The sequence below is a fragment of the Micromonospora purpureochromogenes genome (assembly GCF_900091515.1).
Taxonomy (GTDB): domain Bacteria; phylum Actinomycetota; class Actinomycetes; order Mycobacteriales; family Micromonosporaceae; genus Micromonospora; species Micromonospora purpureochromogenes.
This window is the reverse complement of sequence record NZ_LT607410.1, coordinates 55727-113397: the sequence shown is the minus strand read 5'-3', so window position 1 is coordinate 113397 and position 57671 is coordinate 55727. Positions and strand designations below refer to the sequence as shown.

Annotated in this window: 50 protein-coding genes and 1 pseudogene (2 of these 51 running past the window's edge); 27 read left to right on the top strand and 24 right to left on the bottom strand. The window is 72.4% G+C overall.

The genetic code is table 11. The annotated features are described in order from the left end of the window. Positions 1-1251 carry the 5' portion of a PhoX family protein gene (locus GA0074696_RS00530; protein ID WP_088959262.1) on the bottom strand. Its footprint begins 870 nt before the window's first position, so the window shows 1251 of its 2121 coding nt (coding positions 1-1251); the start codon lies at positions 1249-1251; its stop codon lies beyond the left edge, outside the window. 234 nt (positions 1252-1485) lie between these two features. Here GA0074696_RS00530 and GA0074696_RS00525 point away from each other — a divergent pair, with 234 nt between their 5' ends. Both GA0074696_RS00525 and GA0074696_RS00520 read left to right on the top strand, forming a co-directional pair. Beyond that, complete coding sequence (locus tag GA0074696_RS00525; protein ID WP_088959261.1) at positions 1486-1980, top strand: sigma-70 family RNA polymerase sigma factor; 495 nt, start codon at positions 1486-1488, stop codon at positions 1978-1980. Continuing rightward, entirely contained in the window at positions 1977-2675 is a 699-nt protein-coding gene (locus GA0074696_RS00520) for an anti-sigma factor family protein (protein WP_088959260.1), read from the top strand. The genes GA0074696_RS00525 and GA0074696_RS00520 overlap by 4 nt, the downstream gene beginning before the upstream one ends. A gap of 7 nt (positions 2676-2682) precedes the next feature. On the opposite strand, the gene rarD is transcribed toward GA0074696_RS00520, so the two are convergent. The 4 genes and pseudogenes from rarD to eccE all read right to left on the bottom strand — a co-directional run bounded on the left by rarD (position 2683) and on the right by eccE (position 6566). Next, the gene (gene rarD / locus GA0074696_RS00515) at positions 2683-3606 is read right to left on the bottom strand and encodes an EamA family transporter RarD (protein ID WP_088959259.1); all 924 of its coding nucleotides are present in this window, start codon (positions 3604-3606) and stop codon (positions 2683-2685) included. Beyond that, entirely contained in the window at positions 3603-4088 is a 486-nt protein-coding gene (locus tag GA0074696_RS00510) for a GNAT family N-acetyltransferase (RefSeq protein WP_088964276.1), read from the bottom strand. The genes rarD and GA0074696_RS00510 overlap by 4 nt, the downstream gene beginning before the upstream one ends. Positions 4089-4199: 111 nt before the next feature. After that, on the bottom strand, positions 4200-4586 hold the full coding sequence (locus GA0074696_RS00505; RefSeq protein WP_088959258.1) for a phage holin family protein: 387 nt from the start codon (positions 4584-4586) through the stop codon (positions 4200-4202). A gap of 55 nt (positions 4587-4641) precedes the next feature. Next, a pseudogene (gene eccE / locus GA0074696_RS00500) lies at positions 4642-6566 on the bottom strand (type VII secretion protein EccE). 158 nt (positions 6567-6724) lie between these two features. On the opposite strand from eccE, the gene GA0074696_RS00495 reads away from it, so the two are divergent. Together GA0074696_RS00495 and GA0074696_RS00490 are read left to right on the top strand one after the other, a co-directional pair. Further along, positions 6725-7042, top strand: a complete 318-nt coding sequence (locus GA0074696_RS00495; RefSeq protein ID WP_088959256.1) for a WXG100 family type VII secretion target — start codon at positions 6725-6727, stop codon at positions 7040-7042. A gap of 25 nt (positions 7043-7067) precedes the next feature. After that, positions 7068-7361, top strand: a complete 294-nt coding sequence (locus tag GA0074696_RS00490) for a WXG100 family type VII secretion target (RefSeq protein WP_088959255.1) — start codon at positions 7068-7070, stop codon at positions 7359-7361. 66 nt (positions 7362-7427) lie between these two features. Here GA0074696_RS00490 and mycP read toward each other — a convergent pair whose 3' ends face one another. Beyond that, complete coding sequence (mycP, locus tag GA0074696_RS00485; RefSeq protein ID WP_088959254.1) at positions 7428-8651, bottom strand: type VII secretion-associated serine protease mycosin; 1224 nt, start codon at positions 8649-8651, stop codon at positions 7428-7430. 140 nt (positions 8652-8791) lie between these two features. Here mycP and GA0074696_RS00480 point away from each other — a divergent pair, with 140 nt between their 5' ends. Both GA0074696_RS00480 and GA0074696_RS00475 read left to right on the top strand, forming a co-directional pair. Beyond that, complete coding sequence (locus tag GA0074696_RS00480) at positions 8792-11989, top strand: SseB family protein (protein WP_088964275.1); 3198 nt, start codon at positions 8792-8794, stop codon at positions 11987-11989. Then, entirely contained in the window at positions 11986-12351 is a 366-nt protein-coding gene (locus GA0074696_RS00475; RefSeq protein WP_088959253.1) for a hypothetical protein, read from the top strand. Before GA0074696_RS00480 ends, GA0074696_RS00475 begins: the two co-directional genes overlap by 4 nt. A 16-nt stretch (positions 12352-12367) precedes the next feature. Here the strand turns inward: GA0074696_RS00475 and GA0074696_RS00470 are convergent, their stop codons facing one another. The 6 genes from GA0074696_RS00470 to acs all read right to left on the bottom strand — a co-directional run bounded on the left by GA0074696_RS00470 (position 12368) and on the right by acs (position 24509). Beyond that, complete coding sequence (locus tag GA0074696_RS00470) at positions 12368-13300, bottom strand: alpha/beta fold hydrolase (protein ID WP_088959252.1); 933 nt, start codon at positions 13298-13300, stop codon at positions 12368-12370. Positions 13301-13369: 69 nt separating this feature from the next. Beyond that, positions 13370-13672 (bottom strand): hypothetical protein, encoded by a 303-nt coding sequence (locus tag GA0074696_RS00465; RefSeq protein ID WP_088959251.1) that lies wholly within the window; start codon positions 13670-13672, stop codon positions 13370-13372. A gap of 297 nt (positions 13673-13969) precedes the next feature. Continuing rightward, positions 13970-16447 (bottom strand): immune inhibitor A domain-containing protein, encoded by a 2478-nt coding sequence (locus GA0074696_RS00460; protein ID WP_088959250.1) that lies wholly within the window; start codon positions 16445-16447, stop codon positions 13970-13972. A 332-nt stretch (positions 16448-16779) separates the two neighbouring features. Then, the gene (locus GA0074696_RS00455; RefSeq protein ID WP_088959249.1) at positions 16780-19110 is read right to left on the bottom strand and encodes an immune inhibitor A domain-containing protein; all 2331 of its coding nucleotides are present in this window, start codon (positions 19108-19110) and stop codon (positions 16780-16782) included. Between the two features lie 371 nt (positions 19111-19481). Beyond that, the gene (locus GA0074696_RS00450) at positions 19482-22274 is read right to left on the bottom strand and encodes an immune inhibitor A domain-containing protein (protein ID WP_088959248.1); all 2793 of its coding nucleotides are present in this window, start codon (positions 22272-22274) and stop codon (positions 19482-19484) included. A 270-nt stretch (positions 22275-22544) separates the two neighbouring features. Beyond that, positions 22545-24509: an acetate--CoA ligase gene (gene acs / locus GA0074696_RS00445; RefSeq protein WP_088959247.1), complete on the bottom strand. Its 1965-nt coding sequence runs from the start codon at positions 24507-24509 to the stop codon at positions 22545-22547. Between the two features lie 446 nt (positions 24510-24955). Between acs and GA0074696_RS00440 the strand changes: the two genes are divergently transcribed. Continuing rightward, positions 24956-25702: a Fic family protein gene (locus GA0074696_RS00440; protein ID WP_088959246.1), complete on the top strand. Its 747-nt coding sequence runs from the start codon at positions 24956-24958 to the stop codon at positions 25700-25702. Positions 25703-25870: 168 nt separating this feature from the next. Here GA0074696_RS00440 and GA0074696_RS00435 read toward each other — a convergent pair whose 3' ends face one another. After that, positions 25871-26674: an HAD family hydrolase gene (locus GA0074696_RS00435; RefSeq protein ID WP_088959245.1), complete on the bottom strand. Its 804-nt coding sequence runs from the start codon at positions 26672-26674 to the stop codon at positions 25871-25873. A gap of 324 nt (positions 26675-26998) precedes the next feature. After that, positions 26999-27274: a tyrosine-type recombinase/integrase gene (locus tag GA0074696_RS00430; protein ID WP_172894111.1), complete on the bottom strand. Its 276-nt coding sequence runs from the start codon at positions 27272-27274 to the stop codon at positions 26999-27001. Positions 27275-27875: 601 nt separating this feature from the next. Between GA0074696_RS00430 and GA0074696_RS00425 the strand changes: the two genes are divergently transcribed. Further along, on the top strand, positions 27876-28319 hold the full coding sequence (locus GA0074696_RS00425) for a PH domain-containing protein (RefSeq protein WP_088959244.1): 444 nt from the start codon (positions 27876-27878) through the stop codon (positions 28317-28319). Positions 28320-28390: 71 nt separating this feature from the next. Here GA0074696_RS00425 and GA0074696_RS30590 read toward each other — a convergent pair whose 3' ends face one another. The 3 genes from GA0074696_RS30590 to GA0074696_RS00410 form a co-directional block, all read right to left on the bottom strand. Continuing rightward, complete coding sequence (locus GA0074696_RS30590; protein ID WP_157745744.1) at positions 28391-28855, bottom strand: hypothetical protein; 465 nt, start codon at positions 28853-28855, stop codon at positions 28391-28393. Between the two features lie 162 nt (positions 28856-29017). Then, entirely contained in the window at positions 29018-29512 is a 495-nt protein-coding gene (locus GA0074696_RS00420; RefSeq protein WP_157745743.1) for a hypothetical protein, read from the bottom strand. A 280-nt stretch (positions 29513-29792) separates the two neighbouring features. Further along, positions 29793-30191, bottom strand: coding sequence for an Imm32 family immunity protein (locus GA0074696_RS00410; protein ID WP_088959241.1), 399 nt, complete (start codon positions 30189-30191; stop codon positions 29793-29795). A 614-nt stretch (positions 30192-30805) separates the two neighbouring features. Here GA0074696_RS00410 and GA0074696_RS00405 point away from each other — a divergent pair. The 4 genes from GA0074696_RS00405 to GA0074696_RS00390 all read left to right on the top strand — a co-directional run bounded on the left by GA0074696_RS00405 (position 30806) and on the right by GA0074696_RS00390 (position 34283). Then, a complete protein-coding gene (locus tag GA0074696_RS00405) occupies positions 30806-31195 on the top strand; it encodes a hypothetical protein (RefSeq protein ID WP_197700801.1) in 390 nt (129 codons plus the stop codon). After that, entirely contained in the window at positions 31152-32321 is a 1170-nt protein-coding gene (locus GA0074696_RS00400) for an SRPBCC family protein (RefSeq protein ID WP_231925212.1), read from the top strand. Before GA0074696_RS00405 ends, GA0074696_RS00400 begins: the two co-directional genes overlap by 44 nt. A 314-nt stretch (positions 32322-32635) precedes the next feature. After that, positions 32636-33628, top strand: a complete 993-nt coding sequence (locus tag GA0074696_RS30585) for a hypothetical protein (RefSeq protein WP_157745742.1) — start codon at positions 32636-32638, stop codon at positions 33626-33628. Between the two features lie 367 nt (positions 33629-33995). Then, complete coding sequence (locus tag GA0074696_RS00390) at positions 33996-34283, top strand: YciI family protein (RefSeq protein WP_088959239.1); 288 nt, start codon at positions 33996-33998, stop codon at positions 34281-34283. A 739-nt stretch (positions 34284-35022) separates the two neighbouring features. Here GA0074696_RS00390 and GA0074696_RS00385 read toward each other — a convergent pair. Further along, the gene (locus tag GA0074696_RS00385) at positions 35023-35766 is read right to left on the bottom strand and encodes an SAM-dependent methyltransferase (RefSeq protein WP_088959238.1); all 744 of its coding nucleotides are present in this window, start codon (positions 35764-35766) and stop codon (positions 35023-35025) included. A 113-nt stretch (positions 35767-35879) separates the two neighbouring features. On the opposite strand from GA0074696_RS00385, the gene GA0074696_RS00380 reads away from it, so the two are divergent. Then, positions 35880-36179, top strand: a complete 300-nt coding sequence (locus GA0074696_RS00380; RefSeq protein ID WP_088959237.1) for a DUF1330 domain-containing protein — start codon at positions 35880-35882, stop codon at positions 36177-36179. Positions 36180-36212: 33 nt separating this feature from the next. Here the strand turns inward: GA0074696_RS00380 and GA0074696_RS31310 are convergent, their stop codons facing one another. Continuing rightward, a complete protein-coding gene (locus GA0074696_RS31310; RefSeq protein ID WP_088964274.1) occupies positions 36213-37019 on the bottom strand; it encodes a VHL beta domain-containing protein in 807 nt (268 codons plus the stop codon). 451 nt (positions 37020-37470) lie between these two features. On the opposite strand from GA0074696_RS31310, the gene ssd reads away from it, so the two are divergent. The 7 genes from ssd to GA0074696_RS00340 all read left to right on the top strand — a co-directional run bounded on the left by ssd (position 37471) and on the right by GA0074696_RS00340 (position 42731). Continuing rightward, the gene (ssd, locus tag GA0074696_RS00370) at positions 37471-38526 is read left to right on the top strand and encodes a septum site-determining protein Ssd (RefSeq protein ID WP_197700852.1); all 1056 of its coding nucleotides are present in this window, start codon (positions 37471-37473) and stop codon (positions 38524-38526) included. After that, positions 38523-39728, top strand: coding sequence for a TadA family conjugal transfer-associated ATPase (locus tag GA0074696_RS00365; protein WP_088959235.1), 1206 nt, complete (start codon positions 38523-38525; stop codon positions 39726-39728). Before ssd ends, GA0074696_RS00365 begins: the two co-directional genes overlap by 4 nt. Next, on the top strand, positions 39725-41005 hold the full coding sequence (locus GA0074696_RS31555; protein WP_231925211.1) for a hypothetical protein: 1281 nt from the start codon (positions 39725-39727) through the stop codon (positions 41003-41005). The genes GA0074696_RS00365 and GA0074696_RS31555 overlap by 4 nt, the downstream gene beginning before the upstream one ends. Beyond that, complete coding sequence (locus GA0074696_RS00355) at positions 41002-41739, top strand: type II secretion system F family protein (RefSeq protein WP_088959234.1); 738 nt, start codon at positions 41002-41004, stop codon at positions 41737-41739. Before GA0074696_RS31555 ends, GA0074696_RS00355 begins: the two co-directional genes overlap by 4 nt. 64 nt (positions 41740-41803) lie before the next feature. After that, positions 41804-41932, top strand: coding sequence for a DUF4244 domain-containing protein (locus tag GA0074696_RS00350; RefSeq protein ID WP_208418639.1), 129 nt, complete (start codon positions 41804-41806; stop codon positions 41930-41932). Continuing rightward, positions 41929-42297, top strand: a complete 369-nt coding sequence (locus tag GA0074696_RS00345) for a TadE family type IV pilus minor pilin (protein WP_088959233.1) — start codon at positions 41929-41931, stop codon at positions 42295-42297. Before GA0074696_RS00350 ends, GA0074696_RS00345 begins: the two co-directional genes overlap by 4 nt. Before the next feature lie 68 nt (positions 42298-42365). Then, positions 42366-42731, top strand: coding sequence for an Rv3654c family TadE-like protein (locus tag GA0074696_RS00340; protein WP_088959232.1), 366 nt, complete (start codon positions 42366-42368; stop codon positions 42729-42731). Positions 42732-42994: 263 nt separating this feature from the next. Here GA0074696_RS00340 and GA0074696_RS00335 read toward each other — a convergent pair whose 3' ends face one another. From GA0074696_RS00335 to GA0074696_RS00325, 3 genes are all read right to left on the bottom strand, one after another. Beyond that, a complete protein-coding gene (locus GA0074696_RS00335; protein WP_088959231.1) occupies positions 42995-43573 on the bottom strand; it encodes an LURP-one-related/scramblase family protein in 579 nt (192 codons plus the stop codon). 47 nt (positions 43574-43620) lie between these two features. After that, positions 43621-43827: a hypothetical protein gene (locus GA0074696_RS00330; protein WP_088959230.1), complete on the bottom strand. Its 207-nt coding sequence runs from the start codon at positions 43825-43827 to the stop codon at positions 43621-43623. A gap of 145 nt (positions 43828-43972) precedes the next feature. Next, the gene (locus tag GA0074696_RS00325) at positions 43973-46495 is read right to left on the bottom strand and encodes a DEAD/DEAH box helicase (protein ID WP_231925210.1); all 2523 of its coding nucleotides are present in this window, start codon (positions 46493-46495) and stop codon (positions 43973-43975) included. Between the two features lie 140 nt (positions 46496-46635). On the opposite strand from GA0074696_RS00325, the gene GA0074696_RS00320 reads away from it, so the two are divergent. The 6 genes from GA0074696_RS00320 to topA all read left to right on the top strand — a co-directional run bounded on the left by GA0074696_RS00320 (position 46636) and on the right by topA (position 54630). Further along, positions 46636-46992, top strand: a complete 357-nt coding sequence (locus GA0074696_RS00320) for an STAS domain-containing protein (protein ID WP_088959229.1) — start codon at positions 46636-46638, stop codon at positions 46990-46992. After that, positions 46989-47426 (top strand): ATP-binding protein, encoded by a 438-nt coding sequence (locus GA0074696_RS00315; protein WP_088959228.1) that lies wholly within the window; start codon positions 46989-46991, stop codon positions 47424-47426. The genes GA0074696_RS00320 and GA0074696_RS00315 overlap by 4 nt, the downstream gene beginning before the upstream one ends. A 318-nt stretch (positions 47427-47744) precedes the next feature. Continuing rightward, the gene (locus GA0074696_RS00310; protein WP_088959227.1) at positions 47745-50096 is read left to right on the top strand and encodes a sodium-translocating pyrophosphatase; all 2352 of its coding nucleotides are present in this window, start codon (positions 47745-47747) and stop codon (positions 50094-50096) included. Positions 50097-50210: 114 nt separating this feature from the next. Beyond that, the gene (locus GA0074696_RS00305; RefSeq protein ID WP_088959226.1) at positions 50211-50753 is read left to right on the top strand and encodes a hypothetical protein; all 543 of its coding nucleotides are present in this window, start codon (positions 50211-50213) and stop codon (positions 50751-50753) included. Further along, a complete protein-coding gene (locus GA0074696_RS00300) occupies positions 50744-51361 on the top strand; it encodes a hypothetical protein (RefSeq protein ID WP_088959225.1) in 618 nt (205 codons plus the stop codon). The genes GA0074696_RS00305 and GA0074696_RS00300 overlap by 10 nt, the downstream gene beginning before the upstream one ends. Positions 51362-51804: 443 nt before the next feature. After that, entirely contained in the window at positions 51805-54630 is a 2826-nt protein-coding gene (gene topA / locus GA0074696_RS00295) for a type I DNA topoisomerase (protein WP_088959224.1), read from the top strand. Between the two features lie 31 nt (positions 54631-54661). Here the strand turns inward: topA and GA0074696_RS00290 are convergent, their stop codons facing one another. Continuing rightward, complete coding sequence (locus GA0074696_RS00290; RefSeq protein ID WP_088959223.1) at positions 54662-55966, bottom strand: D-arabinono-1,4-lactone oxidase; 1305 nt, start codon at positions 55964-55966, stop codon at positions 54662-54664. A 227-nt stretch (positions 55967-56193) separates the two neighbouring features. Here GA0074696_RS00290 and GA0074696_RS00285 point away from each other — a divergent pair, with 227 nt between their 5' ends. Continuing rightward, complete coding sequence (locus GA0074696_RS00285) at positions 56194-56766, top strand: TetR family transcriptional regulator (protein ID WP_088959222.1); 573 nt, start codon at positions 56194-56196, stop codon at positions 56764-56766. A 22-nt stretch (positions 56767-56788) separates the two neighbouring features. Here GA0074696_RS00285 and GA0074696_RS00280 read toward each other — a convergent pair whose 3' ends face one another. Then, on the bottom strand, positions 56789-57671 hold the 3' portion of the coding sequence (locus GA0074696_RS00280; RefSeq protein WP_088959221.1) for an amino acid deaminase/aldolase. 326 nt of this gene lie beyond the right edge of the window; 883 of the gene's 1209 nt are visible here — the last part of the coding sequence; its start codon lies off the right edge, out of view; the stop codon is at positions 56789-56791.

Here is a 57671-nt window from a genome sequence, read left to right as displayed (position 1 = left end):
GAACTTCTTGTCGGAGACGAACTTGTAGAGGTAGTCGAAGCGCTCGTCGTCGCCCATGTACGCGACCACGTGCCCGCTCTTCGCCACGATGACGTTGGCGCCCTCGTGCTTGAACCGGCCCAGCGCAGTGTGCTTGCGCGGGCGGCTCTCCGGGTCGAACGGGTCGATCTCGACGATCCACCCGAAGCGGTGCGCCTCGTTCGGGTGCTTCGACAGGTCGAAGCGCTCGTCGGCCCGCTCCCACCTCCGGCTGCCGCTGGGGTAGCGGGCGGTGGTGGTGATGCCGTAGCGGGCCAGCTTCGGCTTCAGCTCCTCCGGGGCGACGTCCGCGCCGACGAAGTACTGGTTGAAGTTCTCCTCGCCGGAGAGCACCGTGCCCCACGGGGTGACCCCGCCGGCGCAGTTGTTCAACGTGCCGACGACCGTACGACCCTTCGGGTCGGCGGCGGTGCGCAGCCAGGCCGAGCCGGCGGCCGGGCCGGTCAGCTCGAACCTCGTGCCCAGCGCGGTGACCCGCCGGTTGTACGGCCGGCGGCCGCCCGCGACCGGACGCCACTGCCCGGTGCCGTCGACCCGCTCCAGCTCCACCACCGACATGCCGTGCGCGGCCATCGCGGTGCGCAGCTGCTCCACGGTCAGCGCGTCCAGGCCGGTGAAGCCGGGGAACATCAGGTCCTCGTTGGTGTACTCGTGGTTGACCAGGAGCAGCGCCCGCCGGCCCCGCCGGTCCAGCGGCAGCACCCCGACGAAGTCGTTGTTGTAGCCGAACTGCTTCGACTGCGCGGCGGCGTTCTGCCCGTGCAGGTCGAACTCCGGGGCGCCGGGCACCACCGGATCGCCCCAGCGGATGACCACCGCATGGTCGTACCCGTTGGGGACGACCAGGGTGTCGAGCTGGTTCGGCGGGATCGGCGTGAAGGTCAGCGCGCCGGTGGTCGGCTGCGGGCGGCCGAAGTCGGTCACCTCGGGCACGACCGGCGTGCCGGGGGCGGCGGCGGCCGGGGCGGCCCCGGCGAGCGCGCCGGCGGCCGCGCCGCCGAAGCCGAGCACCAGCGCGCCGACCGCGCCGGCCCGGACCACGCCCCGCCGGGACACCTCGGCCTCCACCAGGTCGCCGAAGTACGCGTTGTCGGAAGAATTCGGCACCGGGTGGTCGCAGGCGTTGCCGCACCGGTACAGACAGGTCATCGCATCGCGGCTGCCGTGGCGGGTGGCGCCCAGCAACGGGAGCAGCCGGGGACGGTCGCTCATTTCAGGAGCCTCCTGGGAGCATGGTCGGTGGCACGCCGGATCGCCCGATCGACGTGCGTACCGGCCGGAGGCTGCCAGGGCGCGGTGAGCGGTCGCCGGACTCGGCGTGAACCGGATGTGAACAGCGGTCGCAGGTGAACCGATCGGCGTGACGGCGCGTATCCACGGGCGAACGCATTCGCCGCACTCGCCGCGGAGAGCGAGGGGATCACCATCAGCGACCACGACGCCCAACTGCTGCGCGCGCTGCACGACGAGCACGCGGAGGCGCTGTACGCGCACGCGCTCCGGCTGGTCAACGGCGACCGTACCCGGGCCGAGGACCTGGTGCAGGAGACCCTGCTGCGGGCCTGGCGCCACCCCGAGTCGCTCGACCCGCGGCGCGGCTCCGTCCGGGCCTGGCTCTTCACCACGGCGCGGAACCTGGCGATCGACGCCTGGCGGCGCCGGTCCACCCGGGTCGGTGAGGTGTTCACCGACGACCTGCCCGAGCCGCCGGAGGCGGTCGACGAAGCGGAGCGCGCGGTGGAGGCGTGGACCGTCGCCGAGGCCCTGAACCGGCTCAGCCCCACCCACCGGGAGGTGCTGGTCGAGTGCTTCTACCAGGGCCGTTCGGTGGCCGAGGCCGCCGCCCGGCTGGGGGTGCCACCGGGGACGGTCAAGTCCCGCACGCACTACGCGCTGCGCTCACTACGGTTGGTCCTGGCCGAGATGGGGGTGACCGGATGACCCGCTGCGAGTTCGCGCACGACGACGGCGCGTACGTGCTGGGTGCCCTCGCTCCCGCCGACCGCGCCGCCTACGAGCGGCACCTGGCCGGCTGCGCGGCGTGCCGGGAGGCGGTCGGCGAGATCGCCGTGCTGCCCGGGCTGCTCGGCCGGCTCGACCCGGCCGCGCTGGACGAGTTCCTGCCCCCGCCGCAGGAGCCGAACCGGGTGCCCGCGCTGCTCGCCGCCGCGCGGGAGCGCCGGCGCCGGGAGCGGTCCGGCGCGCGCCGACGGTACGCGCTGACCGCCCTGGCCGCCGCCGCGCTCGCCCTGGTCGTGGGCGTCGGGGGCGCGGCCGTGCTGCGTCCTCCCACGCCGCCCGGGCCGACCGTCCAGGCGGTGCGGATGGTCGCCATGCAGCCGGTGGCGGCGAAGGCCCCGGTGCACGCCGAGATCGGGTTGACCGGCACCGACTGGGGCACCGAGGTCACCATGCGCTGCGGGTACGACGCGACCGCCGGCTACGGCAAGGCGTACACGTTCCGGCTGGTGGCGCACGGCCCGGACGGCGCCACGGAGCAGATCGGCTCCTGGCTGGCCGCGCCCGGCGACGAGGTGCGCCTCAGCGGCGCGACCCGCTTCACCGACGCGGAGCTGGTCCGGCTGGAGCTGGTCCGCGCCGACGGCACCGCCGTGCTGAGCTACGACGTGCGCTGAGTTCCGGTCACCGCGTGGCGGCGGTGACCGGGACCGGGGTGCGGGCGGCGGCCCGGGTGCGGCGGGTGTGCCGCACCGCGTCGACGGTGAAGACGATCAGCGCCACCCAGACCAGCGCGAAGCCGGCCAGCCGGGCCGGTGGCATCGGCTCATGGAAGATCAGCACCCCGCAGCCGAGCTGGAGGATCGGCGCGAGGTACTGCAACATGCCCAGGCCGGACAGCGGAAGCCGGTTGGCCGCGCCGGCGAAGAGCAGCAGCGGGACGGCGGTGGCCGCGCCGGCCAGCACCAGCAGCAGGGTGTGCCCGACCGACACGTGCCCGAAGGTCGACTCGCCGCGCCGCGCCAGCCACCCCAGGTACGCCAGGGCGGGCAGCGCCAGCACCGCGGACTCGACGAAGAGTCCCTCCGCGGCCGGCAGCCCGAGCCGCTTCTTCACCAGGCCGTACCCGGCGAAGCTGAACGCCAGCGTCAGCGCCAGGTACGGCAGCCGGCCGTAGTCGACGGCGAGCACCACGACGGCCGCCGCGCCGACGCCGAGCGCCGCCCACTGCGCCGGGCGCAGCCGCTCGCGCAGCACGAAGACGCCGAGCAGCACCACGACCAGCGGGTTGATGAAGTACCCCAGCGCCGTCTCCACCACCCGGTCGGAGTTGACCCCGTAGATGTAGGTGCCCCAGTTCACCGCGATCAGCGCGGCCGCGACGCCGATGGCGGCCAGCGTCCGGGGCCGGCGGGCCAGCGCCCGCAGGAAGCCGATGTTGCGCATCGCGGCCAGCAGCAGCGCCACGAAGAGCACCGACCAGACGATCCGGTGGGCCAGGATCTCCACCGGTCCGGCCGGTCGCAGCAGCTTCAGGTAGATCGGGAAGAAGCCCCAGAGCAGGTACGCGCCGAAGCCGTACAGGTAGCCGAGCCGTACTGGATTCACCCTTCCACCGTAAGGGGTGCGGCGGGTGGCTGTTCCTTTCCGGTGACCGGCTTCACCGGACGGTGGTCCAGCTCCATCCAGATGCCCGGCTCGACCGGCGTGAAGCCGACCTTCGCGTACACCCCGTGGGCGTCATTGGTGGCCAGCAGGATCCGGCACACCCCCAGCCCGGCCAGGTGGTCCCGGACGGCGGTGACCAGCCAGGTGCCCAGCCCGCGACCCCGCTCGGCCGGGGCCACGTAGACGTCGCAGAGGTAGGCGAAGGTCGCCCCGTCGGTGATCACCCGGGCCACCGCCGCCTGGCCGCCGTCGGAGTAGACGCCGAAGGGGATCGAGCCGGCGAAGGCGCGCGCCACGGTCTCCCGGCTCCGACCGAGCGCCCAGTACGCGTCGGTGGAGAGCCAGCGGTGCACCCGGTCGAGGTCGATCCGGTCGGGATCGTTGCTGAGCAGGTAGCCGTCGTCGCGGGTCAGGGTGAACACCCCGGCCACGCTAGCCGGGACGCCCGCGCCCCGCGCGAGCCAATTCCCGGCCACTGGCCGCCGTTTGCGCCCGGGCGGGGTGCCTGTGCGCCCGCCCGGGCGGCGCCGGGGTCAGTCGCGGTCGAGGATGGCGCCGAGGATCCAGGTCACGATGCTGACGAAGAGCGCGCCGAGCACCGCCTCGGGCCAGAAGCTGTCGACGTGGAAGGGCAGCCCGGCCTCGCCGGCGATCCAGCTCGTCAGCAGGAAGAGCAGGCCGTTGACGACCAACGCGATCAGGCCGAGGGTGAGCAGGTAGAAGCCGCAGCCGACGGACTTGATGATCGGCTGGAGCACCGCGTTGACCACGCCGAAGATCACCGCCACCAGCAGCAGCGTGGTGACCGTCTCGACGGCCGAGTCGGAGTCCAAGGTGATGCCCGGGATGAGCAGCGTCGCCAACCAGAAGGCGACCGCGGTGGAGCCCAGCCGGATCAGGAGGCCCTTCAGAAAACCCATGGCGGGGATCGTGCCACGCATGGTCCACCCGGGGAACCCTCCGCGTACCCCGGCTTCAGCGGCGGGCCGGCCGACCGATCAGCTGCGACTCGATCGGGGTGGGCGAGAGCAGCGCCCAGCGCAGCGCCCGCCGGTTGACCACCGCCACCATGTCGTCCCGGATCCGGGTCAGCCACTCCGCCGACCCGCCGAGCCCGAGCGCCGCGCCGGCCAGCACCGCCTCCCGCTGGTCCAGCGGTTGCAGCACCGCCAGGTCGGCCCGGCCCAGGGTGTCCGCGTCGGCCGCGGTCAGCTCGTCCCGGACCACCAGGGTCGCCAGCCAGGCCGGCCCTGGCCCGGGGTCGTCGGCCGCCGCGCCCGCGTCGACCACCACCAGCAGGGGGCACAGCGGCGAACCGGGCGCCCCGCCCAGCGGGCGGCCCGGCGGGAGGACCGCGATGCCGCCCCCGGTGCCGCCGACGCCCCGCACGAAGGGTTCCCAGGCCCTCGGCCGGCCGGTGCGCACCGCCACCCGGGCGCCGAGCGCCATCGCCCGCAGCACCAGCAGCTGCGCCGCGCGGACCCCGCCGACGAGCACCAGCCTGGTGCCCTCGGCGCGGAACAGTCGGACGGTCACCGCGCCGCCGTGCCGGTTGGCGCCGACCATCAGGCCGGCGTCGCCGAGGGACAGCTCCAGCGGCTCCGGGTCCGGGCCGGGCGCCACCGGGCCGGCGGCCACCGCCAGCGGCAGCGTGGCGGCCAGGGCGGCGAGCTGCGCACCGTCGAGCCGCCGTACCTCGCCGCCGGCGTCGGCCACGAGCCGGCGCAGCGCCTGGCCGGCCAGGGCCAGTTCGTCGGGCGTCCGGGCGGTGAGGCGTACCGTCAGCTCGGCCGGCACCGGCGCGGCGTCGGCGGCGGTGCGGGGCCCGACGCAGAGCGACACGCTGGTCGCCGTGGCGGGCAACGCCAGCAGCCGGGGCACCAGCCGCCGGCCCGGCTCGGTGCCCGGGTCGGGCCAGCGGGCCAGCCGGAAGCCGGCCTGGAGCAGGTCGGCGGAGCGCACGCCGGGCCAGGTCTCCCGGATCGGCCGGCCACCGTCGTGGTGGGCCAGTTCCCCGAGTACGCGCAGCGCCGCGTGCTCGCCGAGCGGTCGGGCGCCGACCGCGCCGAGCCGGCGGACCAGCCGGCGTACGGTGCCGGAGAGGGACCGGCGCAGCTCCTCGTCCGACCAGCCGTCCACCCGCAGCGCCCGGACGGCGAGCAGCGCCCGCTCCTGGCCCGGCAGCCGTCCCTCGGTCAACTGCCGGTACGACGTCCCCGCCGTCCCGCCCGCCGCGCCGGGTGCCGGGGCCGGTGCGGCGTACAGCAGGAGCTGCACCCGCAGCGGCGGGTGCTCGGTCGTGGCGGGCGGCAGCAGCGCGGCCGGCCCGGGCAGCGCGCGCGGGCCGTCGCCGAGCAGGTCGCCGGGATCGCCCAGCTCGATCAGGGCGGTCAGCCCGGCGGCGTCGTCGACCACGGCGGCGGGCCCGCCGGCCAGCTCCACCGACCGCACCACGGCGCCGGGGAGCACCAGGTCCAGCAGCGCGGCCGGACCGGCGGCCGGGGCGAGCAGCCGCCGCCGGGTGGCGTAACCGACGCCGGTGCCGAGCCACTCGAACAGCCACCGGCCGCGCCAGCGCACCCAGGCCGTGGCGAGCAGCAGCCCGGCGGCGAGCAGGGCGGGGGCGAGCACCGCCACGCCCCGGCCGAGGGCCGCGACCGGCAGCGCCAGCGCGACCTGCGCGGCCACCACCTGACCGGCGCGGACGGCGGTCGACCGCCGGGCGGGGACCGCGTTCCACTGTGGCGGGAGGGGCTGGCGGTGGGCCGGCCGTGCCGTCGTGCTCGCCGTCACCGCGTCTCCTCCGCTCGACGTGTCGGGTCGCCAGGCCGCCGCCGGACCACCGGTGCGCACCGTACCGCGACGGCGACGTGACCCATCGTAAGGGGAGTCGCCGGCACCGGTTGTCCACAGGGGAGGGCCAAGGGGTAGCACAACGGCGATCGGGCCGCTACCGTCAGCGACGAGTTCGGCTGACCGTCGCCGCCGTGGCCCCCGTCCCGAGGCGTCCATGGATCGTCCGACGGCGGCCACGACGGAGAGACGAGGTGACGTCCGGGTGGCGCAGACCCAGGCAGAAGCCGCGGTGATGCAGCAGACCGCCGCGAAGTTCGAGCAGGTGGACCAGTCGCTGCAGAGCATGCTCAGCGGCCTGATGGCCGAGCTGGAGGTGTTGCAGCAGGCCTGGCGCGGTGCCGGTGGCCGCTCGTTCGAGCAGGTCAAGCAGCAGTGGTCGCAGGACCAGGCGGCGTTGCAGCGCGCCCTGCGGGAGACCGCGTCGGCGATCCGCACCGCCGGCCGGCAGTACGACGTCTCCGACGACGAGGCGGCCAGCCGGGTTTCCGGCACCAACCGCGGCATCCAGCTGCCGCTGTAACCCACCCCAGGGGGAGGAGCATCCGATGGACCACGGTGTCCTGGTCGTCAACTTCGCCGCGCTGCAACAGGCCAGCGCGGACATCCAGAAGGCGTTGAACACGCTCGACTCGCAGCTCGGCCAGTTGGAGCGCGACGCCGCCCCGCTGGTGGCGAGCTGGGCCGGCGAGGCGCAGCAGGCGTACGAGCAGCGGCAGGCGCGGTGGCGGTCCGCCTCGCAGGACCTGCAGGCCATGCTGCGCGACATCAAGCTCGCGGTGGACGACTCCGCCACCGACTACCTCGACACGGAGAAGAAGAACGTCGGCCTGTTCCAGTGAGCCCGGCCGCACGGCGGCGCCCGACCACCCCGTGGGCGCCGCCGTCGCCGTGCCGCGATCGGTGGGTCAGGCCGGTCCGGCCGGGCGCCAGCCCCGCCCGGCGCCGCGCGGCAGCACCAGGGTCAGCAGCACCGCCGCCGCCACCGCCGCGCCGGTGATCCCGGCGACCAGCAGGGCCCGGTCCCGCGCCGCCGCGCGTCGCGCCCGCTGGGCCAGCAGCGCCGGATCGGGCCGGTCCGCCGGCAGGGCCGCCGCCCCGCGTGTCCCCGCCGTCGCGGCCGCCCCGGTCTCGGTGACCGCCCGGTACGGGTTCAACACGCCCGCGCCGTACCCGCCCCGGCCGTCGCCCGGCGCCGGGTCGGCGGTGCCGACCATCCGCCGCACCACCTCCGCCGCGCTCAGCTCGGGCCGGTACTGCCGGACCAGCGCCGCGGTGGCGGCCACGAAGGGTGTGGCGTAGCTGGTGCCCTCGGCCCGGTGGTGCCCCTGCTCCGGCGCGGCCATCAGCACGTCGCTGCCGGGCGCCACCAGGTCGACGTAGGAGCCCGCCTGGGAGAAGGCGGCGCGGGTGCCGTCCGGGGAGATCGCACCCACCCCGAGCACCCCGTCGTACGAGGCCGGGTACGGGCGGGGATCACCGTTGTCGTGCAGGTTGCCGGCGGCGGCCACCACCACCACGTCCCGGCGCACCGCGTAGCTCACCGCCTCCCGGACGGCCGGGTTGTCCGCGTACAGCACGACGGAGAGGTTCAGCACGTCGGCGTCGTGGTCCACCGCCCACCGGATGGCCCGGGCGAAGTCCGCCGCGCCGACCGTGCGCCCCGACTCCCGCCCCTCGACCACCTGCTGCTCGCTCACCCGTACCGGCAGGATCCGGGCGCGCGGTGCCAGCCCGTGGAAGGCGATGCCGTCCACGGACGCGGCCGCGATGATGCTGGCCACCCCGGTGCCGTGACCGGCGCAGTCGCGGCTGCCGTCGCCGCCCGGGTCGAGGAAGTCGGCGCCGTCGAGCACCCGGCCGCGCAGCTGCGGATGCCGCCGGTCGACCCCCGAGTCGATCACCGCGACGGTCACTCCCGCGCCGGTGGCCAGCGGGATCAGCCGTTCCGGGGCGTACCGGCGCTGGGCCCACGGGACGCCGGTGACCGGGCGGGCCGGGGCGAGCGGGGCGGAGCAGGCCGGCGCGGCGGCCCGGGCGGGAGTGGCCGACGACACGGCGAGCGCCGGCAGGCCGGTCAGCAGGACCGCCGCCAGGCCGGCGAAGGTCGGCCGCGCGCTGGGCCGGTACATCGACCGCCTCCGTATCGTGTCGACTCCGGAACGCGATGTTATCGCCTCGCGACGGCACGCGGTCAGCCCATTGTGATCTTGTTCGTACCTTGTAGGTTGTACGCGATGCCTGTGGCCTGTTAGCGGGAGGAGAGGTGGCCGTGACCGACTGGGAGCCGGCTACCGAGGCCGAGACGGCGATGCGCGACGCGCTGCACGCCAACAACCAGGAACTTTACTTCCGCATCCTGGCCGGCACCGAGCTGCTCCTGCCGGTCTCCGCGCAGGCCCTCGCCGGCGAGGCGCCGATGGGCTGGGGCACCTGGACCACGGGTGGCCGCACGCACGTGCTGGCCTTCACCTCCACCGCCGCGCTGCGCGCCTGCCTCGGTGCCACGGCCGGTCCGAGCCGCCGCGCCCCGTACGCCGACCTCGCCGCCACCTGGCCCAACCACGAGTGGTGGCTGGCCGTCAACCCGGGGCTGCCGATCGAGGGCTACCTGCCGGCGTGGTTCGTCTCCCAGCTCTCCCGTGGCGACGTCCGCCTGCCCGGTCGCACCATGGGTGCCCGCGCCCGCCTGGAGCGCGTGGAGTCGGTGGCCCGCGGTCAGGCCGAGCCCACCGGCCCCGCCCCGGCGACCGGGGCGCGGGACCCCGCCCCGGACGCCCGGTCGCAGCCGCGCCCGGTGGCGCCGCCGACATCCACGCCCGCCATCGGCGCCGGACCGGACGCCTCGGCTGCCCGCCCCGGCGCTGCCGGCCCGGCCCCGGCGCGGGTGCCGCACCCCGCCCGCCCCTCGGCCGCGCCGTACCGCCCGGAACCGGACCGGCCGCGCCCGTCGGGTACGGACCCGGTGGTGCCGGCCGCCGCGTCGTACCCGGAGGTGCCGGCGGCCGCGTCGTACCCGGACGTCGTGCCGGTCGCCCGGGGGACGCGCCCGGGCGGCGAGCCTCGACCACCGGCGGACCCCGCCAACGGCCGGCCGGCCGCCACGCCACCGTCCGATCCCGACGGGTCGCCCCGGCCGCCCGTCGCGCCCTGGATGACCTCACCCCGACGTCGGCTCCTCGGGGAGGGGCTGGGTGCCCGTCTCGCCGGGGACGGTGGCCCGCCCAACGGCCGGACCTCGTTCTTCGAGCCGGCCGCCGAGCGGGGTGCCTCGACCCGCGCGTCGCGGGACCCGCTGCGTACCGGTGAGCGGGCCGCTCCGCCGCCGCGGCCCGGGCTCGGTGGTCAGGCCTTCCCCCGGCGCCGCCCGGCGACCGAACGACCGGGGGAGGAACCGACCAGGGCGTTCCAGTTCGACCGGCCCGACGGACAGGTGCCGCCGCCCGCGCCGGCGGACCGGCGGCCGGACCCGTTGGCGGAGGAGCCCACCCGGGCGTTCCGGGTGCCGGCGCCGGACGCCGAGGCGACCCAGGCGCTGCCGCGGCGGCACCCCACGCCCGCGGCGCCGCCGGCCGAGGAGCAGACCCAGCGCCTACCCGACCCGTCCGCGCGGCCCACACCCCCGCCGGTCGAGGAGCTGCCGGTGTCGATCGCCGAGCCGGTCTCCGGGCCGCCGGCGCCGCGTCGCGGCTTCTCGCCCATCGTCATCGAGGGCACCGTCATCGAGTCCCGGGACCTGCCCGTCACCCCGGCGCCGGACCGGATCCCGCCGGCCACCGCCGGCCTGGACAACAGCCGCAGCATGAACGGCTCCGCCGGCGGCGGGCAGTTCGCCGCCGCCGGCGCGGCGGCAACCGCCTTCCCCCGCCCGGCCTTCCCCTCCCCGTCCGCCGACGACCCCACCGAGCCGATCTCCCCCGCCCCCGGGCAGCGCACCGAACCGGTCTTCCCGGCTGCCGAGCAGCGCACCTCGCCGCTCTTCGCGGCTCCCGAGCAGCGGACGGAAACGGCCTTTCCGCCTCCCGAGCAGCGGACGGAACCGGTCTTCCCGGCTGCCGAGCAGCCCACCCGGCCGGTCTTCCCGGCTCCTGAGCAGCGGACGGAGCCGATCGCTCCGGTGCCGGGCGGCGGGTCCGCGGCGCAGGCCGCTCCGGACGACGAGGAACCCACCGAGCCGCTCGCCCCGGTTTCCGACGACCGTGCGCAGTCGCTCTTCGCGGTCCCGACCGCGCCGGTGTCGCCGGCTTTCGGTGGCCGGCCCGAGGGTGCGTCGTCCGCTACCGCGCCCGTCTCGCCGGCTTCTCGCGGACGGCCCGAGGCGGCGGTGCCGTCTCCCGCCGCGCCCGTCTCCCCGGCCTTCGAGGGCCCGCCGGAGAGGACGCTCTCGGCCGAGGCCGCGCCCGCCGGGCCGACCCCGGCCGGCCCGTCCGTCGCCGAGCACACCCCGCCGGGCGAGACCGCCGGCGGTGCCGGCCGCGTCACTCCGGCTCAGGCGGCAGAGGCGTTCCAGCCCGCCAACTCGGTCGAGGAGGACCTGCTGGACGCGGCCGGCTCCGGCAGCACCGACACCTTCCTCTCCACGCTGCTCCTGGCCCGGGTGCTCCTACCCGTGGCACCGGAATCGGCACCCGGCAGCCGTCCCGGTGAGCCCGGTTTCGTGTGGCGTACGGAGGAACTCGACGGCGAGACGTACGTGGTGGTGCACACCTCGCCGGAGCGGCTGGCCGACCACTGCCCCGAGCCGGTGGAGACCGTCGAGGTCCGGTTCGTGCAGCTGATCCGGCGCTGGCCGGACGAGGTGTGGTCCTTCGCGGTCAACCCCGGCAGCCCGATCGGGGCGAAACTGCCCGGCGAGCAGATCGTCGGCCTCGCCAACTGGGCGGCCGAGGTGGGGCTCGGTGACGAGACGGAGATCGAGCCGGCGGCGGTCGCGGTCGAGGAACCGGCCGACCGGCCCCGGTACGCCCCGCAGGTCGCCGACCCGACCCGGCCGGTGAGCATGCAGAAGGCGGTGGCCCCGAGCCAGCTCGCCTACTACCTGGAGCGTGGGTACGACCGGGTCTCCGGTTTCGTGCACCGGGCCAACGAGCTGGCGCACCTCAACACCCCGGCGCAGTTGCACGACGCGCTCGGGCTCGGCTACCCGGACTCGCCGTTCGCGCGCGACGCCGACCGGATCTACGTGCTGCGCTGGCCCGCGTACCGGCCGAGCCTCTACCGGATCCCGTACGGCGGGCAGAGCGAGGCCGCCATGCGGGCGATGGAGGGCTGGGTCATCGAGCGCCCGCCGTTCCGGGGCAACGGCTTCGCCCCGGGCGACAGCACCGAGGTGGTGGCAGAGTTCAAGGTGGACAGTGCCCGGCTGCCGCACGGCGCGCAGCTGTGGCGGATCGGCGCGGACGGCACCGAGCGGGTGATCGCCCTGCTCGACACCGACGCGCTGCTCTGGCGACAGGTGGGTGAGCCGTGATGCGCGACGGTTACGTGGCCCGGTGGCGCGGGCGGGAGTACCAGGCCAGCCCGGACGGCGACGACGTCCGCATCTACCAGCCCGAACCGGGCGACGGCTTCGAGGAGGTACGCCCCGGCCGGCACGTCCGGGTGGTCCCGGCCGGCGAGGTGGAGGACCTGGCGTACGTGCGCACCACCTGCTCCTGGCAGGGGCAGCCGTTCGTGGTGCTCGGCGAGCACGACGGCTGGCTGCGGGTGGAGTACACCGGCGGGCGCTGGCCGGTGGCGCAGGCGATGGGCCTGGAGGTCTTCGACTTCGGCGTCTACCAGGGCTGGGCACCCGCCAGCGAGGTGGCCGACCTGCGCGAGCAGCGGGTCTGACCCACCGCCCGCCCGGTCACGACTTCGACCAGCGGAGGATCTCGCCGAGCACCGTCTCCGGGGCCTCGACGTGCGGGAAGTGCCCCACCCCGTCGAGCAGCCGCCACTCGTATTCGGCAGTGACATACCGGCCGGAGCCCTGGGCGGTACGCGGCAACGAGGCGGTGTCCAGCGCCCCGTGCAGTTGCAGGGTCGGGGTCACCAGCGGCTTCTGCATCAGCCGGACGAACCGGTAGCCGTGCAGCCGCACCACCGACCGGAATGCCCAGCGGTAGCCCTCCAGCGCGCAGAACGCGGCCTGTGGGATCTGGATCGCCTCCCGGCAGCACCGCGCGTACGCGTCGAACTCCGGCCCCCGGGTCCACTGCGGGCCGCCCCAGCGGCGCAGCATCTCCTCGACGGCGGCCCCGCCGTCCCGGGTCAGCAGGTGCTCGTAGCGGGGCAGCTGGAACTTCAGGGTGGGCGTGGACGCGGCGAACTGGCCGCGCGGGTCGGCGAAGATGGCGGCCCGCAGGCGCAGCGGGTGCGGTGCGCCGAGCACCACCAGCCGGCGAACCAGGGTGGGGTGGAACGAGGCCGCCGTCCAGGCGATCAGGCCGCCGGCGCCGGTGCCGACCACGGTCGCGGAGCGTTCGCCCAGGGCCCGGATCAGTCCGGCGACGTCGGCGGCGAGGGTGTAGCCGTCGTACCCCCGGGGTGGCTTGTCGCTGGCGCCGTAGCCGCGCAGGTCGACGGCGACTGCCCGGAAGCCGGCGTCGGCGACCGCCGGCAGCACCTGGTGCCAGGCCCACCAGTACTCGGGAAAGCCGTGCAGGAACAGCACCATCGGGCCGGCGCCAGCCTCGACGACGTGGAAGCGGCTGCCGTTCGCGCCGACGAACCGGTGCGTCCACGGCCCCTCGGTCAGGACGCAGGACTCGTCGACGGGTCCGCCACGCTGCTCGGTCATGTGCCACAGCCTAGGACCCGGTGCCACGGGCACCGCCGGGCCCGTCGGCGGACGGGTCAGACCGGCGGGTCAGCCGGTGACGATCCGCATCGGAATGCCGGGCCCGCAGTCGACCGTGTCGGTGCGCGGTGAGACCCGCAGAGTGACGAAGCTGCCCTCGGTCAGCTCGCCCGCGTCGGGCCCGTGGAGCGCGTACTCGCGTTCGTTCTCGTCGACAAGGGTGTAGCAGGGCCCGTCGCCGCCGCGGGTGATCCGGCCGGCGATCAGGTCGGTCGGGCGGTTGTCGGTGGGCTTCCTGGGCGGCCCGGCCGGTCGACCGGGTGTCGGTGGTGGGGTGGCGGACAGCGGGGTGGGGCGACCGGCCGGCGCCATCGGCGCCCCTGGTGACGTGCTCGGGGGAGCGGCTGTCCCGGACTCGGCGGGCGTCGGGGACGCCGGCGGGGCGGAGCTCGGGGAGCCGTTCGGCGCGCGATCGTCGGACACGACGCCTCCGTTCCCGGCGCAGCCGGCGAGGGGGATGAGCAGCGCCAGCGTGAGAGCGCCCGGCAACGCCACGGTACGAGGTGTCACCCCGGTGGGACGCGCCGGTGGCCGTCGGGGTTCCCCGGAAAGGGCGATGCCCGGGCGGGTCACCCGCCCGGGCATCGTGTGGTGCTGGTGGCGCCTCGATCAGGAGATGCGGATCTTCATCGAGGTGCCGCTCTGCTGGAGAACCTTGATCTTGACCCCGTTGTTCGGGACCTTGACGCCGTGGTTCGGCAGCTCCGCGAACCAGTACTGCCTGCCGTCGTCGAACAGCGGAGCAGCGGCCTGGCCACGGATGTAGGAGGGCTGGCTGTTCACGTGGAGGGTGAACGAGTCGGCCTTCTTCAGGCTGAACGGCGCGTCGTACATCTGGACCCGGGCGCGCCAGGCGTTCCCGGTCAGGTTGTACAGCGGCTTCGGGCGGGAGTCGATGTTCAGGTTCCGACCCTCACCCGGGTGACCGCCCGGGTTGAACCGCTTGTCGTACGGCATGGTGTTGTTGTCCGCGTACCGGAGGTTCCAGTACGTGATCAGCAGACCCTGCTGGTACGAGTAGTGGTCCACGTAGTCCGGCCGGGTGTTCGCGTAGCCGAAGAAGTACGGACCGGTCTTCAGGTACTGGTCGTACGAGACGTGGACCCGGTTGGCCGCGATGTAGTAGTTGTCGAAGTCGCGGGTGTAGGTCTCCTCCACGATGCTGAAGCCGTTGAGGGCCCAGTCGCCCGCGCCCGCCTCCGCGCCGTCGGAGAGGAGCGTCTGCCCGTCGGCGGTCACGGTGACGGCGTCACCGTAGAAGCCGCCGGAGGAGACGCCGCCGTCGGTGATGTAGTGGTAGCGGAACTGCGCGACCTTGCCCGCCGCCACGTCCATCGGGATGGTGAGGTCGACCCAGTCGGCCTCGTCGTCGCCGTTGGTGTCCGAGTCACCGTCGAGAGCGTTACGACCGTTGCTGTCGGTCTTCGGCTGGCCGTTGACCAGGAACGGCAGGGCCGTCCAGCTCTTGCCACCGTCGAGCGACGCCTCGAAGTACATGTAGTCGTAGTTCGTCTCGATGTTGTACCGAGTTTTCATCGACAGCGACGCGCTGGACTTCCCGGTGAAGTCGAACGTCCGGGTCATCGTGTTGTTCAGGTCGTCGTCGTTGCCGGAGAAGTACTGCTTGGTGCCCTCGGCCGGCTTGCCGTTGTTGAAGGTGTAGGTCCGCTTCGGCAGCACCACCACCGCGGCCTGGGCCTTGGCGGTGTTGTACTCCGACGGGCCCAGGTCGATCGTCTGCGGGTCCTGCTTGGCCGGGACCACGGTCTCGTAGTCCAGCCAGCCGAGCTGCAGCTTGTTCCAGGCGCCGAGGTCCGCGCCGCGCTCGCCGATGCCGGCGTCGTTCTTGGCGCTGACCCGGCTCTGGGCCATCAGGCTCCAGTGCTCGACGCTGTTGTCGCCGCTGGCGCCGGTGTTGTAGTCGTCCGGCAGGCCCAGGTCGTGACCGTACTCGTGGTAGAAGACGCTCCGGCCGCCGTTCTCCGGCTGCACCGTGTAGTCGCCGATCCAGATGCCGGTGTTGCCGATCTGGGTGCCGCCGGCCGGGAAGTCCGCCGGACCGGTGCTGCCCTGGTCGGTGGCGTAGGCGTACCAGCGGTGGCTCCAGATGGCGTCCTCACCCTGGGACGGGTCGCCGTCGGCCTGGTCGCCGCCGGAGTGGACGATCTGGAAGTGGTCGAGGTAGCCGTCCGGCTCGTTGAAGTTCGCGTCGCCGTCGAAGTCGTACCGGTCCCACTGGTCGAACGACTTGACGTCCGCCGCGATCTCGGCGTCGGACCGGCCCTGCTTCTTCTGGTCGGCGACCCACTGGTTGGCGGCGTCCCGCACCAGCGCCCAGGTGTTCGGGCAGGTGGTGTCGCCGCAGACCGCGGGGTCACCGGTCGGGTCGTCGTCTTCCTTCGGGTCGTTCGACCGGCCGTAGCGGGCCTCGTTGTACTTGACCTTGACCCAGTCGGTGACCTCGCCGTCGACCGTGTAGCGGCCGGACGACTGGGCCTCGTAGTACTGCTTCAGCGACTCGTCACCCTGCTTGGTGCCGAAGTACAGCTGACGGAAGTGCTCCGGGCTGTACTCCGGCTGCCAGACAGTGGAGTTGTCCACCGCCCGGTTCGGCGCCGGGATCTCGTTGTGCAGCGGACCGTCGAAACGGGACGGCCCGGGGGTGTCCGGGTCGATGTCCTTGTCCGGGTAGGACGGGTGCCGCTCGTTGCCGAACTCGGCCAGGATCACGAAGATCCGGTCCGAGCGCTCCCGCTCCAGCTCGACGTACTGGTCGGTCTGGCCGGCGGATGCGGACGCCGCCCGGGCAGTGTTCTCGCCAGCGGCGTTCGTCGAGGTCTTGCCGACCTTGACGACCGTGCTGCCGTTGACCCGCTGCGGCTTGGCCTTGCCGGAGAGGACCTTGCTGAGGCCCTCCTGGCGCAGCGCGCGCCGCTTTTCCTCCAGCGGGTTGGGCAGATCGTGGTCGACCTGGGCAGGCTCGGCGACCGACGGGGCGGACGCTGGCAGCTTCGGCGTCGGCGCGGCGCTGGCGGTCGTGCCCGCCACCAGTCCCGTCGCCGTCAGCGAAAGCCCGAGCAGACCCACTGCGACTTTGCGCACGTGGTACCTCCGGTGTGAGGGAACCGGCCCAACGGGGGTACGGGCCGGTGAAGACGTCCCACTGGTGCGGCCAATGGGACCAATGGTGAAGATAGACACTCCCGTGACGGGTGGGAAGACAAGCGCGTCGATTTATAGCAAGTTTTTGTTGGGAATGCTTTTCACCGTCACACCGGTGCGGTTCATCAATGCCGATGAGCAGGGCGGATCCGCGAGCATCGGATGATAGTGACAGATTTCGATCAGACTGCGGTGGCTCAGAAAACAGCGAGGGCCGGTGACGTCTCCGCCACCGGCCCCCGCCGTCGTTCAGTGGATCAGTTGGTGACCTTGACGACCATGTCGGCGGTCGGGTTGGTGCCCTGCTGGAGGATCTCGATGGTGGTGCCGGTACCGGCCACCTTCACCGAGTTCCACGGGTTGCCCGAGGTCCAGTACTTGGCGATGCCCTTGTCACTGAAGATCGGGTTCGGGGCGAGCTCCGGCAGCGTGACCGCCACGCCGTTCTTGTGGAAGGTCTGCGCCGGCTTGGCGTACAGGCTGAACGTCGCGTCGAAGCCGTTGCGACGGTTGCTGATCACGCCCTGACCACCGACGTTGATCTTGTCGGGGCGGACGTCCACCGGCAGGTTCAGGCCGTAGCCCGGGTGCTGCGAGGTGTTGTTGTCGCCGTACGCGAGGTTCACGTACCAGACCAGCAGGCCGGGCTGGTTCGAGAAGCGCTCGACGAAGTCCGGCCGGGTGGTGCCCCAGCCGAAGTTGTACCCACCGGTCCGCAGGGTGTCGTCGTAGCCGACGTAGGTCCGGTTCTCCGCGATGTAGAAGCGGGGGTACGTGTCGGTGACCGAGCCACCCATCCGGGTGAAGCCCTTGGCGGTCCACTCGGCGGCGAGGGTCTCCGCGTCGTCGGTCCACGCGACGGCGCCGTTCTTGGTCAGCGAGATGTTGTCCAGGAACGCGCCGGCGAAGTGCACCCCGCCGTCGGTGGCGTAGCGGTAACGGAACAGCACGGTCTGACCGGCGTACGCCGACAGGTCGTAGGTCGAGTCGACCCACGCGCCGTTGCTGGAGCCGTCGATGCCGCTGTCACCGGAGTCGACCAGGTTGTTCTTCAGGTCGGCCCAGGTGGCGCCGTTGTCGGTCGACACCTCGGCGTAGAGGTAGTCGTAGTCCTCTTCGATGTCGTACTGCAGCTTGGACGTGATCGACGCGGTGGTCGCGCCGGTCAGGTCCAGGGTGCGGGCCAGCGAGGTGTTCAGGTCGTCCGCGCTGCCGCCCCACCACTCGTACGCCCCGCCGAACGGCGTGTTGTAGTTCGTGGTCTGCGTCTGGCTCGGCAGGTTGACCACGACAGCCTGGGCCTTCGGCCCGTCGCTGTCACCGGCCGGCCCGAGGGTCACCTGGGTGCTGCCCTTGCCGTAATCCACGGTCGAGTAGTTCAGCCAACCGAGGAACAGCTTGGAGAACGGGTCCATGTAACCCGGGGTGGAACCGATGTCTTCGGTGCCGTGGCTCAGCCACGAACCCGAGGACATCAGGCTCCAGAAGCCGGTGCCGTTGTCGCCGCCGGCGGTGTCGTAGTAGTCCGGCAGACCGAGGTCGTGGCCGTACTCGTGGGCGAAGACGCCCAGACCACCGTTCTCCGGCTCCGTGGTGTAGTCACGGATCCACAGCCCGGTGTTGCCGATCTGCACACCACCCGCGAGGTTGCCGGACGGGCCGGCCTTGCCCTCGAGGTTGGTGAACGCCGCCCAGCGGTGCGACCAGATGGCGTCCTCGCCCTGGGCGCCGCCGCCGGCCTCTTCACCCTCACCGGCGTGCACCGCCTGGAAGTGGTCGATGTAGCCGTCGGCCTCGTTGAAGTCGCCGTCGCCGTCGAAGTCGTACCGGTCCCAGACGTCGAACTGGGCCAGGTAGGCCTTGATCTGGTCCGGGGTCTTGCCGGCCGCGACCTGGGCGTTGTACCAGGACGTGGAGCTGTCCCGGACGAAGTTCCAGTACCCCTCGGCCTCCGAGATGTTGTCGTTCGGGTTGGCCGGGTCGTCGTTGTGACCGTAACGGGCCTCGTTGTAAGGCACCGTGACCCAGTCGCTGACGTCGCCGTTGACGGTGTACCGACCACCGGACTGCTTGAGGTAGAAGTCCTTGAACGACTCGCCCTCGCCGTAGAACATGTCCATGTAGTGGTCGCGGCTGAAGTCGGACCGCCACAGGGTGCTGTTGTTGTCGGTGGCGCCGCCGTCCCAGTTGCGGTCCGGCTCGGGGATCTGGTTGACCACCGGACCGGCGGCACCGCCCGCCCGAGGGTCGATCTTGTCGCCGAAGTTGACCAGCATCGTGAAGATCGGGTCGGTCTTCGGGGCCTGCTGATACTCGACGAACAGGTCGTCCTTGACCTGGATGACCTTCGAGCCGTTGCGCGTCTGAAGCTTGGCCTTGCCCTGAAGCAGGTCGGCGATGGCCTGCTTCTTGAGCTCCCGCTGCTGATCCGACTTCGGATCCGGGAGGTTGTCCTTGCCGTGCTTCGCCTTGTCGGCGCTAGGGGTGGGCTCCGCCGCCGGGGCGGCGGAAGCCGGGGCCGTAACGACGCCGGCTGCCAGCAGCGCGGCCGCGGCCGAGGCCAGACCGGCTGTGACTCGTCTCCTCAAAGGTCCTCCTCCTTTGTGGAACTGTTACATGACGGGGACAACCAGAGCCGTCTCTGTCATGTCATGCGTCACTCACCATGACAGAGGTTCAAACAGTTGTCACGGGTCAATTACGCCGAGGAGCGCCCATCATTCCGGCTCAAATCGGCACCAATCAGCCCGCAAATCAACCGTCAACTTTCATTACGGTTCGGCCACGATCACTCAGAGTGACGGTGGTTATGGAGTCCCCGACATAGAGCGCTGGTGGCCTCGAAAATGTCACACCGATTGCCGAGAGATGTAGGAGGGCGTAAGAGAGCGGGGCCCGTCCGGAGCAGTGTGCTCCGAACGGGCCCCGCCATGTGTCCCGTGGGACGAAACCGGACGGATCAGTTCGTTGCCGGGGTCACGTGGACCGTGGCGTACGAGTTGTCCTTCGCGGCCTTCAGGATGGTGATCGTGACGCCGTACGCGGCGTTCTGGTCACCCGGGTTGCCCGAGCCGAGCACGGTGAACCCGAGATTGGTGCCGTAGAGGCCGGTCGCCGGGGAGCCGTCCGGGTTGGTGATCCGGGTGGTGTACGGCACGCCGTCCCGCGACGGGATGACCACCGAGGCGTCGGCGTCCCGGGCGAAGAGCTTCCCGCTGCGAACCTCGAGCCCCGGGTACCAGCCCTTCGCGTCGCTGAAGCCGGCCACCGGCGCCTGGGCGCCGAAGCTGGTGCAGTACTCGCTGTACGGCTCGTCCGTCGCCTCGAGGCACTCCTGGAAGGGGTACGTCGAGGTGAGCGAGAAGGCCGCGTTCGAGGACTGCGGACGGCTGGGCAGGTTGTCGAGCGTCGACGTGTCCTTGACCGCCGCCTCACCCGCCCGGCGCAGCGGCTGGTTGTGCGAGTCGACGATCAGCAGGCCACCCTTGGCGCCGTAGCTCGGCAGGGCGGTGAGCTGCGCGCTCACGTGGTTGACGTTGCCCAGCGCGGTGTCCCGGTACCAGACCAGCATGCCCGGAGCGTTGTACGAGATCCGGTCGACCTTCCAGGCCTCGTGCGAGTAGACGGTGTCGTAGGCGTACTTCAGGCCCTTGTCGAAGCCGTCGAAGTTGCGCCACTCGGCCAGGTAGTAGTGCGCCTTGACCTGGGTGCCCGAGTCGACGTGCCAGCCCGCGCCGCTGGTGCCGGCCCAGGTGCCGCCGGTCTGGGTCCAGCCGTTCGCGCCGCCCTCGACGTCGTCGCTCCAGGTGGTGGCGCCGCCGCCGGTGACCGAGAAGTCATCGGCGAACCAGCCCCGCTCCAGGAACCCGGCGTCGGTGGCCTGCCGCAGCCGCAGCTGCACGGTCTTGCCGGCGTACGCCGACAGGTCGACGTAGTCGTGACGCCAGCCGTGGCTGTCACCGGTCAGGCCGTACTTCTTGCCGCCGTAGTCGCCCATCCGGCCGTTCGGGTCGGCGTAGCCGTCGTTGGTGGAGACCAGGTTGCCGGCGGAGTCGTAGACCTTCTGCTCGGACCAGGTGGTCCCGCCGTCGGTCGAGACCTCGACGAAGCCGTAGTCCCAGTCCTGCTCGATGACGTAGTTGTTCCACATCCAGAACTTCGCGTCGGCCGCGGCCGGCACGGCGACCTGGCGGGACAGCTTCACGTCGGCCCAGTCCTGGTCGGCGCCGCCGTACCACATGTTGGCGCCGCTGTGCGGGGTGGCCAGGGTGATCACCTTGTTCGGCAGGTTGACCTTGATGCCGTCCTTGGTGCCGACCGGGGTGTTCGAGGTCTGGCCGAGCTGCACGTCACGCGGGACGGAACCCGGCGTGACGGTCAGCGGGTCGGCCCAGCCGAGCACCCACTTGTCCCAGAGGCCCATGTGGGTCGGCAGCGCCTGGAAGATCTCGCCGGTGTGCGAGCCGGACGCCATCAGGTCCCAGAAGTCGACGTCCGAGTCGGAGCCGGGGGTGCCGGAGGTGTCGTAGAGGTCCGGCAGGCCGAGGTCGTGGCCGAACTCGTGGGAGAAGACGCCGACGCCGGCGTCCTCAGGCTGCACGATGTAGTTCGAGACCTTCAGCTGCGTGCCCGGGACGGTGTAGCCGCCGGCCACCGCCGACGAGTGCGCCCAGACCGCGTAGACGCCCTGGTCGCCGCCGCCGCGGGACTTGCCCATGCCGGCGTGCACCAGCACCAGGTGGTCGATCACGCCATCCGGCTCGTTGAAGTTGCCGTCGCCGTCGACGTCGCCCTGGTCCTCGATGTCGTAGTCGGCCCACGGGAAGCTCGGGTCCATCTTGGCCAACGCGTCGACCGCGTCCGTGGCCAGCCGGCCCGCGCCGAGCGGGTTGTCCGGGTGGCCGTTCATCGACTGCATCGCGCCGGCGACCCACTCGCCCTTGTCGTTCTGGAAGCAGCGGGACGCGGCGTACCAGGCCTCCGAGTGCGGCACGGTGATCCACGGGCTGGCCTGCCCGTCGACCGTGTACGCGCCCTTGGACATCTCCAGGTACATGTTGTGCATCGTCCGGCCGGCGAGGCTGACACCCGGCTTGCCGTCCGGGCCGGTCAGGTCCTTGCGGACCCGCTCGGTGATGCCCTCCTTGGTGTAGAGCATCTTGTCGAAGTGCTCGGGCGAGAAGTCCGGCACCCACATCGAGTTGTTGTCCTCGTGCGGCAGGGTCGCCGGGTCCGGGATGCCGTTGTGCTTCGGTCCGTTCTGCACGGTGCCGAGGACGCAGCTCCGGTCCTCGAAGACCGTCTTGGGGACCATCACGTCGGTGAAGTTGTCGTTCGCCTGGTCGTTGAACTCCACGAGCAGGGTCAGCAGCTTGGCGGTCTGAGTGCCCTTGGCTCCCTTGATCTGACGCGGGTTCTGCCCGGTCTTGATCGCCTTGGCCTCGAGCTTCGCCAGCTCACGCGCCGCCACCGGGTTGCCCCCGGCGTACTTGCGGTCGTAGGCCTTCGCCTTGTCGAGGGCCGGGGCGTAGATACCGCCGGCGCCCTTGACCTCCGGACCGGTGGTGTCCGGCTGCACGGCGGGCTCGGCGTAGTTGATGTAGAACTCGTCCGCCCCGATGGTGGCCCTGGCGGGGCCGGACGTCTGGGCCGCAGCGCTGCCGGTCACGGTCAGTGACGTGGCGGCGAGGGCGATGGCGGGCAGCGCGACGAGTAGGCGTCGGCGCGACCCGGATTGCGGAAATGTGTTCATGCCGCTCCGTTTCTCGGGCATGGGGAGGGAGAAGTCGGGCGGCGCACTGTGTCGATGTGATGTCCATCGAACCGACCCGACCTGCGTGAACCTAAATCAGAAAAAGATTGAACGACAGGGGTCAACGTCTCCTGTGGCCGTTCAGCTTCTCCGGCCTCCCCCGACCGACCGATGTGACGCCGGTCGCGCCCGCCGGGACGTACCCGTCAGAAAACGACGGTGGGTGACGGCCTGCGCGGACCGTCACCCACCGATCGGGTACGCCTGCCGTCAGTCCTCGTCGGACTTGCCGCCGGTCAGCCCGGAGGAGATCAGCTCCATCACCGAGGAGTCCTGGAGCGTGGTGACGTCGCCCAGCGAACGGTGCTCCGCCACGTCCCGCAGCAGCCGGCGCATGATCTTGCCGGAGCGGGTCTTCGGCAGCTCCGGCACCAGCATGATCTGCCGGGGCTTGGCGATCGGCCCGAGCGTCTTCGCCACGTGGTTGCGCAGCTCGGTGATGAGCTTCTCGCCCGCCTCGCCCGCGGTGTCCGTCGTACCGCGCGGGATGGCGAACGCGACGATCGCCTGACCGGTGGTCGGGTCGGTGGCGCCGACGACCGCCGCCTCGGCGACCGAGGGGTGCGACACCAGCGCCGACTCCACCTCGGTGGTGGAGATGTTGTGCCCGGACACCAGCATCACGTCGTCGACCCGGCCGAGCAGCCAGATGTGCCCGTCGTCGTCCTTCTTCGCCCCGTCACCGGCGAAGTACATGCCCTCGAACCGGCTCCAGTACGTCTCGATGAACCGGTTGTCGTCGCCCCAGATGGTGCGCAGCATCGACGGCCACGGCTCGCGCAGCACCAGGTAACCGCCGCCGCCGTTCGGCACCGATTTGCCCTGGTCGTCCACCACGTCGGCGGTGATGCCCGGCACCGGGGTCATCGCGGAGCCCGGCTTGGCCGCGGTGACGCCGGGCAGCGGCGAGATCATGATCGCGCCGGTCTCGGTCTGCCACCAGGTGTCCACGACGGGCAGCTCACCCCGGCCGACGTGCTGCCTGTACCACATCCAGGCCTCGGGGTTGATCGGCTCGCCGACGCTGCCGAGCAGGCGCAGCGAGGACAGCTCGAAGCCGGCGGGGATGTCCTCGCCCCACTTCATCATCGTGCGGATCAGCGTCGGCGCGGTGTAGAGGATGGTGACCCGGTACTTGTCGACGATCTCCCAGAACCGGCCCTTGTGCGGGGTGTCCGGGGTGCCCTCGTACATGACCTGGGTGGCGCCGTTGGCCAGCGGCCCGTACACGATGTAGGAGTGCCCGGTGACCCAGCCGATGTCGGCGGTGCACCAGTAGACGTCCGTCTCCGGCTTCAGGTCGAACACCGCGTGCGCCGTCCAGGCCGTCTGGGTCAGGTAGCCGCCGGTGGTGTGCAGGATGCCCTTCGGCCGGGCCGTGGTGCCGCTGGTGTAGAGGATGAACAGCGGGTGCTCGGCGTCGAACGCCTCCGCCGTGTGCTCGGCCGGCGCGGTCTCCACCGTCTCGTGCCACCAGTGATCCTTCGCGGACCAGGCGACGTCCTCGCCGGTGCGGCGGACCACCAGCACGTGCTCGATCGACGGGCAGTTCGCCACCGCCTCGTCCACCGTCGGCTTCAGCGCCGAGGGCTTGCCCCGCCGGTAGCCACCATCGGCCGTGATCACCACCTTGGCGCTGGCGTCCTGGATCCGGTTGGTCAGCGCGTCGGCGGAGAAGCCGCCGAAGACCACGCTGTGCGTCGCGCCGATCCGGGCGCAGGCCAGCATCGCGACCGCGGCCTCCGGGATCATCGGCAGGTAGATCGCCACCCGGTCGCCGGCGGTCACGCCCAGCTCGGTCAGCGCGTTTGCCGCCTGGCAGGTCAGCTTGTGCAGGTCCGCGTAGGTGAGGGTGCGGGTGTCACCCGGCTCGCCCTCCCAGTGGATCGCCACCTTGTCGCCGCGACCGGCTTCCACGTGCCGGTCCAGGCAGTTGTACGCCACGTTGAGCCGGCCGCCGACGAACCACTTCGCGAACGGCGGGTTCGACCAGTCGAGCACCTGGTCCCACTGCTTCGCCCAGGCCAGCCGCCCGGCCTGGCGCTCCCAGAAGGCCAGCCGGTCCTCGGCGGCCTCCGCGTACGCGTCGGCGGTGACGTTGGCCTCCGCGGCGAGTGCGGCCGGCGGCGGGAACTGGCGCGTCTCGTTCAGCAGGTTGGCCAATGCCTCGCTCATGCGGTGACTCCTTCGTCGGGTGACCTGCGTCTCCTACCCGGCTGAGGGTAGTCGTGGGCCCGGAAGGCCGCGACAACTCGTCCGGCCGGTACGCGCCGAGCGGCCCGCACCGCGCGCCCGGCGGCCTTTCGCCGTCCGGAGCGCACCCGTGCCCGTCCTCGCGGGTGGCCCCGCCGCTGCGCGGTTTGCGGCGTGTCGCGGTGTCCGCAGCGCTGATGGCCGCGACATGCAGTCAAGCCGCGTGGATCACCGCTGGCCCGGCGCTCGCTCGGTGCTGCCCGCGTGCGGCGGGTCGCGGTGTCCGCAGCGTTCGTCGCCGCGACATGCCGGCAAGCCGCGTCGATCGGGCGTGCGGTCGCGCAGTCGCCCGGCTCGGGGCGGTGGCGCGGGTCGCGTTCCCGGCGGGTGGTGGCCGGTGGGGGCGATTGGGTCGCTAGCGTGGCGGGGTGACCACGGATCCGCTCGCCCCGCTGCTCGCGCTCGCCGACATCGCCCCCGCCGTCGAGCGGGCCCGCGAGCGGGTCGACGAGGCGATGCGGCACCGCGCGCTGCGCCGGCACGGCGGCCAGGTCGCGGCCGAGGTCAGCCTGCGGTCCGCAGTGGCCAGCGCCGCCCTGGAGGGGTACGCCCACGAGCGCGAGGCGGTCCGCGCCGGCACGGTCACCGAGCCGGTGCTTCAGGGGGCGCTGCGGGTGGCCGGGGCGCTGCCCGGACTGACCGAGCTGTGGCCCAAGGCCCCCCGGCAGGCGCTGGCCAAGCTGCACGTGCTCGCCGCCCGCAACGTGGTGACCGAGGACGAACTGGGCCGTCCGGTGGCCGATCCGGTGGTCGGCGCGCGGCTGGACGGCCTCGCCGGGCTGGTCGCCGGGGGCACCAAGGTCCCCCCGCTGGTGCTGGCCGCCGTCGTGCACGGCGAGCTGCTGAACCTGCGCCCGTTCGCCGGCCCGTCCGGCGTGGTGGCCCGCGCCGCCGCCCGGCTGGTGCTGATGTCCCGCGGCTTCGACCCGCGCGGGCTGGTCGCCGTCGACGTCGGGCACCGGGACCGGGAGCCGGAGTACGTCGGCGCGGCCGGCGCCTTCGCCACCGGCACCCCGGACGGGCTGCGCTCCTGGCTGCGGCACTACATGTCGGCCGTCGAGGTGGGCGCCGACCAGCTCGCCGTCATCGGCGACGAGATCCTCGCCGCCGCCTGACTCGCGGACGGGTGGGGTCCTCGCTGCTTGCTGACCCGTGCGGGCGGGGCCTTTCTCGCCCTTGCGGGTGTTCTCGCTGCCTTCCTGCCCGCTCCGATCGGCGGTCCTTGCCGCCTCGCTGGCCGCTCGGGCCCGCGGGGTTTGCTCAGGCGGACCCGGCGGGAGTGCTCAGGCGACCGGGGTGACCTTGGCGCGGCGGTGCCGGCCGTACCAGGCGATGCCGATGGCCACTCCCACGCCGACGCCGAGCGCCGCCGCGGCCACCGGCACGGCCGGGCGCTCCCGCAGTCGCCGGCCCAGCGGGATCGGGTGCCGGAACTCCAGCACCGGCCAGGCGTTCTCCACCGCGAGTTTGCGCAGCGCCCGGTCCGGATTGACCACGCTGGGATGGCCGACGCACTCCAGCAACGGCCGGTCGCTGTACGAGTCGGAGTAGGCGTACGAGTCGGCCAGGTCGTAGCCGCGGGCGGTGGCCAGCTCGCTGACCGCGTCGACCTTGCTCGGGCCGGCGGCGTAGAACTCCACCTCGCCGCTGTAGCGGCCGCCCTCCACCGCCATCCGGGTGGCGATCACGTCGGTCACGCCCAGCAGCTCACCGATGGGGCGGACCATCTCCTCGCCGGAGGCGGACACCAGCACGACGTCCCGGCCGGCGGTCTGGTGCTCCTCGATGAGGGCGGCGGCCTCGGCGTACACGTAGGGGTTGATCAGCTCGTGCAGCGTCTCCGCGACGATCTGACGGACCTGTTCCACCTGCCAGCCCTTACAGAGCGTGGCGAGATAGTCCCTGGTCCGGGCCATGGTCTGCTCGTCGGTGCCGCCCAGCCGGAACATCAGCTGCGCGTACGCCGACTTGACGACGTCACGCCGAGTGATCAGCCCGTCCCGGTAGAACGGCCGACCGAACGCCAGGGCGCTCGACTTGGCGATGACGGTCTTGTCCAGATCGAAGAAAGCGGCACTTCGGCCCACGGCGCGAAAGTCTAGCCCGATGGTCTAAGGTCGGCGGGTGCCCGGGGTCACCAGCCCCTCCGACCTGCGGGCTAGCCGTTGCAACCCCTGCTCTACGTGACGGCAATCACACGCTGTGGTCACATTTTCGCCCTGAGTGGGGTCGACACCACTCGACGTGAACACTCTCCTCGGGCATGCTTGTCCTCACGACGAGTATTCATATCTCGGACAACTCGCAGGCCCTCGGCGGTTGCACCCCCCGTGACCGCTGAGTGGTTCGGCTCAACCCCCCCGGAGCCGAACCTCCCGACGACCCCCGTCTCCCCCCGACGGGGGTCGTCCCTATTCGGGGTACGTGCTCCGCCGCAGCTCACAGGCCCTCCTCTCCTCATCCCACGCGCTCTCGGAGGGCGCTTCCCCGGCCGGAGGCAGCAGGGAGGCAGCAGAGCTGTCGAAGGCAGCCAGCACGCGGGCGGCGTAGTCGTCCGGGGTATGCGTGTACCGGTTGAGCGTCGGGGACGCCTGCTCGTGGCCCATGACCCGCTGCACCAGGTTGATCGGGACGCCGTCCGTGGCCAGCCATGTGGCGTAGGCGTGCCGCAGGTCGTGGAACCGCATCCCGCCCGCAGCCTTGGCCGCCAGGCAGGCGACGGCCTCCCGCTAGGGGCGAGATCCCGACCGAGGCCGGTCACCCCCTCCTGCACCGACATGAAGTCGACCTTCCCGAGCGGCCAGTCACCCCACTTCGGCAGGACGAGCGTGCGGAGCATGGAGACGGTCCGCTCGGTCGTACGCGCCTCGACGGCCCTGGTGGCGAGCCACCGACCTGCCGCCGTGGTGCGGTGTGCACTTCCGGGCAGACACCTGCCGTTGAGCGCCACCAGGCCCGACCGGCCCAGCTAGTGAGTCTGCTGGCGGTTGGATGCTTCGTCCGGGAGTCGTACGACACCTCCTGCCCTCCGTCACTACCGAGGCGGCCACGGACCCGCCAAGATGTCACGCCGCGCCATGCGACCGCACGATCCGTTCCACCAGCGACCGCGTACCTTCACGTTCGATCCGGCCGGCTGCGGCGTGCCGGGCAGACAAGGTGACCTGAGCCTCACCCGCACAGGCTCAATGTCCACCTCTCTCGTCTAGTGTGGACCGGTCGTCGGATCTAGATCGACCTCCAAGTCACTAGCATCGGCACGGTTCGCGGCCAAGGAACGGAGACGCAGTGCAGCAGAAGCTTCAGACCCGTGCGTTCGAGCATGTGACGCCGATCCTGCAGTCCGGTGAGCAGCCGGTCGTGGCGACGCGGGCCATGGTCGGGAAGTTCTCGTCCGGTCGACTTCGGCCGATCGTCAGCCAAGCAATGAGGTTTGAGGGTGGAGCGTTGTTGGGGGCGGCGCTGGCGGCGACCAGTAAGCAGTTCGTCGTGCTCACCAACCGTCGACTGATCTTTTTGGAGCAGACGTTTCTGGGGGGCCCCGGAAAGAAGGTCCTCGGTGAGGTGCCCCGCGAACAGGTCTCGCTGGCCGAGGCCAAGATCGGCGTCGTGAGCCTGCTGCGCCTCGCGTTCGGTACTCCGGGCGACGGCGTGGCTCTCACCTTCCCTCGGATAGACAAGAAGAACGCCGAGTCGCTCGCGGAAGCCCTGCGGCAAGCTCCGGCCGCCTGATCACTGGGCCCGCTGCCGGCGTGTTGACGCTCCTATTCTCTGCAACCCCGCCGAGTGAGGTTGGTGCGGGATCAGGGCTGTTGGGATGCCGGCCTGGGCAGAACTGGACTGGTTGTGGCTGTCGTCCGAAGATCGCCATGAATCAGGGCGGCGAACGCGTTGGTGATCTGCCGGAGGGGCTGTAGATCGAGATCACCTGTCCAGGTGTCGCTTCCGCCGACACGTCGTTCGTTGAGCCACGCTGCCGGGATGCGGCCGTTCCGACTGGCAAGTCGGTTCAGGTGCTCCTCGGCTTGGTTGACCAGTCGCAGCGCCACCGCGACTCGGTCTTGTGAAGTGAGGAGAGCGTCGAGGTCGGCGTCAATGCAGCCCTGGAAGCCGATGCGGGCCGGTTTCCGCCAGTGTCGTTGAGCGTCCTGCAACCAGGCAGGTGCGTGCGTGGGCACGACCTCCGCGAGAGCTTCGAGCCAGACTTCCAGCAGCCCGTCACGAGCCCAGAAGCCATGGCCACGAAAATTCGTGAAACTCGAACCCATGATCTCGACTGTGGCAGCAGGGGCGCGACCCGAGCAACTAGGCGCCCGGGAGGGGGCGCGTTGACCCCAGCGCATGTGGCACCTGGCTGGTGTCGGCGGTCCTCGACAGATTTGTCCCAGCTCATGGTTGACGTTCACCTAGGGCTTGGTCCCGGCCCCTCATCAGGAGGGTGAGGCGGTCGGAGTGGCCGCCGGGTCGTAGTCGGCGTCGGATAGGAAGTAGACGACGCCGCTGGCCGGGTCCAGCCAATACGAGGTTGATACGAACGCACCTTCCTCACCGTCGCGCCAGTCCAGACCCGTACGCCAGGCCGGTGCGGACGGCAGCCAGGACGACAGCCGGGAATCTGGATTGGGAAGTGCCGCGGCGTCGGATGTCGTCAGCAGGGTCAGCCTGGCGACGTCGGCGGGCGCAAGCCGGGCCACGCCTTCCCGCAGCAGGATGAGATCGCCGATGTTGAAGTCGCAGCGGCCGCTCTCGGTCCACTCCCGCCAATGGACCTCCAGCACCCGGCCCAACGGCTGCAACTCCCGCTCGATTGGCACGGTTTCGGTGTGAACGGACGCGTCAACCGTCACCGTCGGCGCTGGGCAGTTGAACGGCCCGGAGCAGCTGGCTTGGGACACCGACAGTGTGACCAGGGCGAGGATGGCCACCACTCGGCGCCTCACAGCAGGACCCGCAGGAGCAGCCCGGGCAGCCAGGAGTGGATCATCTGGCCCATGCTAAGGGCGCCTGCCGCTGACCGTGTCCCGTGGCGGGCCTGTTCCCAGCGCCAAGTGCCAGCCTCACCGTCCGCGACCATCACCCGATTAGGCAGCCCGATATTGATCGGGTCAGGCATCTGGTGGGACGCCACCGTCAAGCATGTCCCGTGACGGGACACAGCCGGCCGCCGGCGAGCTGGACGCTCCTATTTTGGTCAAGGCTGTTGGGTTACCGCGTTGGCATGCCGCCGTGCGGGCTGTTGACGATCAAATCGGCTGATGCTGGCGCCAGGTAGGGGTGATCTGGATAGTACTCGATGTGTAGGTGGCCACCATTCTCGTCAGCTGCCATTGATTCGAGGTTCGACGCGAAGATGGCCAGCGGGGCGGGGGCGCCGGAAATCTGGAGTATGCCGTCGGCGTGGTCGATCGAGATCAGGACCATGCTGTTGGCTGCGGTTGAGATCCGGACGCAGGAGAGGGCGGTGCCGCCGAAGGGGTCGGTGGCGTCGTGCTCCGCAGCATGGGTTCCACCTCCGGCCGAAATGAGTGCGGCTAGGGCGTGGTAGTCGTCGGCGGTTCCGGAGAGATCGATGTAGCCGAATGTCGGGTAGAAAGTGGCCTTCACGTTGGGTCTCCGTCGCCTCGGGGTCAACCCGCATGCCGGTGCCCGGACTGTTGCGGTGCATGCCCATGATCCTCAGCTGCTGCGTCCATGGCTAGCAGTGAGTAGGTTCACGGGCGATGTAGCGCTTGGGGCAGCGCATGATCTCGGTCCTGGTCTTGCCTTCGATGGTGCGGCGTGCGACGTCGGTCGCCACCGCGTGCGGTGGCGGTCGGTGCCTCCTGAGCTGCGGGGAGGGGGGCGACGCCGCAGAGGCTCGAGACGACATTCGCCGATGGAGGTGCAATCTGGGAAGGATAAATGCGGCGCGCAGTTGCGAATTTCTCGATACCGGCGCCTGCCTTCGATTAGAATCTCGCATTCCTGTAGCACGCCTCTTCTGAGCAACGTGCGCGTTCCTGCCTGATTCGTACCGCGCGTCCGAATGCCCCCGTTCGGGGCCTTATTAATTGCGCGGAGATGTTTTGCGGGTAGAGGGGCGGGTACTGGCCGCTGGGTCCACTAATGGCGAACGCCCGGTGTCGCAGGACCTGTTCCGCTGATCTCCGGCGGCCGGCTGTGGTCGGTCGGTCCCAGGTGACCGGCGTCGGTGTACGCCGGGGGAGCGAGGAGAGCTGATGAAGAGCGGAGCACGGGTCGCACTGGCGGTGGGCTTCGGCTACCTCCTGGGGCGCCGCAAGAAGCTGAAGAAGGCCCTGACCCTCGCTGCGGCGCTAGCGGTCGGGCGGGCCAGCCAGCAGCCGGGCGGGCTGAAGAAGCTCGGCACGAATCTGCTCGGCGCCAACCCGCAGCTGGGCAACCTCGGCAAGCTGGGCGAGCCGCTGGCCGCCGCGGGCAAGGCCGCGGCGGCCGCCGCCGCGGGCGGCGGCATCGACGTGCTCAGCGGCAAGCTGCGCGGCAGCGCGGACGCGCTGCGCCGCAAGGCCGGCGGCCAGGCCGACCAGTCCGCGCAAGGCCAGCAGGGTGACCAGCGGTCCGGCGACGACGGCCAACGTGGGGGTCAGTGAGATGGCGACCGGCAACCTCGTGCACAAGGCACGCGAGCAGCTCGGCGGCGAGCTGCACAACCTCGCCTCCGCCATCGGGGAGCGGGCCAGCCACGTGCTGACCGGGAAGATCACCGGCGCCACCGGGCGGCTCAGCGAGTACGCGAAACAGGGCGGCGGCCCCGGCCTGATCGCCGCCGCCACCGGCGGGCAGAAGCGCGCCAAGGGCCAGTCCCGGGTCAAGGCCATGTTGCATCCCCGTCTGGCCGGCGGTAAGGAGAAGGTGATGTCGGCGTTGGGTCGTGGCGGCGGCAAGGGTGGCAAGGGCGGTGGCAAGAAGCTCAAGGTCACCAACATCGTCGAGGCGATCGAGGTCGGCGTGCCGGTCCGGGTGGCGTACAACCAGTGGACGCAGTTCGGGGATTTCCCGAGTTTCATGAAGAAGGTCGAGCAGGCCGACTGCGAGTCGGACGAGAAGATGACCTGGAAGGCGCAGGTCTTCTGGTCGCATCGGAGCTGGGAGTCGACCATCGTCCGGCAGATCCCGGACCGGCTCATCCACTGGCGGTCCAAGGGTGAGAAGGGTTCGGTGGACGGCACGGTCAGCTTCCACGAGGTGGCCCCTGACCTGACTCGCATCCTGGTGGTCCTGGAGTACCACCCGCAGGGGCTCTTCGAGCACACCGGCAATCTCTGGCGCGCCCAGGGCCGGCGGGTGCGGCTGGAGCTGAAGCACTTCGTCCGGCACGTGATGACCAACACCGTGCTCGACCCGGACTCCGTCGAGGGCTGGCGGGGCGAGATCGAGGACTCCCAGGTGGTCAAGGACCACGAGACCGCGCTGCGCGAGGAGCAGGAGGCCCGCGAGCGGGAGGAGCAGGAGGCCCGCACCCGGCAGGAGCAGCGGGGCCGCGGTCGGGAGGCCGAGGAGGAGCCCGAGGAGGAGCCCGAGGAGAGGCCGGAGGAGGAACAGCCCCCGCCGCGCCGTCGCGAGCCCGAGGGGGCGCGCGGTCGGGAGCGCGAGCCCCGAGAGTCCCGGGAGCCGCGGGAGGGACGCGAGGACCGGCCGCGCCCCCGTCCGGCCCGGCGTCCGGAACCGCCGCGACGGCCGGTGGTGCGCCGCCGGAGCGAGGAGCGGGGGGAATAGCGGTCGCCGTCACCACGGGCGGCAGGCAGATCGACAGTCAGCTCACCGGCGGCCACGTCTCGACGCCGTACAGGGGATTGCCGAGCAAGGCTCACCAGCGTCGCCGGCACAGGATCGGTTGTCCGCCGGTGACCGCGACGCGGAGGCCGGAGGCGTCGCTGGCCTCTTCCGAGGTGAGCATGACGTAGATCCGAGCTTCGTGACGTCGTAGGTCAGCAGCTTCGGCGACAGTGTGCGTGCCCCGGGCCGATTCGGGTAAGCGCCGCCGGTCCGGGCCCGTTCGACGTCGGGCCAGCCGAGCGGGGAGCAGGAGTATGAGCCAGAGCGGTGAAGGCCAGCAGCAGAACCAGCAGGGTCAGCAGGGCCAGGGGCGGCAGGGCCAGGGCCAGCAGGGCCAGCAGGACCAGCAGGGCCAGCAGGGCCAAGGGCAACAGGGGCAGCAGGGCCAAGGGCAGCAGGGGCAGCAGGGCCAAGGCCAGCAGGGGCAGCAGCGGGACGAAGGACAGCGGGGCCAGCAGAATCAGCAGAGTCAGCAGGGCGACGTGGTCAGGCGCGGTGATCGCCCGGAGCGGCATGTCAGCCAGGGCCAGTGGCCTTCCGAGGAGACGGGACGGCGCGACCGGTGGGAACCGGACGTCCTGCTGGATGTACCGAACCTGCGGGTGGGCGACATCCGGATCGCCGTGGACGGGCTGGACGCCGACCTCTCCCTGCGGGCGCGACTCGCCAACCTCCTGCAACTCGACGCCGGTGTCCGCGTCAGGCTCGATTCGGTCGAACTGGATATCGAGGACGTGCGGGTCGAGCTTCTGCTCAAGGTCCGGCTGGAACGGCTGGCCGAGATCCTGGACCGCACCCTGACCACGATCGATCGCAACCCCGAAATCCTGAAGTCGCTTGGCGAGACGGCCACCTCGGTGGCGGGCAACGTGGGCGACGCGGCCCAGCAGGTGACCGGGCAGACCCAGGAACTGACCAAGATCGTCGACCGCTTGGGTCACGACGTCGGCTCCATAACCGCCCGCGCCGAGTGGAGTGGTGAGGGCGCGCTCTCCAAGGCCGGCGAGGCGGGCGGTCAGGTGGCTGGCGGGCAGGGTCAGCAGGGGCAGGGCCAGCAGGGCCAAGGCCAGCCGCAGCAGGGCCAGCAGGGTGAGGGCCAGCCGCAGCAGCAGGGGCAGGCTCAGCCGAGCCAGGCTGAGACGGCCGCCCAGCCTTCCGAGGCGTTGCGCCAAGCCGGTCGCAACCTCTGGGATGCCATCGCGGCGGTGATGGCGAATCAGGGGCAGGGCTCGCAGCAGCAGAAGTAGTAGGAGCCCGGGCGAGGCCCGCCGGCACGGGCCACTCGTCACGCAGCCCGTACGGCTACCAGGAAGATCCCCGCCACGTCGTTGGTGACGATCTTGCCTGTAGCAGAGCGAAAGGCTATGCAAAGGCAGCCAGACGCGCGGGCGAAAGGTCGACAGGCGCAGTGCGCGCCCGACCCCGGAAGTCGAGCGTCCGTGGATCCACCCGGCCGAGGGCTGGCCGATGGCGTGGGGCGAGCAGGTCGACATCCGCCTGTCTCGTTCACGGGTCGCGGTGAGGTCACCGACAGCATGGCCGCCGGACGTCAAGGCCGATTCGTACGCCGGAATCCATGACGAGGGCAGGTCATCGCCAGCATACGATCATGAAATGTTCGTGGTGATCCTGACCTACGTCGCCGATCTCGCCCAGATCGACGATGCGCTTCAGGACCACATTGTCTGGCTGGACCAGCAGTATGCGGACGGGGTATTTATCGCCTCCGGTCGTCGGCTTCCCCGTGTCGGTGGCGTGATTCTGGCTCGCAACCTCTCACGGGAAGATCTCGAGCACAGGCTCGCCTCGGATCCGTTCCGCCAGCGGGGCCTTGCCGAGTATGCGGTGACAGAGTTCGTTCCCTCCCGCACCGCCATGGGCTTCGAACACCTCTTGCCCTAGCCAGTAACGCTCGCCATGGGGGCGCACTCGTCCCAGCAGAAGCGCTCCTCCGGCTGGCCCGATCCTGTCGATCTTTGTAGCGGTGGGCAGTTGCCCGATCGTGGGGGCGTCAGGGTGAGCGGTGCCACGGCACACTGTCCGACGTGGGGACCCCAGCGCCCGTCACGGCTCACGACATGACGGTCGAACTGGACTACGGGCAGTTCACGCTCTCCGGCACGTCGGAGGGCGACTCGGACGTGAGCATGCTCCTACGGGAGGCGCAGGCCGGCCCGCATCGCCAGCGACGATCACACGGTGCTCGTTTGCGTGCCGCACCAGAACAACTTCGACATGCCACCGCGGGTCGAGGTGTGGGCCGAACCGCCGCCCCGGGACTTCGGGCAGTGGGAAGAGATCTTCGAGTGCGTGCTGGAGGTCGACGGCGGAGAGCTGTCGTACGGCTCGCCGACGATGGAGTACCGGCGGTGCGAGGTGCCCGATGGGCGGTACGGGTCGCATCTGCGGTGGGGGCTTCGTCAACCGGGGCTGGCCCGGATCGACGACCCCCGGCGACGTCTGGCGGGTGCAGCTCTGGCCGACCAGGAGAAAACCTGCAGGACCGGAGGATTCGGCCCTGGCGTCCGCCGGAGCCGGGAACCGCCAGCAGGCCCGAGCAAACCGGCAAGGCGGTTAAGCAGCCGCCGAGATGATCTCCCACGAATTCAGCACGGAAACCAGCACGGTGAGCTGTCGCAGTTCAGCGACCGAGGACCAGGTACGCAAGACCCAGGACGCCGCGGTAGATGCCGACGTACTCGCGCAGCCGGTCATCGAGTTCCTCGCGTACCTCCGTCGCGCGAGGGTCTTCGGGGTGCTGCAGCAGCCACTCCTGCTGTCCCGCGCGCCAGGTCGACTCGAAGTCGTCCCATTCTCGCTGGTCCGCGGTGCTGAAGTGGAGGACTCTCCAGCCCAGTCCGCGGGCGAGCTCGATGAGATCCGCGAGCGGCACTGTCTCTTCTCCGAAGATCTCTACCGCCTCGGCCGTCGGTGGCCGCTCCCAGTACGCGTCGCCGAACAGGAGGCGACCACCAGGCCGCACGAACTCGGCGAGTGCCTTGAGGGCGTCGGCCGTCCCACCGAAGGCATGGGAGGTGCCAACGCACAGGACGCGGTCGCCGGTCTCCCGCGCGGAGGCCGCCTCCCCCTTGATGAAGGTGACGTGCTTGTCCAACGAGCGGCCAGCCGCCAGTGCTCGGCCCCTCGCGAGAGCAGCGTCATCCGTATCGACACCGACGCCTGTCGTCACGGTTGCGCCGCTCACTCCTCCGGCGGCAACCGCCCTGAGCAGCAACTCGCCCCAACCGCAACCGAGATCGAGTACTCGCGCGCCAGGCCGGATGTCAAGCCGCTGCAACAGCAGAGCGGCATGCTCCTCCGACAGCGGCGTGTTCCAGCGCATCCGCGCATAGCGCAAGGCGGCAAGGTCCTCAGTCTTCTGCATCCGCCGAGGGTGGCAATTCCTGACCAGCGACGCATCCCCGTTTCGCGACCACCACGGCAACAGGCCCGGTTCCAGCTGAGACGGGCGGTGCTACTCGTGAGTAACATGAGCCGATGACCGTGTACGCGCTCGCGCAGATCTCCATCCACGACCGGCAGCGTTACGACCGGTACGTCGCCGCCTTCATGCCGGTCCTCGCCAAGTACCACGGACGCCTCCTCGCTGCCGACGAGCGCCCGCAGGTCGTCGAGGGGACCTGGCCCTACGACAAGGTCATCCTCATGTCGTTCGACAGCCGCGAGAGCTTCGAGCGCTGGGCCAACTCCCCCGAGTACCGGGAGATCTCCCGGGACCGGGTGGCGGCGACGGACGGGGTCGTCCTGGTGGCCGACGGCGTCCCCGGCAGCCGGTGATCCAGGCCAGGCACGAGTCCGGGCCGCCCGTCCCTATCGGATCACCGCTTTGCTGACGTCGGGCGCGGGCAGGAAGCAGACCAGTCCGCGTCCGTCGGCGTCGGTGACCACCCACGGGTGGCCCAGGTAGGTCTGCTGCCGATACGACCGGCCCGGTTCCAGGACGGCGTACCGGCGCCGCTGACCGTCGTAGTCGAGCCAGTGCACCACGACCTCGGCGTCCCGCCGGTTGACGAAGTCGACGAACGTCTCCGCGCCGCCGCCGGTGGAGTGCAGCGACGGTTCGCGCGACGGGGGTAGCGGCGGGAGTTCGTCCGAGCGGGGCTGCCCGGGTGGGGTGGTCGACGGACGAGGGCGGGTGGTCGTACCCCCGGCGGGGTGGCGCGGCCGGTCGGTGGGTGACGCGGCGGGGCTGGGCGACCGCACCGAGGCCCGGGTGGAGAGGGACACCGGCGCGGGCGAGAAGCTGACGGTGGGTGGGCCGGTCGCCGGCTCGGGCACGACCGCCTGGTCGAGCCCGGTTGCCGGCGCGGCCGGCGGGCCTTCCTCGGTCCGCGGCGGAGCCGTCCAGATCGGCCACGACGCGACGGCGAGGGTGGCGAGCGCGCCGACCACGGCGCAACCCAGCGCCAGCGTCCGCCCCGGACCGCCGGCGCGGGGTGACGGCTGGCCGACCGGCCGCGCCGGTCCCGGCGTGGAATCGCCGGCGCGGCGTCGTGCGGCTCCGGCTGCAATCGACGGGTACGGCGGGAGTCCGCCCACACGGCGGGGCTCGGGCAGCCAGCCCCCGATGCGCAGGGTGTCGTCGGGGCGGTGGGTCTCGTCGGTCGGATCGGCCATGGCCCCGTTCCCGGGCAGCGCAGCCACCTCGGTCGGTGGCATGGGGAAACCGATTATCGGCGGGCCGTGTCCCCGGCCGTCAATGGGTCACGGGTGGTGGAGGGGACGATGGTTGTCCGCCCTCTGGGGCTGGTGAGCTGCGACGCCGGCAAATTTCCACAGTCGATCGGGCAGTTGTCCGTCAGGCTGGCGCGGCGCCGTGACGCGCCGTCTTTGAACGGCGCTGCATCGGTCTTCGGTAACGACGTGGGGAGCGCATCGCCTTAGCAGATCCACCGGCTGGGCGCGGGTTGTCCACAGGGATGGGTGTTGTCCACAGGCAACCGGTTCGGGCCAGTGGACCCGAGGGTGGTCGGAGCAGGGTCTGGGTCAGCACCCCCGAGCCGGACCGCTGGAGGCCGCGATGCCACCCCGTACCTCACTTCCGCCGCACCGGCGGCTGCCGCTCCTGGTGACCTCGGACGGTGACCTCCTCGACGAGCTGCTCCGGCTCGCCGCCGCCGGCGGTACGGAGGTCGAGCTGGCCGCCGATCCCGCCGCCGCCCGCGCCCGGTGGCTGCCAGCGCCGCTGGTGCTGGTCGGCCGGGACCAGGCGCAGGCCTGCCTGCGGGCGCGGCTGCCCCGGCGGCCCCGCACGGTCCTGGTCGGCCGCACCGGGGAACTGGACCCGGCATGGGAGGTCGCCGACCTGCTCGGCGCGGAACACGTGGCCACCCTCCCGGCGGCCGAGCCCTGGCTGGTCGACCGGTTCACCGAGTGCGGGTCCGACCGCCCGTTCGGCGGGCCGGCGCGGACCGTCGCGGTGCTCGGCGGGCGGGGCGGCGCGGGGGCCAGCGTGTTCGCCGGCGCCCTCGCGGTCACCGCCGCCCGGGCCCGCCTGCGCACCCTGCTGGTCGATGCCGACCCGCTCGGCGGCGGCCTCGACCTCGTCCTCGGCTGGGAGGAGTTGGACGGGCTTCGCTGGCCGGCGCTCACCGACGCCGACGGCCGGGTGGACGCGCCGGCGTTGGTCCGTGCGCTGCCCAGCCGGGGTGACCTGGTCGTGCTCTCCTGGGACCGGGGAGAACTGCTGGCCCTGCCCGCCCAGGCGATGGCCGCCACGGTCGACGCCGCCCGCCGTGGCCGAGACTTCGTGGTGGTCGACGTGCCCCGCCAGCTCGACGACGCGGCGGTGGTCGCGTTGCAGTCGGCCGACCAGGCGTACCTGGTGGTGCCGGCCGAGCTGCGGGCGACCGCGGCGGCGGCCCGGGTGGTCGCCGCGGCCGCCCCGCACTGCGCCGCGCTCGGCGTGATCGTGCGCGGGCCGGCACCCGGCCGCTTGAAGGCCAGCGAGGTGGCGCGCGCCCTCGGCCTCCCGCTCGCCGGCACGCTGCGGCCCGAGCCGGCGTTGTGCCGGGGGCTGGAACGGGGGGAGGCGCCGGCCGGAGCCGGGCGGGGCCCGCTCGCCGCGCTCTGCCGGCGGATCGTCACCGAGCTGACCGGACTCCCCGTCCCGGGTGCGGCATGACCAGCCAACCCGACGACCTGTCGACCCGGGTCCGGCAGCGGATGGCCGGCAACGCAACCCCGGTCACCCCGGCCGCGATCGTGTCCGCCGTCCGGGCCGAGCCCACCGCCGCCGTCCTCGGTGACACCGCCGTGCTGCGGATGGCCGAACAGGTCCGCGACGACCTGGTCGGTGCCGGGGCGCTCGCCCCGCTGCTGGCCGATCCACAGGTCACCGACGTGCTGGTCAACGGCACCCGGGTCTGGGTCGACCGGGGCGAGGGCCTGCGGCAGGTGGCGGTGCCGCTCGGCTCCCTCGACGACGTACGGCGGTTGGCGCAGCGGCTCACCGCGGCCGCCGGCCGCCGGCTCGACGACGGCTCCCCGTACGCGGACGCGAGGCTGCCCGACGGCACCCGGCTGCACGCCGTACTGCCTCCGGTGGCGACCGACGGCCCCTACCTGTCCCTGCGTACCTTCCGGCAGCGGCCGTTCACCCTCGACGACCTGGTACGCCAGGGCACCGTTCCACGACCGGTCGCCGCGGTGCTGGCGGCCGTGGTGGCCGCCCGGCTGGCGTACCTGGTCACCGGCGGCACCGGCTCGGGCAAGACCACCCTGCTCAACACGCTGCTCGGGCTGGTGCCCTCGACCGAGCGGATCGTGCTGGTGGAGGACGCCGCCGAACTGCACCCCGTGCACCCGCACGTGGTGGGGCTCCAGGCCCGTACGGCCAACGTGGAGGGCACCGGCGCGGTCGGGCTCAGCGAGCTGGTCCGGCAGGCGCTGCGGATGCGCCCCGACCGGCTGGTGGTCGGGGAGTGCCGGGGTGGGGAGGTGGTCGACCTGCTCGGCGCCCTCAACACCGGCCACGACGGCGGCGCCGGGACGCTGCACGCGAACACCCCGGCCGACGTGCCGGCCCGGTTGGAGGCGCTCGGACTGCTCGGCGGGCTGCCCAGGGCCGCGCTGCACGCCCAGGTCACCGCCGCGCTCCAGGTGGTGCTCCAGGTACGCCGCGGCCCGCGCGGCCGGGTGCTGGAGTCGATCTGCCTCCTGCTGCCGGAGGGGCCCGACCGCCTGGTCACCGTCGTGCCCGCCTGGGTGCGTGGACGGGGACTGGGGCTGGCCGGTCGGGCCCTCGGCACGCTGTTGCGGGACCGCGGCGTGGCGGTGCCACCGATCCTCTGCGAGCCGTGGCCGGAGTCGGCGGGGCCGACATGAGTCTCCCGATCTGGCTGGTGGCGGCGCTGCTGGTGGGCGCGGCGGCGGTGGTGGCCTGGCCGGTCCGCAGCAGCCGCCGGCGACGCCGCGCCCTGCTCGGTGCCGGCGTACCCGGCGAACCCGCACTCACGCCGCACGACGGCGAGTCGTTCCGCACCGCCCCGGCCGCCTTCCTCGCGTCCGGGTCCGCCACCGAAGCGCCGGAGACGGCGCCACCGGTTGGTGCCGCCCCGGCCGCCGTTCTCGCGTCCGGGCCCGCCACCGAAGCGCCGGAGACCGCGCCACCGGTTGGCGCCGCCCCGGCCGCGGTCGTACCGCCCGGCCCGCGCCGCTCCGGCCGGGCTGGACCGAGCCGGCTCGCACCTGCCGCCGACCGCCCGTGCACGGTGGCCGTGGCCGTCGGAGGCCCGATGCCTGCTGCCATGGCCGATGGCCGGCTCGCCCGTCCGGCGGGGGCGCTGACCAGGCCACCGTCGTTCCGGCCGCCCGGTCGGCGCGACTCCCGCCGACCGCTGGAGCCGCTGCGGCTCGGCGCTGGCGGGATCCGCCGCCTTCATCGAGCCGCCGGTTCGGATGGCGTCCGGGCCGCCGACACCGCCGCTCGGTGGTCGGGCGCGTTGGCCACTGGCCGGCCGTCGACGTCGGTAAGGGCCGTGGAGAGGTTCAGGGGGCTCCGCGCGCCGCTGGTGGATCGCCCACGCCGGACGTTGCTCCTGGTCGGGCTCGTGGCGGCGGCGCTCGGCGGGTTCGCCGCCGGGCCGGTCGCCGGGGTCCTCCTCGGCGGGTACGGCGCGCTGGGCGCCCGGGCCGTGCTCCGGCGGCGGGCGGCGCGGCAGGCGGTCGGGGAACGCCGCCGCAGGCTGGACCAGCTCTGCGGTCTCGCCGCCGACCTGCGGGCCGGACTGCCCGTTCCCACGCCCGACGACGACGGGGACCGCCTCGCGAGCCTGACCCGGGCCGCGGTGCGGCTCGCCGACCGGACCGGTGCGCCGTTGGCCGAACTCCTCGAACGCGTCGAAGCCGACGCCCGGGCGCTGGACCGGGGGCTGGCCGCCGCCTCGGCCCAGGCCGCCGGTGCCCGGGCCACCGCCCTGCTGCTCGCCGCCCTGCCGCTCGGCGGGATCGGCCTCGGCTACGGCATCGGCGCCGATCCGGTGGCGGTGCTGCTGTACACCCCGGTCGGGGCGGTCAGTGCGCTGACCGCCATGGGGTTGCAGATTGGTGGTCTGCTCTGGGCGGAGCGGTTGGGCGGCACGCCGGACGCGAGCGCCCGATGAACCGGCAGGAGTGGGCGGCCGGTGCTCTGGTCGCCGCCGCGGCCCTGGTGGTGGCGCTGCGTGCGCCGGGCGTCCGCCCCTCCCGGCGGTTACGGGGACTGGGCGCCCAGGTGCGGGCGGCAGACCGGCCCCCGCCGTGGTGGCCGGACCGCGTACGGCTCGGTGCCGGGCTGGCCGGAGTGGCCGTGGCGGTCCTGCTCGGCGGGGTGTCGGGTTGCCTCGTCGGGGCGGTGGCCGGGCTGGTGGCGGATCGACTGCTCCGGCGGATCGAGTCCCCGGCCGCCCGGGACCGTCGGCTGCGCGAGGCCGCCGACCTGCCGCTGGCCGCCGACCTGCTGGCGGCGACGTTACGTGCCGGCGCGCCGGTCGACCGCTCGGTACTCGAGGTGGCCGACGCCCTCGGCGGGCCGCTGGCCGAGCGGCTCCACCGGATCGGCCGGACGTTGCTGCTCGGCGGCGCACCCGACGAGGCCTGGGCGCACCTCGGCGCGGTACCGGGGGCCGACCGGCTGGTCGCCGCCGCGTTGCGCACGTCGCGCAGTGGGGCCGCCCTCGCCGGTGCGCTGACCCGGGTCGCCGACGACCTGCGGGCGGACCGGTCCATCGCGGCCGAGGCGTCGGCCCGCCGGGCGGGCGTGCTCATCGTGCTGCCGCTGGGGCTCTGCTTCCTGCCGGCCTTCATTCTCGCCGGCCTGGTGCCGGTGATCGTCGCCGTCCTCGGCGACGTGCTGTGAGAAACCATCGAGAAGGGACACGCCAGTGCGCAAACTCCTCGCCCGGCTCCGGGGGGACGCCGGGATGAACACCGCCGAGTACGCCGTCGGCACGCTCGCCGCGGTCGCCTTCGCGGGCATCCTGCTCAAGGTGCTCACGTCCGGCAACGTGCAGTCCGCCCTGACCGCCGTCATCGACCGGGCGTTGAAGTGAGCCGGCGCCGGCCGGCCGGTCGTGACCGCGGTTCGTTCACCGCCGAGCTGGCGGCCGGCCTGCCGGCGCTGGTCCTGCTCCTGCTCGCCGGGCTCACCGCGGTCGACGCGGTCACCACGAAGGCCGCCTGCATGGACGCGGCCCGGGAGGCGGCGCTCGCCGCCGCCCGGGGTGAGAGCGGCACGGCGGCCGGAACGCGGATCGCGCCCCCGGGCGCGGTCGTCTCGGTGTCGGTGAACGGCGATCGGGTCACCGCCACCGTTCGGGCACCCGTCCGGGCGCTCGGTGCGCGACTACCCCGGATCACCGTGGCCGCCACCACGGTCGCCGCCGTCGAGCCGGGCTCCCCCGGGGCGCAGCCGTGACGCTGGCGGATCACCGTCGCGGCCACCACGGTCGCCGCCGTCGAGCCGGGCTCCCCCGGGGCGCAGCCGTGACGCCGGGGCGACCCGGTGCGTCCGACCGGGGCGGGGCGACGGTGTGCCTGCTCGTCGTCGGCCTGGTGTTCGTCCTGGCCGGAGTCTTCGGTGCGGCGATCGGCACCGCCCGGACGGCCCGGCACCAGGCCCGGGTCGGCGCCGACTTCGCGGCGCTCGCCGGAGCGGGCCGGGCGCTGGAGGGGGACGGGGTGGCCTGCGCCGTGGCCGCCGAGATCGCCCGCGCCAACGGCGCCCGGCTGGCCGGCTGCCACCTGGACGGCCTCGACGTGCTGGTGACGGTAAAGGTGCCGGTGACCCCGCTGCCCGGGTTCCGGCGGACCGCCACGGCCACTTCCCGCGCCGGCCCGGTCCGCGACTGACTGGTCGGGCCGGGTCACCTGGGGACGGGGCACTGACGACGATCCCTGGCCGCGCCTCGTGCGGCGGCGACAGCGGCGGGTTCAGGCCAACTGGCCAGCGAGGCGCTGTCCGGCTGTACTGCCAGGTGCCACGGCCCGCCGGGACTGCCCTGTGGCAGCAGACCGGTTCGCGGGCAGCGACGAACCGTCCCGAGTGCGCCGCCGGGGCCACGACAGAGCGGCCGGGTGCGCCCCCGCAGGACGCGCCCCGGCCGGTCGGCAGGTCAGCGGCCCTGCAGCGCGTCCAGCCCGATCGCCATGGCGATCACCAGGCGGCGGTCCACCTGCGGGTTCTGCACCTCGACGACGTACTTGTCGCGCAGGCCCCACTTCTTGACCACGGTGAAGACCGGCTGGCCCTCGGCGACGAAGTCGAAGTGGTACGGCAGCCAGGAGAGGGAGTCCACGAAGCGGCGCAGCAGCGCCACCGGCATGCTCCGCTCCTGCCCGGTGATCTGCGGCAGGCCGGGCTGCTCGACGTGCCAGGTCGAGCGCAGCAGCGACTGGGCGAAGTCCTTGCGGAACAGCCCGATCGAGTTGCCGGCCGCGTCGGTGACGTCGTACGTGGCGCCGAGGTCGAGCCGCTGCCGCGCCTTGAAGCCGAGCAGGGGCTGCTGCTTGGAGTCGTCGGTGTAGATCGTGACCTGCTCCTTGAAGGCGAGCCGCTTCTGCTGCGCGAACGCCAGCAGCTCCCCCTCGGTGCCGTCCGGGGCCACGGCGCGGACCTCGTACTGGTTGACCATCATCCGGATCCGCTGCCGGACGTGGAACTGATGCTGCGTCTGCAAGTTGTCGAGCTGCATGTATATCTCCTCCGAAGTGTGCGCCGGAGTCTCGCACAACCTGCGGCTCAGCGTCCGCCCTCGACCGTCGCCTTCAGCGCCCGGGCGTTGAGCACCTGGTGGATCCCGCGCAGCCGCTCGTTGATCTGCTCCAGGCGTTCCGCCTGCGCCAGGCTGGCCAGCGCGGTGCCCAGGGCGATCTGCTGGTCGGGGGTGAGCTTCTCCTGGTCGATCGTGTAGAGCAGGTCGACGGTCTCGGCGATGGTGTCGGCCACGGTTCCTCCTCCGGTGCGGAAACGACGGGTCGGCTGGTGTGCTGAGCGTCGCCGTGGGACAGCCAAGCCATCCATGGAAGCGCTCCCATGCATCAATGCCCACCCGTCGTGCGGGTCATGCACGCATCCCGGAAAGCGGAAGGGCTCAGCCCGGGGGAGCGATGTCGACGTCCGCGCCCGCCCGACCGTCCTGGCGCGGCAGGAGCGGTGCGGCCGAGGCGTCGACCGGCGAACCGGCCGCGGCGGCCGGCAGGTCCGCCGTCGCAGGCCCGTCCGCCGCGACCGGAACGCTGCCTTCGGGCAGGGCGGGCGCCGGCTCGGCGTCGCGGGGCAGGTTGGCGAGCACCACGTCGAGGACCCGGACGGCGTCCGGCTTGGAGAGCGGGTTGTTGCCGTTGCCGCACTTCGGCGACTGCACGCAGGACGGGCAGCCCGCCTCGCAGCCGCACTCGGCGATCGCGTCCCGGGTGGCGCGCAGCCAGGCCGCCGCCGTCCCGTACGCCCGCTCGGCGAAGCCCGCCCCACCCGGGTGGCCGTCGTAGACGAAGACGGTCGGGGCCTCGGTGTCCGGGTGCACGGCGGTGGAGAGCCCGCCGATGTCCCACCGGTCGCAGGTGGCCATCAGCGGCAGCAGCCCGATCGCGGCGTGCTCGGCGGCGTGCAGCGCCCCGGGGACGTCGGCCGCCTCCACCCCGGCGAGAGCCAGCGACTGCGGGGAGAGGGTGAACCAGACCGCGACGGTGCGCAGTTCCCGGGCCGGCAGGTCCAGCGGTCGGGTGTCGATCACCTCCCCGGAGGCGATCCGCCGCCGCTGGTACGACACCACCTGGCTGGTCACGTCCACCTCGCCGAGGAAGAGCCCGACCGGCCCGGCGTCCACGTAGGAGCGGACCGACACCACGGACAGTGAGGTGACGTCGCGGGCGTGGGTGGACCAGTCCGGCTCCTCGGCGTGCACCAGCGCGCAGCCGTCGGCCAGGTCCAGCGAGTCGACCACGTACGAGACGCCCTGGTGCAGGTAGACCGCGCCCGGGTGGATGAGGAAGTGCGAGGAGCCGCCGTCGACGGTGCCGAGCAGCCGCCCGGTCGAGGCTTCCACCACGCAGACCGGCGCGCCGCCCTCGCCGCGCAGGTCCACCTCGGGCCGCTCCCGGTGCCGCCAGTACCAGCCGGTCGGCCGCTGCCGCAGCGCCCCCGCCGCGACCAGTTCCTCGACGGCCTCCTTCGCCCCGTCGCCGAAGAGGTCCAGGTCGGCCGGGGTGAGCGGGGCCTCCGCCGCCGCGCAGGCGAGCTGCGGGGCGAGCACGTACGGGTTGGCCGGGTCGAGCACGGTGGCCTCGACCGGCCGCCCGAACAGCGCCTCCGGATGGTGCACCAGATAGGTGTCGAGCGGGTCGTCCCGGGCCACCAGCACGGCGAGGGCCTCGTCGCCGGAGCGGCCGGCCCGCCCGGCCTGCTGCCAGAGCGACGCCCGGGTGCCCGGCCAACCGCAGATCAGCACCGCGTCCAGCCCGACCAGGTCGACGCCGAGTTCCAGCGCGTTGGTGGAGGCGAGCCCGAGCAGGTCGCCGTGGAGCAGGGCGCGTTCCAGCTCGCGCCGCTCCTCGCGCAGGTAGCCGGCCCGGTAGGCGGCCACCCGGTCGCCGAGCCCGGGCACCGCCTCGTCGAGCGCCCGCCGCGCGTTCGCGGCCACCACCTCGGCGCCCTTGCGGGAGCGGACGAAGGCCAGCGTGCGTACCCCCTCGGCGACGGTGTCGGCGAGCAGGTCCGCGGTCTCCCGCAGCGCCGACCGGCGCACCGGCGCGAGGTCCGCGACCTCCCCCGCGGAATCGGGGAGCAGCGGCGGCTCCCAGAGCGCGAAGGTCACCCCGCCGCGCGGCGAGGTGTCCTCGGTGACGGCCGCCACCGGCAGGCCGGTGAGCCGCCCGGCCGCCGCCGCCGGGTCGCCCGACGTCGCCGAGGCCAGCACGAAGACGGGGGTACGGCCGTACTTCGCGCACTGCCGGCGCAGGCGGCGCAGCACGTGCGCGACGTGCGAGCCGAACACGCCCCGGTAGGTGTGGCACTCGTCGATCACCACGTACGCCAACCGGCGCAGGAAGCCGGACCAGTGCGCGTGGCCGGGGAGGATGCCGTGGTGCAGCATGTCCGGGTTGGTCAGCACGAACCGGGAGTGCCGGCGGATCCACTCCCGCTCGGCGCGCGGGGTGTCCCCGTCGTAGGTGGCCGGGCGTACCCCGTCGAGTTCCAGGCCGGCGACGGCGCGGAGCTGGTCGGCGGCGAGTGCCTTGGTGGGCGCCAGGTAGAGAACGGTGGCCCTGGGGTCGGCGAGCAGGGTGGCCAGCGCGGGCAGCTGGTAGGCCAGCGACTTGCCGGACGCCGTGCCAGTGGCCACCACCACGTGCCGCCCCGCGTACGCCAGCTCGGCGGCCTCGGCCTGGTGCCGCCAGGGCGCGACCACGCCGCGCCGGGCGAACGCCGCCCGCAGGTCCTCGGGAGCCCACTGCGGCCAGGGGGCCGGCTCGCCGGGTCGGGCCGGGACCCGCTCGACGTGGGTTACCGGATCGTCGCCGTGTCGGGCGCGCAGCCGGCGCAGCAGGTCGCCCGGCGCCGCCGTCGGCGGTCGCCTGGGGTCGGGACCTGCGGATACGGTGGCTGCGGGATTCACGTCCTGCACTCTCGCACTGGTGTTCGGAGGTGAACAACTCCGGGCGTGGGTAAGGAGAAGCCTCCGCCGGTGACCAGAGGCCGTCGCGGCGGGGATGGTTAGATGCCCAGGAGAGTTTACGGCTCTCGGAGGAGGGACTGATGGAGCTGTCGCTGGCGACCCGCACCGTGGGGGAGCACACGGTGCTCGAGGTCGGCGGTGAGGTGGACGTGTACACCGCCCCCCGCCTGCGCGAACGGCTTCTCGAGCTGATCGACGGTGGCTCCCGGCGGGTGGTCGTCGACCTCGGCCGGGTGGACTTCCTCGACTCGACCGGCCTCGGCGTGCTGGTCGGCGCCCTCAAGCGGCTCCGCTCGGCCGGTGGCTCCTTCGCCCTGGTCTGCGACAAGGAGCCGCTGCTCAAGATCTTCCGGATCACCGCGTTGGATCAGGTGTTCCCGCTGCACCCCACGGTCGAGGCGGCGATCGCGGCGGACCCCACCGGCGCCGGCGCGTGATGGCGACGGTCCGACTCTCCTTCTCGCCGGCTCCGGTGCACGTGCGCACCGCCCGCCTGGTCGGCGTCGCGGTGGCCCGTCGGGCCGGGGTGCGCGAGAACCTGCTCGACGAGGTGCGGCTGGCCATCGGCGAGGCCTGCACCCGGGCGGTCGCGCTGCACCGGCAGTACGGGCTGCCCGACCCGGTGCTGGTGGAGATGTCCGACGCCGGGGCGTACTCGGTGCGGGTGGTGGACCGCGCGCCGATCGAGGCCGGCATCGGGCTGGCCGCGTTGAACGCCGACGACCTGGCCAACGAGTCGCTGACCGACGAGGCGCTGACCACCGGTGTCGGCTTCGCCCTGCTCGCCGGTTTCGTGGAGGACCTCCAGGTCCGTCCGGTCGACGAGGGCGTCGGCACCGAGGTCCGGATGGTGTGGCCGGTCGGCCGCTGACCTTCACATTCCGCTGTCGAGGCCGTGACCCTTCGGGGTCGCGGCCTCGACGTGCTGATGGGCTCCTATATCAGATTTTTCCTCATAACACAGTTACAAAGATCATCCGGACACGGTGTCCCCCGGATGTGACCTCCAACACTGCGCGGGGCTACAGTACCGGGGTTGTCAGCAAGTGATCCTTCCCGCAGCCAGCGGGTATGTGCGTTCATCGCTGGTCTGCATGGGGTGGGTCGGAGCGCTTGCGCAACTGCATCCAGGCGTCGGGTCAGTGCGTCCGCTGGCCGGCGCGACAGTGTTCGGTACAGGAGGACATAGATGTCCGGGACCTTGGCCGCCGATGGCGGCGCGCTGTCCCTTTCCGGAGGAAACCTGACGTACGTCGTCATCGCCGCGGTGATCGCGCTGGTGGCACTCGTCTTCGCCGCCGCCTTGACCAAGGCCGTGCTGGCAGCCGGTAAGGGCACCACCAACATGCAGGAGATCTCCGGAGCGGTACAGGAGGGCGCCTCCGCCTACCTGCTCCGGCAGTTCAGGACGCTGGCGATCTTCGTCGTCGTCGCCGTCGTGCTCCTCTTCCTGCTCCCGGTGCACGACACCGACGGCAGCGAGCTGGCGGTGAAGCTCGGCCGGTCGGCGTTCTTCGTGGTCGGTGCCCTGTTCAGCGCGTCCATCGGTGGCGCCGGCATGTGGCTGGCCACCCGCGCCAACCTGCGGGTCGCCGCAGCGGCCCGCGAGGCGCAGGGCGGGCGCGAGGCCGCCATGAAGATCGCCTTCCGCACCGGCGGCGTGGTCGGCTTCCTCACCGTCGGGCTCGGCCTCTTCGGCGCCGCGATGGTCGTCCTGCTCTTCAAGGGCGACGCGCCGACGGTGCTGGAGGGCTTCGGCTTCGGCGCCGCCCTGCTGGCCATGTTCATGCGGGTCGGCGGCGGCATCTTCACCAAGGCCGCCGACGTCGGCGCCGACCTGGTCGGCAAGGTCGAGCAGGGCATTCCCGAGGACGACCCGCGCAACGCGGCCACCATCGCGGACAACGTGGGCGACAACGTCGGCGACTGCGCCGGCATGGCCGCCGACCTGTTCGAGTCGTACGCGGTGACCCTGGTCGCGGCGCTGATCCTGGGTCGCGCCGCGTTCGGCGAGGACGGCCTGGTCTTCCCGCTGATCATCTCCACCATCGGTGTCCTCGTCGCGATCGTCGGCGTCTTCATCACCCGGCTGCGCGTCTCGGACCGCAACGGCCTGACCGCGATCAACCGGGCCTTCTATCTCTCCGCGGTGATCTCGGCGGTGCTGGTGGCGATCGCCGCCTTCGCCTACCTGCCGGCGACCTTCGCCGAGCTGGAGGGCGGGCTGACCGACGTCAACGAGAACCCCCGGATCGTCGCCATCGGCGCGGTCGTCATCGGCATCGTGCTGGCCGCCGCCATCCAGGCGCTGACCGGCTACTTCACCGAGACCAACCGGCGCCCGGTGCAGGACATCGGCAAAAGCTCGCAGACCGGCGCGGCGACCGTCATCCTCGCCGGCATCAGCGTCGGCCTGGAGTCGGCGGTCTACTCGGCCCTGCTGATCGCCGCCGGCGTCTTCGGCGCGTTCCTGCTCGGCGGCAGCTCCATCACGCTCTCGCTCTTCGCGGTCGCGCTGGCCGGCACCGGCCTGCTCACCACCGTCGGCGTGATCGTCGCGATGGACACCTTCGGCCCGATCTCCGACAACGCCCAGGGCATCGCGGAGATGTCCGGCGACATCGACGAGGACGGCGCCCGGATCCTCACCGAGCTGGACGCGGTCGGCAACACCACCAAGGCGATCACCAAGGGCATCGCGATCGCCACGGCGGTGCTCGCCGCCACCGCGCTGTTCGGCTCGTACACCGACACCCTGCGCACCGCGTACGCCGACGCCGGGGTCGGGGACGTGGGCACCGAGATCCTCAACGCGCTGAACGTGTCCAACCCGCGTAACCTGGTCGGTCTGATCATCGGCGCGGCGGTGGTCTTCCTCTTCTCCGGGCTGGCCATCAACGCGGTGTCCCGCTCGGCGGGGGCCGTGGTGATGGAGGTGCGCCGGCAGTTCCGCGAACTGCCCGGAATCATGGACCGCACCCAGCGCCCCGAGTACGGCAAGGTCGTCGACATCTGCACCCGGGACGCGCAGCGCGAGCTGATGACCCCCGGCCTGCTGGCCATCCTCGCGCCGATCGCGGTCGGCTTCGGCCTCGGGCCCGGCGCGCTGGCGGCGTACCTGGCCGGGGCGATCGGTGCCGGCACGCTGATGGCGGTCTTCCTGGCCAACTCCGGTGGCGCCTGGGACAACGCCAAGAAGCTGGTCGAGGACGGCGCGTACGGCGGCAAGGGCTCCGACTCGCACGCCGCGACGGTCATCGGCGACACCGTCGGCGACCCGTTCAAGGACACCGCCGGCCCGGCGATCAACCCGCTGATCAAGGTGATGAACCTGGTCTCGCTGCTGATCGCGCCGGCCGTGGTGGCGTGGAGCGTGGGCGACGACCGCAACAACCCGCTGCGGCTGGCGATCGCGCTGGTCGCGACCCTGATCGTGGTGGCCGCGGTGGTGTTCAGCAAGCGCAAGGGCGTGGCGATGGACTCCTCCGACGGCGGCTCCGGCGCGGGCAGCCCGGAGCGGGCGGAGACGGTCAACGCCTGAGGCGACGGTGGGTTCCCGGTCGGCCGACCGCCGGCCGGGAACCCGTCCGCCGCGCCCGGTGGGCGGCAAACCTGAGCGGTGGCGCATCGGCGCGGAGGCCGTACGCTGCAACGCATGCGTAGGTGCCGGGCGACAGCCGCCGGAAAGCTCACGGTGGTCCTGGCCACGCTCGTGCTCGCCGTCGCCGCCTGCGGCGGTGGGCCCACCCCGCGGGCCTGGGCCGCCTCGGTCTGCGAGGCGCTCACCCCCTGGCGGGCCGAGATCAGCAAGCTCACCAGCAGCACCGACCAGCAGATGACCGCGCAGACCACCCCGGCGCAGGCCAAGGAGAACCTGGTCCGGCTCTTCGCCGGCGCGGCGGACGCCAGCGAGACCGCCCGGCGCAGGGTCGCCGACGCGGGTGTCCCGGAGACCGAGCACGGCGAGGAGATCTCCAAGGGGTTCCAGACCACCCTGGCGAAGGTCCGGGACGCGTACGGCCGGGCCCGCGACACCATCGAGGGGCTGGGCACCGGCGAGGCCAGCACCTTCTACGACGGCGTCAAGGCCACGGTCGAGACGCTCACCAAGGAGTACGACGCGAGCGCGCTGGACACCAGCCGGCTCAACGATCAAGAGCTCAAACAGGCCTTTCACGAGGTTCCGGAGTGTCGCTGACCCCTCCCGACTCACCCCCCGAACCGGTGCGCCAGCTCTCGCTGTTCGGCACCGAGGCGGCGGACCCGTCCGTCGCCGACCTGGCCGGCCTGCTCGCCGGCCCCGGTGAGGTGGGCCGGATGGGGCATACCGCCCGACTCTCGATCGTGGTCGACGCCGCCTGGCGGGTGCACGTGCTCGTCGCCGAGCTCGGGTTGCGGGGGCTGGCCGCGAGCTGGGAGGCGACCGAGGACCAGCGGTACGCCGTGCGCACCTCGTACGCGCGGACCCTCGCGCCGCTGGCGACGGCCTGGCTGGCCGACGCGGGCGGCAAGCGCCCGCCCGCGCATTTCCATCTCAACGGTCGGCGGCTGCGGCTCTGGCTGGCCGCCGCCGGCCGGTCCGACCCCGCGGGGTTCCTGCTCGGGCTCGGCCCAGGGGATGAGGAGTGGTGGCCGACGGTGCGGGCGGCGCTCGCCGCCGTGGGCCTGCCGACGGCGGTGTCGGAGCCCGAGGACGGCGGGCCGGCCTTCCGGATCGCCGGCCGTCGGCGGCTGACCCGGCTGGCCGAGCTGGTCGGCGAGCGGCCGTCGGCCGCCCCGCCGGAGGCCTGGCCGATCCCGACCTGACCACCGGCTCGGGAGAGGGGGCGGGCGGGCCTGCAAGGTCGACTCCAGGCCGGCGCGAGGTGGCGGCATGAGGGCCACCGGGACACCGCCGTCTCGCCGTAACGGAGTCGATCAGGCCGGGTCAGGCGGGCGCGGCGGCGAGGTGTCCGATCGGGGACAGCCGGGCGGCGGTTCGGCCGGTAAAACGGCTCGGTGACCCTCGGCCGAGGGTCCGCCATCGTCACAGTGGCCCGCCTCCGGCCCTACCCACGGTGTACGGTGGCGCCGTCCGGCCCGTGAAGCCCGCGCGGCGCCGTGGCGCCCGCCGCGCGGAGGCTGTTTGCCGCCCGCGAAACCCGAAACCCCGGCGGCGCGTTACGTTGGACATCCGGACCGCCGGTGGTCCGGTGGGGTGCAACAGGGCCCGGATCGGGCATAGAGCAGGAGTGAGGTCGGGGAGAGACGTGCCGAGCAACGCTGGAACCACCCGTCTGGTCATCGTCGAGTCACCGGCGAAGGCCAAGACGATCTCGGGCTACCTCGGCCCGGGATACGTCGTGGAGGCCAGCTTCGGCCACGTCCGGGACCTCCCGCGCAACGCCGCCGACGTGCCCGCCAAGTACAAGGGCGAGGCGTGGGCCCGGCTCGGGGTGGACGTCGACAACGGCTTCCACGCCCTCTATGTCGTCTCCGCCGACCGCAAGCAGCAGATCAGCAAGCTGGTGAAGCTGGCCAAGGAGGTCGACGAGATCTTCCTGGCGACGGACGAGGACCGCGAGGGCGAGGCGATCGCCTGGCACCTGGTGGAGACGCTCAAGCCCAAGGTGCCGGTCAAGCGGATGGTCTTCCACGAGATCACCAAGCCGGCGATCCAGGCGGCCGTGGCCAACCCCCGCGAGATCGACCGCGACCTGGTCGACGCCCAGGAGGCGCGCCGCATCCTCGACCGGCTGTACGGCTACGAGGTCTCGCCGGTGCTGTGGAAGAAGGTCATGCCGAAGCTCTCGGCGGGCCGGGTGCAGTCCGTGGCGACCCGGATCGTGGTCGAGCGGGAGCGCCAGCGGATGGCCTTCCGCACCGCCGAGTACTGGGACATCCTGGCCACCCTGGCCGTGGCGAACGCCGGCCAGGGCCCGCGCACCTTCAACGCCACCCTGGTCGCGCTGAACGGCGACCGGATCGCCACCGGCAAGGACTTCGAGCCCACCACGGGCCGGGTCCGGGCCGGCGCCGGCGTGGTGCACCTGGACGAGGGCGGCGCCCGGGGCCTGGCGGCCCGTCTCGACGGGCGGCCGTTCACGGTCACCCGGGTCGAGGAGAAGCCGTACCGCCGCCGCCCGTACGCGCCGTTCATCACCTCCACCCTTCAGCAGGAGGCGGCCCGCAAGCTGCGCCTCTCGTCGCAGCAGACGATGCGCACCGCGCAGCGCCTCTACGAGAACGGCTACATCACCTACATGCGTACCGACTCGGTGAACCTGTCGGAGACCGCCATCGCGGCGGCCCGCCGGCAGATCGTCGAGCTGTACGGCGAGCGCAGCGTGCCGCCGGAGCCGCGCCGCTACACCGGCAAGGTGAAGAACGCGCAGGAGGCGCACGAGGCGATCCGCCCGGCGGGGGACAACTTCCGCACTCCGGGCGAGGTGGCCAAGGAGCTGTCGGCCGAGGAGTTCAAGCTCTACGAGCTGATCTGGCGGCGCACCATCGCCTCGCAGATGACCGACGCGGTCGGCTCCAGCGTCTCGGTGCGCATCCGCGCCGTCTCCTCCGCCCAGGAGGAGGCCGACTTCGGCGCGACCGGCAAGACCATCACCGACCCGGGCTTCCTGCGGGCGTACGTCGAGTCGAGCGACGACGAGAACGCCGAGGCCGAGGACGCCGAGCGCCGACTGCCCACCCTGGTCAAGGACCAGCCGCTGACCGCCGACGAGCTGGCCGCGCAGGGCCACCACACCCAGCCGCCGTCGCGCTACACCGAGGCGTCGCTGGTCAAGGCGCTGGAAGAGCTGGGCATCGGCCGTCCGTCGACGTACGCGTCGATCATGCAGACCATCCAGGACCGCGGGTACGTCTCCAAGCGCGGCCAGGCGATGATCCCGTCCTTCCTGGCGTTCGCGGTGATCGGGCTGCTGGAGCGGCACTACCCGCGCCTGATCGACTACGACTTCACCGCCAGCATGGAGAACGAGCTGGACGAGATCGCCGGCGGTGAACACGCGGCGGTCGACTTCCTCACCTCCTTCTACTTCGGCAGCACCAACGGCACCGGCGACCAGGCCATCGCCCACGCCGGCGGGCTGAAGAAGCTGGTCACCGAGAACATCACCGACATCGACGCGCGCAGCGTCAACTCGATCCCGCTCTTCACCGACGACGAGGGCCGCGAGGTCGTCGTCCGGGTCGGTCGGTTCGGGCCGTACCTGCAGCGGGCGGTGCCGGGCGAGCAGCCGGCGCCGAAGGCGGAGGGCGAGGAGGGCGGCGCTCCGGGCGACCGGGCACCGATCCCCGAGGGGCTGGCGCCCGACGAGCTGACCCCGGAGAAGGTGCACGAGCTGTTCCTCGGCGGCGGGGGCGAGCGCAAGCTCGGCGACGACCCGGCCACCGGCGAGCCGATCCTGCTCAAGTCCGGCCGGTTCGGCCCGTACGTGGCCAGCGGCGAGCGGAAGTCCTCGCTGCTGAGCTCGCAGACGCCGGACTCGCTCACCCTCGATGAGGCGTTGAAGCTGCTCAGCCTGCCCCGGCTGATCGGCGTGGCCCCCGACGGGGTCGAGGTCTTCGCCAACAACGGCCGCTACGGCCCGTACGTGAAGCGCGGTGACGAGTTCCGTTCGCTGGACTCGGAAGACAAGATGTTCACCGTCACGCTGGACGAGGCGCTGGCCCTGCTGGCCGCCCCGAAGACCCGCCAGCGTCGCGCCGCCGCGCCGCCGCTGCGCGAGATGGGCGTCGACCCGCTGACCGAGAAGCCGCTGGTCATCAAGGACGGCCGGTTCGGGCCGTACGTGACCGACGGCGAGTTCAACGCATCGCTGCGCCGGGGCCAGACCCCGGAGGAGCTGACCATGGAGCAGGCCTCCGAGATGCTGGCCGAGAAGCGGGCGAAGGGTCCGGCGCCGAAGAAGAAGGCGGCCGCCAAGAAGGCCCCGGCCAAGAAGGCGACGGCGGCGAAGAAGACCGCCGCGGCCAAGTCGACGGCGGCCAAGAAGACCACCACCGCCAAGGCGACGGCGGCCAAGAAGGCCCCGGCGAAGAAGGCCGCTCCGAAGAAGGCGGCCAGCTCCGCCGAGTGACGGGCCCGGGCGCCTCGCGCCCGGGGAGCACTCAGCCGAGGATCCGGTCCAGGTGCGGGTTGGTGAAGAGCCGGTCCGGGTCCAGGCGGTCGCGGACCGCCAGGAAGTCGGCGAAGCGGGGGTACGCCGTGGCGAGCGACGCCGCGTCCCGGTAGTGCAGCTTGCCCCAGTGCGGCCGGCCGCCGAGGTCGGTCGCCACCTGCTCGAAGGCCCGGAAGTACGGCTCGTACGGCATGCCGACGTACTGGTGGATCGCCACGTACGCGGACTCCCGGCCGTAGCCGTGCGACAGCCAGATGTCGTCGGCGGCGGTGAACCGCACCTCGACCGGGAAGAGCACCTTGAACGGCAGCCCGTCGACGATCCGCCGGAGCGCGTCGAGCGCGGTCGGCAGGGCGGCGCGCGGCAGGGCGTACTCCATCTCCACGAAGCGGACCCGGCGCGGGGTGCAGAAGACCGTGTCGGAGCGGCCGGTGTAGCTGCGTTCGGTGAGCGCCCGGGCGGAGACCGCGCTGATGGTCGGGGCCAGCGCCGGCACGGCGCGGCCCAGCCGGCAGGCGCCGGCGAAGACGGTGTTGGCGAGGAAGTCGTCGTCCAGCCAGCCGCGCCACCGGGGCAGCGGCCGGTCGTCGGCGGGCACCCGGTCGTTGGTCTTGACCTGCACCCGGGCGGTGTACGGGAACCAGTAGAACTCGACGTGGTCGTGCGCGTCGATCAGTGTCGGCAGCTCGGCGAGCACCGAGTCCAGCGGCGCCGGGCGCTCGTGGGCGCGCAGCACGAAGGCGTCGACGCAGCGCAGGCTCACCTCGACCAGCACGCCGAGCGCGCCCAGCCCGACCCGGGCGGCGGCGAAGACGTCCGGCTGCTCGTCGGCGGAGCAGCGCAGCACCTCGCCGGTGCCGGTGACCAGGGTCAGCGCCGTGACGAAGGTGGACAGGCAGCCGTATCCTGCTCCGGTGCCGTGGGTGCCGGTGGAGATCGCGCCGGCGACGGTCTGGGCGTCGATGTCGCCGAGGTTGGGCAGCGCGAGCCCGTGCCGGGCGAGCAGCGCGTTGAGCGCGTGCAGGGTCATCCCGGCGGGCACGGTGACCAGGCGTCGGTCCCGGTCGACCCGGACCTCGGTCGCCAGGTTGGTCAACTCGATCCGCCGGCCGTCGGCCACGGCGATCGGGGTGAACGAGTGGCCGCTGCCGACCACCCGGATGCGTTCACCCGCCGCGGCGGCGTCCCGGACGGCCTCGGTGACGGCGTCCAGCGTGGCGGGGCGCAGGATGGCGGTGGCGATGCTGTGCTGGTTGCCGGCCCAGTTGGACCATGCGGTGGCGGTACCGGCCATCGGCGCGCTCCTCGACGTGAATATGAACTGACTTCATATCAGGAACGTTGTTCCTGGTAAATACCGCAATCGAGGTCCGCTCGTTGTACCGGTAGTCACGGACTCGTGACAACCAGATATGTTTCTCCGTCGAAGGGGGGTGGCGCCGAGTGTCCACACCAGCCGCCACGACCGGGCCGCTGCGCCGCGTTCCGGTGCAGGGTCGAAGTGTCGCGCGGGTCCAGCGGATGTTGGACGCCTGTGCCGAACTCGTCGACGAAGTGGGGTACGAGGGACTGACCACCACGCTGCTCGCCGAACGTGCCGAGGTGGCGATCGGGTCGGTCTACCAGTTCTTTCCGGACAAGCGGGCGATCGTGCAGGCGCTGACCCTGCGCACGATGGAGTCCTACCTGCAGCGGCTCGACGAGCGGTTCGCCTCGGACGACCTGACCCACTGGTGGGACGGTGTCGACGCGGGGATCGACGAGTACATCACGATGCACCGGACGGTCCCGGGGTTCCGTACCCTGCACTTCGGCGACGTGGTCGACCTGCACCTGCTCGATGAGCAGCGGGACAACAACGGCGTGATCGCCGACCAGTTGGCCCGGGTGCTGACCGAGCGGTTCGGCATGACCGACGAACCGCGGCTGCGGTTCTGCCTGGAGATCGCCGTCGAGGCCGCGGACGCCCTGATCAAGCTGGCGTTCCGCCGCAAGCCCGAGGGCGACGAGCGGGTCCTCGCCGAGGCCAAGGCGCTGATCCGTGAGTACCTGCACCGCCACGTGGACGCCACCGAGGCCGTCCAACCCGGCTGACGGCCCCGCCGGGCGGCCCCGGTCAGAGGAAGGCGTGCCCCTCGCCGCGGTAGGTGGGCACGGTGGCGACCACCTGGTCACCGGAGACCAGGTGCAACTCGTTGACGTGCTCGCAGAGCTCGCCCGCCTTGGCGTGCCGGAACCACACCCGGTCGCCGACCCGCAGCCCGGCCGCCGCGGCGCCGGCCAGCGGGGTCTGCACCTCACCGGCTCCCTCGGTGCCGACCAGCGTCAGCCCGGCCGGCAGCCAGGGCCGGGGCAGCCGGCTCCGCTCGGCCGGGCCGGAGGCGATCCAGCCGCCGCCGAGCACCGTCGCCAGCTGCGGCGTCGGCCGGCGGACCACGGCGCAGGCGAAGAACGCCGCCGGGGTCGGCTGCCAGGCGCGGTACGCGTCGAACAGCGTCGGCCCGTACAGGCCCGATCCCGCGGTCACCTCGGTGACCGCGGGATCGGCGCTGGTGGCGGCGACGCTGCCGGTGCCGCCGCCGTTGACGAACTCCAGGTCGGCGTGTTCGCGTACCGCCGCGACCGCCGCACCCCGACGGGCCAGCAGTTCCCGGTACGACCCGCGCTGCGCCAGCCGGATCGCGGCGCCCATGACGGCCCGCCCCGGCGGCGCGTCGCCGAGGCCGGCGATCTGCGCCTCGTACGCCATCAGCCCGACCAGCCGGAAGCCCGGTCGGGCGGCGACGGCGGCGGCGAGCGCGCCGGCGGCCCGGGCGCTGTGCACCGGTGAGCGGCGCACCCCGACGTGCACCCGCCCGCCCAGCGGTCGCCAGGAGGCGTCCAACTCGAGGCAGACCCGCAGCTCCGGCCGCCGGCCGGGGGCGCGGACCGCGTCGACGAGGTCGAGCTGGTCGGTGCCGTCGATCATCAGGGTGATCGCCGCGGCGAGCGCCGGGTCG

Bases quoted from the DNA above. Each gene is read 5' to 3' on its own strand.
- GA0074696_RS00520 (WP_088959260.1), top strand. From the start codon at position 1,977: ATGACCCGCTGCGAGTTCGCGCACGACGACGGCGCGTACGTGCTGGGT.
- GA0074696_RS00505 (WP_088959258.1), bottom strand. From the start codon at position 4,586: ATGGGTTTTCTGAAGGGCCTCCTGATCCGGCTGGGCTCCACCGCGGTC.
- GA0074696_RS00490 (WP_088959255.1), top strand. From the start codon at position 7,068: ATGGACCACGGTGTCCTGGTCGTCAACTTCGCCGCGCTGCAACAGGCC.
- mycP (WP_088959254.1), bottom strand. From the start codon at position 8,651: ATGTACCGGCCCAGCGCGCGGCCGACCTTCGCCGGCCTGGCGGCGGTC.
- GA0074696_RS00470 (WP_088959252.1), bottom strand. From the start codon at position 13,300: ATGACCGAGCAGCGTGGCGGACCCGTCGACGAGTCCTGCGTCCTGACC.
- GA0074696_RS00465 (WP_088959251.1), bottom strand. From the start codon at position 13,672: ATGGCGCCGGCCGGTCGCCCCACCCCGCTGTCCGCCACCCCACCACCG.
- GA0074696_RS00450 (WP_088959248.1), bottom strand. From the start codon at position 22,274: ATGAACACATTTCCGCAATCCGGGTCGCGCCGACGCCTACTCGTCGCG.
- acs (WP_088959247.1), bottom strand. From the start codon at position 24,509: ATGAGCGAGGCATTGGCCAACCTGCTGAACGAGACGCGCCAGTTCCCG.
- GA0074696_RS00430 (WP_172894111.1), bottom strand. From the start codon at position 27,274: ATGCGGTTCCACGACCTGCGGCACGCCTACGCCACATGGCTGGCCACG.
- GA0074696_RS30590 (WP_157745744.1), bottom strand. From the start codon at position 28,855: ATGGGTTCGAGTTTCACGAATTTTCGTGGCCATGGCTTCTGGGCTCGT.
- GA0074696_RS00405 (WP_197700801.1), top strand. From the start codon at position 30,806: ATGAAGAGCGGAGCACGGGTCGCACTGGCGGTGGGCTTCGGCTACCTC.
- GA0074696_RS30585 (WP_157745742.1), top strand. From the start codon at position 32,636: ATGAGCCAGAGCGGTGAAGGCCAGCAGCAGAACCAGCAGGGTCAGCAG.
- GA0074696_RS00390 (WP_088959239.1), top strand. From the start codon at position 33,996: ATGTTCGTGGTGATCCTGACCTACGTCGCCGATCTCGCCCAGATCGAC.
- GA0074696_RS00385 (WP_088959238.1), bottom strand. From the start codon at position 35,766: ATGCAGAAGACTGAGGACCTTGCCGCCTTGCGCTATGCGCGGATGCGC.
- GA0074696_RS00380 (WP_088959237.1), top strand. From the start codon at position 35,880: ATGACCGTGTACGCGCTCGCGCAGATCTCCATCCACGACCGGCAGCGT.
- GA0074696_RS31310 (WP_088964274.1), bottom strand. From the start codon at position 37,019: ATGGCCGATCCGACCGACGAGACCCACCGCCCCGACGACACCCTGCGC.
- GA0074696_RS00365 (WP_088959235.1), top strand. From the start codon at position 38,523: ATGACCAGCCAACCCGACGACCTGTCGACCCGGGTCCGGCAGCGGATG.
- GA0074696_RS31555 (WP_231925211.1), top strand. From the start codon at position 39,725: ATGAGTCTCCCGATCTGGCTGGTGGCGGCGCTGCTGGTGGGCGCGGCG.
- GA0074696_RS00355 (WP_088959234.1), top strand. From the start codon at position 41,002: ATGAACCGGCAGGAGTGGGCGGCCGGTGCTCTGGTCGCCGCCGCGGCC.
- GA0074696_RS00350 (WP_208418639.1), top strand. From the start codon at position 41,804: ATGAACACCGCCGAGTACGCCGTCGGCACGCTCGCCGCGGTCGCCTTC.
- GA0074696_RS00335 (WP_088959231.1), bottom strand. From the start codon at position 43,573: ATGCAGCTCGACAACTTGCAGACGCAGCATCAGTTCCACGTCCGGCAG.
- GA0074696_RS00320 (WP_088959229.1), top strand. From the start codon at position 46,636: ATGGAGCTGTCGCTGGCGACCCGCACCGTGGGGGAGCACACGGTGCTC.
- GA0074696_RS00310 (WP_088959227.1), top strand. From the start codon at position 47,745: ATGTCCGGGACCTTGGCCGCCGATGGCGGCGCGCTGTCCCTTTCCGGA.
- GA0074696_RS00305 (WP_088959226.1), top strand. From the start codon at position 50,211: ATGCGTAGGTGCCGGGCGACAGCCGCCGGAAAGCTCACGGTGGTCCTG.
- GA0074696_RS00290 (WP_088959223.1), bottom strand. From the start codon at position 55,966: ATGGCCGGTACCGCCACCGCATGGTCCAACTGGGCCGGCAACCAGCAC.
- GA0074696_RS00285 (WP_088959222.1), top strand. From the start codon at position 56,194: ATGTTGGACGCCTGTGCCGAACTCGTCGACGAAGTGGGGTACGAGGGA.